Consider the following 56,197-nt stretch of genomic DNA (forward strand, 5'->3'; position numbering starts at 1 on the left):
GCGGTCTCGAGGGCCTGACGGGATTCTTCGAGCAGGCGCGTGGCCTCGGAGCCTGCGAGGCGTTGGATGTCGTCCTGGTATTTCAGGATCGCGCCGAGCGTGTCGGCGATGACGGCGGGCGAGAGGTCGATGACATCGAGGGCGAGCAGGCATTTGGCCCAGTCGATCGTCTCGGCCACCCCCGGTTTCTTGAACAGGTCTTCCGTGCGCAGGCGCTGGACGAAGGCGATGATCTCGCGCGACAGGCGCTCGGAGGCTTCGGGGGCGCGGGCGGTGAGGATTTCCATTTCCCGGTCGAAGGACGGGTAGTCGACCCAGTGATAGAGGCAGCGGCGCTTGAGCGCGTCATGCACCTCGCGCGTGCGGTTGGAGGTCAGGATCACGATGGGCGGTTCGGGCGCCTTGATCGTGCCGAGTTCGGGGATCGTCACCTGAAAATCGCTGAGGGCTTCCAACAGGAACGCCTCGAACGGCTCGTCGGTGCGGTCGAGCTCGTCGATCAGCAGCACCGGTGCGCCGCCGGGTTGGGGCGACATGGCTTCGAGCAGCGGGCGGCGGATCAGGTAGCGGTCGGAAAACAGCTCGTCCGTCAGCGCCTCGCGGTCGGTGCCTTCGGTCACTTCGGCGGTGCGGATCGCGACCATCTGGGCCGGGAAGTTCCATTCGTAGACCGCAGAGGCGGCGTCGAGGCCTTCGTAGCACTGAAGCCGGATCAGGCGGCGGCCCAGAGCGGCGGCCAGCGCCTTGGCAAGTTCCGTCTTGCCCACCCCCGCCTCGCCTTCGAGAAAGAGCGGGCGCCCCAGCTTGAGGGCGAGAAAGGTCACGGTGGCGAGCGCCCGGCCCACCACGTAGTTCTCGCCCGACAGCATCTCTTCGACCCCGTCGATATCCTCGGGTACCTGCGTCATCCGCTCCTCCTCAAACTCGGCTCATGGAATATGTCTCGCACGAAAGGGTCAAGGGCGGCACGCCCCCTGCCCTCGTCAATTGGTCGTAGGCGCTGTCACGGATTCGCGACGCCCGAATGGACCGTCTTGTGAAAAAGTTGACGATTTTGGCGCAGTTTGCGCATACTACGGGCAACGACAACGCGGGGCAGACCGGATCAATCCGGCACGAGCGAGCAGGCGGACAGATGGCACAGCTTCCCGAAATCCGGTCGGAGGCGCGGTGATGCGGATCACCGCCGTCACCTGCGTGAAGAACGAAGGTCCGTTCCTGATCGAATGGATCGCCTTCAACCGCGTGATCGGGGTGACGGATCACCTGTTCTACTCGAACGATTGCGACGACGGGACCGATGCGATGCTGGATGCGCTGGCCGCGCGCGGGATCGTGGAGCATCTGCCCAACCCCGCCCAAGGGCGCAATTACCAGATGGAAGCCCTGAAACACGCCGCACGCCAGCCCGTCGTGACCGGGGCCGACTGGACCTGGATCGCGGATGTGGACGAGTTTCTGAACATCCACGTGGGCGACGGGACCATCCCGGAATTGATCGAGGCCTGCGGCGACCCCCATGCGATTTCGGTGACGTTTCAGTTCATGGCGAACGGCGGGATCGAGACCTATGAGGATCGCCCGGTGATCGAACAGTTCACCTATACCCACAACCCCGACATCTGGTGCGACGAGCTGGCGCAAGAGGTCAAGACCCTGACGCGCCACGATTTTCCGGTGCAGTACTTCGGCGCGCACCGTCCCTTTATGAAGGGCGGGATCACGAAGGCGACGCGACCGGGCTGGACCGATGGATCGGGCCGCGACGTGCCGTGGAAGTTCCGCACCGCGGCCAACAAGAACCGCAAACGCAAGTTTCCGGCAAAAGGCGCGCGGGCGTTCGCGACGCTCAATCACTATGCGCTTCGCTCGCTGGACAGTTACCTCGTCAAGAACGACCGGGGCGACGTGAACCGGGAAAACCGGGAGTTCGACGACAGCTACTGGCGCGAACGCAACGATGCGGCGTGGGAGGAACGCTCGATCCTGCGCTATCTGCCGCGCCTCAGGGCCGAGATGGCCGCGCTGATGTCAGACCCCGAGATCGCCGATCTGCACGCCGCCGCCTGCGCCGCGCACCGGGCCAAGCGCGACAAGCTGATCGCGCAACCCGGCTATCAGGATCTGCGCGCGCGTCTGCTGGCGGCCCCGCAGGAAAGCCCCGCCGAAATCGCGTTGATGGAGCTGATCGCGTGAGTGTGCCCAAGATCATCAACCTCGGGCTGCCCAAGTCGGGCACGACGACGCTCGCCACCGCCTTTGCCGAGGCTGGGTTGCGCGTTGCCGATTGGATGGCGCGGGACGAAAAGGGCGACAAGATGGGGTTCGTCGGTCGGCTCATGTATCTGGGCTATTTCGAGACCGGCGATCCGTTGTCCGCCATGCCCGATTTCGACGCCTATACCGAGATTTCCGTGGTCCGCCGGGGCCGGAACTTCTGGCCCCAGACCGACTGGGCGATCATCTCCGGCATCCGCGCGCATCATCCCGGCGCGAGGTTCCTGCTCTCGGCCCGCGACCCCGAGAAACATGCCGACAGCATCCGGCGCTGGTCGAACCTCGGCAAGACCCGGCTGCCCGCGAACCATGTGCCGGGCCTGCCGCAGTTCCACGGTCAGAATCCCGGCGAGATCGAACGCTGGATCGAGAGCCACATCAAGTTCTGCCGCCATGTCTTCGACGGGGCCGACGATTTTCTGGAGTTCGACATCGAAGACCCCGAGGCCGCCGACAAGATCGCCCGGTTCACCGGCGTCGATCTGCCGTGGTGGGGCAAGGCGAACGAGAACGAAAACCACAAGCCGCGCGACGAGGACGACGAAGACAGCGACCTCGAATCCGAGGATGGCGTGTCATGAGGATCGTCCTTCATATCGGCCTGCCGGTCTGCGGCGCGGACCGGCTTCAGTCGGTGCTCGACGACAAGCGCGGCGCGCTCGCCAAGGCGGGGGTGCTCTATTCCGGTCTCGGGCGGCTCAACCACACCAAGCTTTACATGGCCGTCAGCGACCCCGGCCATATCGACCCGCTGCGCTTTGCCCGTGGCTTTGCCTCGTCCAGAACGCAGGAGGCGCTGCGCGATCGCGTGGCCGAAGACCTCGCCGCCGAGGTGAAGCGGGCTGCGCCGGATGTGCTGGTCCTGTCCGCACTGCAACTGTCGACCCTGCCCAATGCAGGCGAATTGCGCCGTCTGCGCGCCCTGCTCGCCCCGCTATCGGACGAGATCGAGGTGGTCGCCCATGTGGACGAACAGGCCCGAATGCTCGTGCGCCACTACGAGGCTGCGGTGCTGGACGGGCGGCGCGCGGATCTGGGTCAGGAACTGGGCCTGATCGGCACTTCCGACTGGCGCAAGGCCGCGCTGGCCGATTGGGGCAGGATCGACCCGATGCAGAACGGCTTTCCCGAGGTGCAGGCGGCGCCCCACTGGCTCGACCTGCCCGCGCTCACGGCGCATTGGCAGGGTGTTTTCGGCCCCGGCCGGATGCGGCTGCGTCCCTATGACGAAGAGCTCTTCGCCTCGGACCGCGTGACCGAAGAACTCGCGGCCATGATCGGCGTCGACCTGCCGCTGGGCAAGGCGGACCCGGCCCCGGTGCCGCCACGGCCCTCGGCCGAAACCATCGCCAGAGGGCGCGCTTTGAACCTCGTCTTTGAGAAGCTGATGGCACAGGGGCGGATCATCCCGCGCCAACTTCAATCCCGGTTCATGGAAGAGGTGTCGATCGACGGGTCACCGATCGGCGCCGGCGCGCTCACCGCGCTGTCCGAACATTTCGCGCCGGCCAATGCCGCGCTGGCAGAAGCCCGGCCGGAAATCGAAGCGGCCCTTCGCCCGGAGATGCCCGACGAACCCTGGAGCGAGGCCGAGGTCACGCATGGCTTTCGCGCGACCCAATATGCCGCCGCTGCGCTGCCCCGGATCGACATGGTGACGGCCGAGTTGCGCCGCCGCCAGCAGGAAGCGCAGAAGGCCCACATCAACGGCACCGAGATGTCGCAGCCCGACAAGCTGTCGGCCACCGCCGAGAAACTCATGTCGCCCCGCGCCAAGGAGAATTTCCACCACCTGCGCACGGGCCGCTTTGCCCCGCACAACCGACTCGGCCGCGTGAACGAAGAAGAAATCGCGGCGGCCTTCACCGAGGTCGCCCCCCGCACCCTGCCCGAAGGCCGCTCCGGCAACGTCATCGTCGGCTGCATGAAGAACGAAGCGCCCTATATCCTCGAATGGGTCGCCTATCACCGTATGATCGGCGTCGACAACTTCCTGATCTACACGAACGACTGCACCGACGGGACCGACGCGCTTCTCGACCGGTTGCAGGAAATGGGCGTGCTCCAGCACCGCGACAATACCGAGTGGAAGGGCAACTCCCCCCAGCAATACGCGCTGAACAAATCGCTCAAGGAACCGGTCATCAAGAACGCCGACTGGGTGATCCACATCGACGTGGACGAGTTCATCAACATCCGCTGCGGCAACGGGCGGCTGGAGGATTTCTTCGAACGCGTCCCCGACGCCACCAACGTCGCGATGACCTGGCGGCTGTTTGGCCACAACGGCGTGACCGAATTGAACCGCGATCTGGTGATCGAACAGTTCGACGACGCCGCCCCGAAATACTGCCCCAAGCCCCACACGGCCTGGGGATTCAAGACGATGACCAAGAACATCGGGGCTTATGAGAAGTTTTCCTGCCACCGCCCCAACAAGCTGGACGAAACCCTGCGCGACCGGGTGCAGTGGGTGAACGGCTCCGGTCAGGTGATGACAGACAAGTACAAGGACAACGGCTGGCGCTCGGACCTCAAGACCATCGGCTACGATCTTTTGCAGCTCAATCACTACGCGCTCAGATCCGCCGAAAGCTTCCTCATCAAACGCCAGCGCGGGCGCGCGCTGCACGTCGACCGCTCCATCGGCATCAACTACTGGGTGCGGATGGACTGGGGCGGCAACCGGGATGTCACGATCAAGCGCAACGTGCCGCGTGTCCGGGCCGAGATGGAGCGGCTTCTGGCCGACCCCACGCTCAGGCGCATACATGACGAAGGATATGCCTGGCACCGCGCCAAGGCCGACGAATTGCACGAGACGCCGGAGTTTCAGGAGCTTTACGCGCAGGCCCTCGAAACCAAACTCACCGAGATGGAGCGTGTGGCCTTCGCCCTCGCTCTGGATATGGAAAGCTGAGGTGCCGCAAGAGCACCAGCCGACGAAAGCGGGAGAGTCCGCAGTCAGATCAGGAGCAGTCACATGGCGCTTGCACAGGACCGGGCCTTTCAGATGAAGGTCAAACCCAAGACACCGATGCCAGAGGCGGAGGACGGCGGCGAGGACATGATCCGTTGCCGGGGCCTGAGGTTTCCCGACCGCCCCGAAATCCTCGCCCCCCGCCTGCGCCGTGCGCTGAGGCGCAACAATTACGAGCGCACCGAAGCGGATGCCGCCCGCAGTCAGGTCACTGCCGACGACGTTGTGCTGGAACTGGGCGGCGGCATCGGCTTCATGTCCTCGGTCATGGCCCGCAACTGCAAGGCAAGCCACGTCCACGTGTTCGAGCCGAACCCGGATGCCGTCGCCTATATGCGCGACGTCCACGCGCTGAACGGGATCACGAACGCGACCGTCGTTAACGCCATCGTCGGCCCGAAAAAGGGCAAGGCCACATTCTACCAGCGCGAGAACCTTCTGACCTCATCGCTTGAGGCGAACCCGGCGAAACTCGACGTGCCGGTGGTGGCCGAGCACGACATCGAGGTGCTGAACATCAACACGGTGTGGAAGGATCTGAAGCCCACCGTTCTGGTCTGCGACATCGAAGGCGCCGAAGCGGACCTGTTCGACAAGGCGACGCTCTCCGGCATCCGTCTCGCCATCATCGAGGTGCATCCGCAGTGGATCGGGGAAACGGGCGTGCGCGCCGTGTTCGACGCGATGCACCGCAACGGGCTGACCTATTTCCCGAAAGCCTCGGTCGCCAAGGTTCTGGTCTTCAAGAAAGATTTCTGATGCGCTTCACCGCCGTCCTGACGGTCCGAAACGAAGCCGCGTTCCTGATCGAATGGGTCGCGCATCATCTGGGCATCGGGTTCACCGACCTCGTGGTGCTGTCCAACGACTGCGAAGACGGCACCGACACAATGCTCGACCGGCTGGCCGAGGTCGCCCCCGTCCACCATGTGCGCAACGACGGCCCGCACGAAGGCGGCATCCAGTTCGCCGCGCTGAAACTCGCCGACAAACACCCCGCCGTCACCGGCGCCGACTGGCTCTGCGCGCTGGACGTGGATGAATTCGTCAACATCCACACCGGCGACCACAGGCTCGCCGCCCTCCTCGCCGCCCTCCCGGATGCCGACGCGATCACCCTCACCTGGCGGCTTTTCGGCAATGGCGGCGTCGTGCGGTTCGAGGATTTGCCAGTGACGGCACAATTCACCCGCGCCGCCCCCGAAATCATGTACTGGCCATGGCGCGCGAGCATGTTCAAGACGCTCTATCGCAACGACGGCGCCTACGCCAAACTCGGCGTCCACCGCCCCCGCGCCCCCGGCCCCAAGGCCGATGACGCGCGCTGGTTCGACGGCGAGGGCCGCGACCTGGGCCCGCGCTTTCGCAAGGGTCCGATCTTCTCGCCCTATGGCCGCCCGAACTACGGCCTCGTCCAACTGAACCACTACCCATTGGGCGCGATGGAAAGCTACATCCTCAAACGCGACCGGGGCCGCGCGGTCCATGAGGGCGACGCGCTCGGCCTCGACTACTGGACTGAGCGCAACTGGGTCTCCGAAGACGACACCTCGATCCGCCAGTCCGACGCCCTGCGCGACCCGTGGCTCGACCGCCTCATGGGCGACGCGCGACTGGCCGAGTTTCACGCCGAGGCTGTGCTCTGGCGGCGCCAACGGTTCGACGCCCTCATGCTCGAAGAACCGAACCGCGCCCTCATGGGCCGCCTGATGATGAGCCCCCCGGCCCGCCCGCTTTCGATGGAGGCCGCGCGTTTCCTCATCACCTACGGCCAGCGCGACGCCCAGCGGACCACCAACACCGCCTGATCTTCTCTGTTTCCAAAAACCTTCGGGGGTCGGACGTGTTTGCCCCGCAAACGCGTCCAAGGGGGCAGACAGCCCCCTTTCCGTCCCCGCCACCCCGCACCACCGCCCGAGGTCCGCACCCCACAGCGCGGCGAAGCCGCGCCCGCCGCGACCTGCGCAGCAGGGCGTAAAACCTCTGGCGAAGCCAGCGCCGACAGGCTAATCCCCCCCGCATGACCCAGAGCCTCACGATCCGCCGCCCCGACGACTGGCACCTGCACCTGCGCGACGGCGCGATGCTCGCAGCCGTCCTGCCCGAAACCGCCCGCCATTTCGGCCGCGCCATCGTGATGCCCAACCTCGTGCCCCCCGTCGTGACCGGCGACGATGCCGCCGCTTACCGCACCCGGATCATGGCCGCCTTGCCCGCAGGCATGACCTTCGAGCCGCTCATGACGCTTTACATGACCGAAGACACCGATGCCGAAGACGTGCGCCGCGCCGCCGCCTCGGGCCTCGTCACGGCGGTCAAGCTTTATCCCGCTGGCGCGACCACCAACTCCGCCTCGGGCGTGCGTGATTTCGACAAGGTGCGCGGCGTGCTGGACGTGATGGCCGAGATCGGCCTGCCGCTTTGCGTCCACGGCGAAGTCACCGACGCCGAGATCGACATTTTCGACCGCGAAGCGGTGTTCATCGACCGCGTGCTCGACCCGATCCGCCGCGCCACCCCCGGCCTCAAGGTGGTGATGGAGCACATAACGACCGCGCAGGCCGCGCAATATGTGCAGGCGGGTGACGACAGCTTGGCGGCCACGATCACCGTCCAGCACCTCATGCTCGACCGCAACGACATGCTGGTGGGCGGGATGCGCCCGCATTACTACTGCCTGCCGATCCTCAAACGCCGCGACCACCGCGAGGCGCTGGTGAAACTCGCCACCTCCGGCTTTTCCCGCACCTTCCTCGGCACCGACAGCGCCCCGCATCCGACACACAAGAAAGAGGCCGAGTGCTGCGCGGCGGGCGCCTTCACCGCGCCGATCGCGCTGTCCTGCATCGCCGAAGTATTCGAAGCTCATGGCGCGCTCAATCGTTTCGAAGCCTTCGTCTCGCTCAACGGCCCGGCCTTCTACGGCCTGCCTGTGTCGGACGATACGCTGACCCTCACCAAGGGCGATCCCCTTGATCTTCCGACCAAAATCACCGCTGGCCCCGACACCGTGACGGTGTTCGATCCGGGCCGGCCGCTGCATTGGTCCGTGGCATAACAGGAGCATCCGATGATCCCCACCTCGTTTCCCGACAAGGCCGAAATCGCCCGCCTGACCGCCCGGATGCTGCTGGAAATCGGCGCGGTGAACTTCCGCCCCGAGGATCCGTTCATCCTCGCCTCCGGGCTGCCCAGCCCGACCTATATCGACTGCCGCAAGCTGATCTCCTACCCCCGCATCCGCTCGACGCTGATGGATTTTCTCGCCGTCACGGTGATGCGCGATGCAGGCTTCGAGGCCTTCGACAACATCGCGGGCGGTGAGACCGCGGGCATCCCCTTCGCCGCGCTGGTGGCCGAACGCCTCGCCCTGCCGATGACCTATGTGCGCAAAAAGCCAAAAGGCTACGGCAAGAACGCCCGGATCGAAGGCGCGATGAGCGAGGGCGAGCGGGTGCTGCTGGTCGAAGACCTCACCACCGACGGCGGCTCGAAGCTGTCCTTCGTCGACGCGATCCGCGAAACCGGGGCGACCTGCGGCCATACGGCGGTGATCTTCTACTACGGCATCTTCCCCGAGACCGAAAAGACGCTGGGCGATCACGGCGTTCAGCTCCACCACCTCTGCACGTGGTGGGACGTTCTGGCCGAGGCGAAATCCTCCGGCAGCTTCGCGCCCGAGACGCTGACCGAGGTCGAAGCCTTCCTGAACGCGCCGCGCGACTGGCAGGAGAAAAATAAGCGGGGATAGAACTGTGGATCGTTTCGTCGGGCTTGTGGACGACTCCGTGTTCGTCCGCTTACCGTGAAACAAGATATAGATATCGCGGCGCGGCGTGCTACACTGGGCGGTATGCGGTTGGGCGATTTGGCAGGTGGTCGCGGATATGCACAGGGTTATCCGCAGACTTCTTAAGGCCTAGCCTCAAGAACCGCTCTTAAGCTATTCCCACTGAACGCTTTTGGGGGAAATCATGAATCAGGTGTCACCGTTCCGGCCGGGCGAGCCGGCGGACGGAAAAGACGACGCGACGGACAGCGTCCCGCATAATATCGAGGCCGAACAGCAGCTTCTCGGCGCGATTCTGACGAACAACGAGGTCTATGACCGCGTGGCGCAGATCGTGCGGCCCGAGCACTTCTACGAACCCGTGCATCGGCGCATCTACGACATCGCCGAACAGCGCATCTCGAAGAACGCGCTTGCCTCGCCGGTGACGATCAAGGCGTTCATGGAGGATGACGAGGGGCTCAAGGAACTGGGCGGCCCCGCCTATCTCGCGCGCCTCGCCGGTGCCGCGATCTCGTCCTTCGCCGCGCGCGACTATGCGCAGCTGATCTACGAAATGCACCAGCGCCGCGAGTTGATCCGCCTCGGCGCCGACATCGCCGCGCGGGCGGTGCGGTTCGAGAAGGACAACGAGCCGGGCGAGCAGATCGTCGCCGCCGAACAGTCGCTTTATAAGCTGGCCGAGACCGGCAAGACCTCATCCGGTTTCGTAAGCTTCCTGTCCGCCGTCACCGATGCGGTGCAGGTCGCCAACGCCGCCTATCAGCGCGACGGGGGCCTTGCGGGTATCTCGACGGGCCTCACCGACATGGACAAGAAGCTGGGCGGGCTGCACCCCTCGGACCTTCTGATCCTCGCCGGTCGTCCGTCGATGGGGAAAACCTCGCTCGCCACCAACATCGCGTTCAACATCGCCAAGGCCTATAAGAAGGGCAAGAAGCCCGACGGCTCCGAAGGCGCGATTTCCGGCGGAGTCGTCGGCTTCTACTCCCTCGAAATGAGCGCCGAGCAGCTCGCTGCCCGTATCCTGTCCGAGGCCTCCGAAGTCCCGTCCGAGCAGATCCGGCGCGGCGACATGACCGAGGCCGAGTTCCGGCGCTTCGTCGATGCCGCCAAGGCGCTGGAAAGCTGCCCGCTTTACATCGACGACACGCCCGCGCTCCCCATCGCTCAGTTGGCCGCCCGTGCGCGGCGCTTGAAGCGCGAGCATGGGCTCGACGTGCTGATGGTCGACTACCTCCAGCTCGTGCGCGGCACCGCCGAGAACCGGGTGAACGAAATCGCCGAGATTTCGATGGGGCTGAAGGCGATCGCCAAGGAACTCAACATCCCGGTCATCGCGCTGTCGCAGTTGTCGCGTCAGGTGGAAAGCCGCGACGACAAGCGCCCGCAGCTTTCGGACCTGCGCGAATCCGGCTCGATCGAGCAGGACGCCGACGTCGTCATGTTCGTGTTCCGCGAAGAATACTATGCCGAGCGCGAAAAGCCCTCCGACGACCGGCTCGACGAAATGGCGGCCTGGCAGGAACGGATGGAGCGTCTGCACGGCAAGGCCGAGGTCATCATCGGCAAGCAGCGTCACGGCCCCATCGGCACGGTCGAACTGAGCTTCGAGGGCCGCTTCACCCGCTTCGGCAACCTCGTGCAGCCGTGGCAACAGGGCGGCGGCGGGCCGGACGGCTACTAAGCCCATGTCGCCCCTCGCCATTGGGGTCTTCGTCCTCGGACTTCTCATCGGCGCACTCGTCCTGCGGGTGCGCCGTTCGCGTCGCCCGGCCGTATTGGTCGACGGATCGAACGTCATGTATTGGCGCGGCGAGACGCCGGACATCCGCACCGTTCGGCAGGTCATCAAGCGGCTCGAAGCGGACGGGTTTCGCCCCGGCGTGATGTTCGATGCCAACGCAGGCTATCTGCTGTTCGGGCGCTACACGCATGATCGCGCCTTCGCCAAGCATCTGAATTTGCCTGAGAAACGTGTGATGGTGGTTCCGAAAGGCACGCAGGCCGACGGTCATTTGCTGCGGGCGGCCGCCGACATGAACGCCCGGATCGTGACGAACGACCGGTTCCGCGATTGGGCCGACCGCTATCCCTTCGTCACCGAAAAGGGTCGGCTCATCCGGGGCGGTTACCGGGGCAACCGGCTCCATCTCAAGACCTGAAGGCTCCGCCTCAGGGCGCGATCCGGAAGAAGTCGCTGACCATGGAATAATCCTTCTGCGGGCCGGTGACCTCCCACGTCGCGCGCCAGTCGGGCCAGAGGGTGAAGTCATAGGCCACGCGGTAATCGTCCGGGTCGCACCAATGCTGCGCGACCGGGGCCTGATCGGGTCCGATCCGGTGAAAGAAGCGCCCGTCCTCGAAGTGGACCTTGACCCCCCCGTCGCCCTGCCGCCACAGGTAGGTGCGGGTCGCGGCGAACGGCGTGCCGCCCTCGAAGGTCAGTTCGCCCACTTCGCGGCAGGTCAGCCCTACGCCGTCCGGCGCGAAGGTCACGACGCCCTCGAACCGGCCCGCCCTGCCCGCCATCCGGTCGTCGATCCGGCGCGCCACGCGCCAGCGGCCCTCGAAGTCGAAAAGCGTTGCCATGCTCACCTTGCCCCTTCCGGAACGTCAGTCTATGACGCGCGCGACCCGCCCACAAACCGAAAGGCCGCCCCATGATCCCGCGTTATGCCCGCAAAGAAATGACCGACATCTGGGAGCCGGCCACCAAGTTCAAGATCTGGTACGAGATCGAGGCCCACGCCTGCGACGCGCAAGCCGACCTTGGCGTGATCCCGCGCGAAAACGCCGATGCGGTCTGGAAGGCCAAGGACGTGGACTTCGACGTGGCCCGGATCGACGAGATCGAAGCGGTCACCAAACATGACGTGATCGCGTTCCTCACCCATCTGGCCGAGCATGTCGGGTCGGACGAGGCGCGCTTCGTCCATCAGGGGATGACGTCCTCGGACGTGCTCGACACCTGCCTCAACGTCCAGCTCGTGCGTGCCGCCGACATCCTGATCGCAGATGTGGAAAAGGTGCTCGCCGCCCTGAAAAAGCGCGCGATGGAGCACAAGATGACCGTCCGCGTCGGCCGCAGCCACGGCATCCATGCCGAGCCGACCACGATGGGCCTGACCTTCGCGCGTTTCTACGCCGAGTTCGACCGCAACCTCGCCCGTCTGAAAGCGGCGCGCGCCGAGGTCGCCACCGGCGCGATTTCCGGCGCGGTCGGCACCTTCGCCAACATCGACCCGGCGGTGGAAGAACACGTCTGCGAAAAGCTGGGCCTCAGCCCCGAACCGATCTCGACGCAGGTGATCCCGCGTGACCGTCACGCCATGTTCTTCGCCACGCTAGGCGTCATCGCCAGTTCCATCGAGAACGTCGCGATCGAGATTCGCCACATGCAGCGCACCGAAGTGCTGGAAGGGGCCGAGTTCTTCTCGATGGGGCAAAAGGGCTCGTCGGCCATGCCGCACAAGAAAAACCCGGTCCTGACCGAGAACCTCACGGGCCTTGCCCGCCTCGTGCGGATGACCGTGATCCCGGCGATGGAGAACGTGGCGCTCTGGCATGAGCGCGACATCTCGCACTCCTCCGTCGAACGCGGGATCGGCCCGGACGCCACCGTTACGCTCGACTTCGCGCTGAACCGTCTTGCGGGCGTGGTCGACAAGATGATCATCTATCCCGAGAACATGCTTGAAAACATGAACAAATTCCCGGGTCTGGTGATGTCGCAGCGCGTGCTTCTGGCGCTGACCCAAGCAGGTGTCAGCCGCGAAGACGCCTATTCCATGGTTCAGCGCAACGCGCTCAAGGTCTGGGAAGAACGCCTCGATTTCCAAGAGCTTCTGCTGGCCGATGACGAGGTCGTGGCGGCACTTGGCGAGGACGGTATCCGCGCCAAGTTCGACATGGATTACCACACCAAGCACGTCGACACGATCTTCAAGCGCGTCTTCGGCGCATGATCGCGGGCGCGTGAAGTCGGGCGGCGAAAAACCGTGATACCCTCCTGTCACTCGAACAGGAGATCATTCATGAACGCCAAGACCTTTTTCGCCGCCGCCTGCCTTGCCCTGTTGCCCGTCACCGGCTTCGCCATGTGCGCGGGCCATGAGGAAACCGCCTCGTCCTGCATGGAAGGCTATTCCTGGGACGCCGAAAAGGGCGCCTGCGTCGAAGTCGTTTCCGGCTGATCGAACACCTGTTGCGCACCGCGTCGCCCGCATGGCTGCGCGGTGTTTCCTCGCGTCCACCCCACCCCGGAGTCCAGCCATGAAAGCCAAGACCCTGCTCGCGTCCGTCATCCTCGCCTTTCTTCCCCTTGCCGCCATCGCGCAGGAAAGCCAGTCCTGCGAAGAGGCCCATGCCAATTGCAAGGAAGGCACGATCTACGACGCGGAAACCAAGGCCTGCGTCGTCGTTTCCAGCTAGTCGGACCTGTGACACCATCGTGACCGGGCTTGCGCGCGGCGCATGTTAGGCTCGTGTCACGGGATTATTTTTTCGGAGTTAGACATGCGTACCACATTCCTCGCGGCCGCCCTTGCCCTGCCCGCCGCGGCCTTCGCCGCCGGGTCGGACAACGACAGCACGCCGACCACGACCGAAACCACCACCCAATGTTCCGAAGGCATGGTGTGGGATGCGAACCTCGGCCAGTGCGTCGCCCCCAAGGAAAGCTCGCTCACCGATGATGCGCTTTACGAGGCCGTGCGCGAACTGGCCTATGCCGGGCGCTATGCCGACACGCTGAACGTGCTGGCCGCCATGTCCGACCAGTCCGACGACCGGGTTCTGACCTATCGCGGTTTCGTCGCGCGGAACACGGGCGATCTCGAGGGGGGCGAAGCGTTCTACCGCGCCGCCATCGAAGCCAACCCCGACAACCTGCTCGCCCGGTCCTACATGGGTCAGGGCTATGTCGTGGAAGGTCGCGTGGACGAGGCCTATGCACAGCTCGTCGAAATCCGCGCGCGGGGCGGCGAAGGCTCCTGGCCCGCACGGGCGCTTGAGACGGCGATCCGCACAGGTGTGACCACCAACTACTGATCCGGCGGAACCAACCGTTAACACCTTGACCCTATGGTTTCCGGGGAACCGGGGAAGAGGTGAGACGTGTCGACGGAGATGGCCCTTTCGGATTTCGGCATGGACCCCATGCCGCTGCGCCGCCTGACCAAGCGTCAGAAGGCGGCCGTCATCGTGCGGCTCCTGCTCGCCGAAGGGATCGAACTGAAACTCGCCGACCTGCCGGAAGAATTGCAGACCGAACTGGCGCAGCAGATGTCGTCGATGCGCTTCATCGACCGGGTGACGCTGAAGTCGGTGGTCGACGAATTCGTCGAGGAAATCGAAAGCGTCGGCCTGTCTTTTCCCGGCGGGCTCGAAGGGGCGCTGAACGTGCTCGACGGCACGATTAGCCCCGCGACCGTCGCGCGCATCCGCAAGGCCAAGGGGTTCAATTTCACGGGCGACCCTTGGGAAACCATCGCCGGGCTGGACCCCTCCCGCCTTCTCCCCGTTCTCGAAGAGGAAAGCGTCGAGGTGGGCGCGGTCCTTTTGTCCAAACTCAAGGTCTCGACCGCCGCCGACCTTTTGGGCCGCCTGCCCGGCCCGCGCGCGCGCAAGCTAGCCTATGCCATATCGCTGACCGGATCGGTCGAACCCGCCGTGGTCGACCGGATCGGGCGCGCCATCGCCGAACAACTCGACGCCCAGCCGCTCAAGGCGTTCAGCGACGGGCCGGTCGAACGGGTCGGCGCGATCCTGAACTTCTCGCCCGCCGCCACCCGCGACGATGTGCTTGAAGGGCTGGATGCCGAGGATCAGGCATTTGCGGAAGAAGTGCGCAAGGCGATCTTCACCTTCGCCAACATTCCCGACCGGATCGACGCGCGCGACGTGCCCAAGATCACGCGCGACGTGGACCCCGCCGTTCTCATCACCGCGCTCGCCGGTGCGATGGGCGGCCCGTTGGCACCCGCGGCGGAATTCATCCTCGGCGCCATGTCGAAACGCATGGCGGATCAGTTGCGCGAAGAGATCGCCAATGTGGGCAAGGTGAAACCGAAGGAGGCGGAGGAGGCGATGGGCACCATCGTCTCGACCATCCGGGAACTGGAGGCGGCGGGCGAGGTTCTGCTGCTGGCGGGCGACGACGACTGACCCGGAACGCCGCGTGCCATGCCGCCGGTAAGCAATGCCCGAGATTGATGGACGCGACCCCACAACGGCCTTATGCCCGGTGGGACCAAACTGCGACCGGACCCTTCCCTTGACCGTCACACCCGCGATGCAGCCCGCCAGCCAACCCGGCAAGGGCATCCTGCTTTATATGGCCGCCTTCTTCTTCATGTCGACGATGGAGCTGATGGCAAAGCTGCTCACGCAGGATCTGCACGTCGCACAGGCGGTCTGGGCGCGCTATGCGGGCCAGACCGTGATCGTCGTCGTCTGGCTGTTCCCGCAACTGGGTCAGGTGGTGCGCACCCGCTATCCCGGCCTGCAATTCGCCCGGTCCGTGCTGCTTCTGATCGGGACCGCCGTGTTTTTCACCGCGCTCACCTATCTCGGGCTGGCCGAGGCATCGGCGGTCATGAACATCAACCCCGTGCTCATCACCGTGGGCGGCGCGATCTTTCTGGGCGAGACCTTCGGGGTGAAACGCGCCTTCGGGGTCGGCGCGGCGCTGATCGGCGCGCTCATCGTGATCCGGCCGGGCACGGACGTCTTTTCGCCCGCGACCCTTCTGCCGCTGATCTCGGCCTCCTGCTACGCCGGGTTCATCCTGCTCACCCGCAAGGTGGGCCATGACGAAGACCCGCGCACATCGCTCCTGTACGCGGCCCTTCTCGGGGCGATCATCACGTCCATCGTCGTGCCGTTCTACTGGCAGACCCCGGATCTGCGGCAGGTCGGCCTCATGTGCGCCATCGGTATCCTCGGCGCATTGGGCCAATTCCTGATGATCCAGTCGGTACGATACGCTGAGGCCAGCGCCATCGCGCCGTTTTCCTACATCGCCCTGCTCGTCGCCGCCTTCTGGGGCTATGTCGCGTTCGGCGACGTTCCCGACCTCGCCACATGGATCGGGGGTGGCATCATCGTGGCCTCGGGCATCTACATCTGGCACCGCGAGCGGTCCGGCTTCGTCCCGATCCGCTGAGACGCCCCGTTGCCAATCCCCGCCCCCGGGCATAGAGCGACGCCATGACCGCGATCGCCTCCCCCCTCAACCAGCCGGGCAAGGGCATCCTGCTTTATATGAGCGGGATCTTCTGCATGGCGACGATGGATCTTCTGGCCAAGATCCTGTCGCAGGAGGTGCATGTCACCCAGACGATCTGGGCGCGCTACGCCGGGCAGACCATCATCGTCACGATCTGGCTCCTGCCCACGCTGAAGACGGTCGCGCGCACCAAATACCCCGGCCTGCAATTCGTGCGCTCCATGTCGCTTCTGATGGGCACCAGCCTGTTCTTCCTGTCGCTCACCTACCTCGGTCTGGCGGAAGCGACGGCGATCATGGACATCAATCCGATCTTCATCACGCTGGGCGCGGCGCTGTTTCTGGGGGAACGCTTCGGGCCGCGCCGGGCCTTCGGCGTAGTCGCGGCACTTGTCGGCGCGCTGGTCATCATCCGACCGGGGACCGAGGTGTTTTCACCGGCAGCCTTTCTGCCCCTGATCGCCGCCACCGGCTATGCCACCTTCATCCTGCTGACACGCAAGGTCGGCCATGACGAAGACCCGCGCACCTCGCTGCTCTATGCCGCCCTGCTCGGCGCCATCGTGACCAGCGTCATCGTGCCGTTTTTCTGGACCGTCCCCGGCCCCAAAGAGATCGCGCTGATGCTGGCCATCGGCGCGCTTGGCGCACTGGGGCAACTGTTCCTGATACAAGCCGTGCGCTTCGCCGAAGCCTCGGCCATCGCGCCGTTTTCCTACGTCGGCCTTCTGATCGCGGCGATCTGGGGCGCGCTGGTGTTCGGCGAATATCCGGACCTCGCCACATGGATCGGCGGGGCGATCATCGTCGCCTCGGGCCTCTACATCTGGCATCGGGAACGGGCGGCGCCCTGAACGCCCGGTCAGACACTGACGATCAACGAGAAATCCGCCTCGGGACCGTCCGGTTTGCGGTTGAACAACCGATCGAGCGATTCCGGCGAGGATGACCGCCGGGTGAGGTTGTTGCGTGGGTCGTATTCGGTTTCGACCCGATGGGTCATCCGCTTGGCCGCGGGACGTTCGGCGATCTGCGCACGCCAGCGCGCCAAGTTCGGAAAATCCTCCGGCGCAAACTCATGCCGCTCAAGGTAAAGCGTCCACGGCCAGATCGCGATATCGGCGATGGAATAGCCGTCGCCCGCGATCCAGTCGCGGCTCGCGAGCCGGTCGTCGAGGTGCCGATAGACGGTTTCCGACTGGTTGCGATAGCGCGCCGCGGAATAGGGTTCCGAGCCATGCTTCACGACGAGGTGGTAGTGGTTGTATTGCCCCAGCATCGGCCCCACCAGCGCGGTTTGCACCATGAGCCAGCGCATCACGTCGCGCCGGGCCGCGCCCGCCGCCGGCAGAAAGTCGGGGCCGTAGGTTTCGGCCAGATAGATCAGGATCGCATTGGATTCGAACAGCGGCTCATCGGCGCCCGGATCAGTCAGGACCGGCACCTTGCCGATCGGGTTCATGGCGAGGAAGTCGGGCTCGAACTGCTCACCACTGAAGACCGCCACGTGTTTCATGGCGTAGTCGAGCCCGAGTTCTTCGAGCAAGAGCCCCACCTTGCGCACATTCGGGCTGCCGGTGCCAAAGAGAATACGCTCGGTCGGGTCCGTCATGTCGTCGTCCTTTTCTGAAAGCCACATAGCGCGCCGCCGACGCGGCGGTGGGCTGTGGCAAAATCCGACGATATTTTCCCGGACGCCAGCAATACGGCCCATTGCTTCAGGCAATGAACGGCTACGGTGATCGCGTCAGTTGATCCGATAGGCGGCCAGCACGCGGCCCGGCCCCGGTTCTTGCAGGATCAGCGCCATCGGCCCATCCCCAGCCATCGCGGTATCGAGTTCGAGCGTTTCGCGGCCGTCCCAGGTCGCGACGCGCTCCCAGTCCGTCACGATGTTCGTGTAGGCAATGGTTTCACCGGCGTTTTCACCATGCTTGATGTCGACGGTTTCCGACGGGTTGAAGCGCACGATATCGACGTTGATCTTGGTGGGCAGCGTCGTGCCGTCTTTGACGAGGCATTTGATCCGCATCTTGCCGTCGACGATCTCGGCCCGGACCTCGACATCCGCAAGCGTCGCTTCATGGGCCTTCATGTAATCGGCGACCCGCATCGGTTTGTAGCCGACCACGTGATCAGTGCCGCCCACGACCATCTGCGGCGTATAGATCGTCGAGGCGCCCGCGACATGGGCATAGGCCTTTTGCCGTGCCGTATGTTCGGGCCGGGCGAACTTGTCCTTCCACCCGATGTAGTCCCAGTAATCCACGTGAAGCGCGAGCGGCAGAACATCGTCGCGCACCGCAAGCTCGGCCAGAAGGGCGTCGGCGGGCGGACAGGAATTGCACCCTTGCGAGGTGAAAAGTTCGATCAGAACAAGCGGTTTCTCGTCTGCATATCCAGCGCCACCCGTAAGCGCCGCGGCTGCAACGAGCCCTGCCCCGATCCAAGATTTCATCACGCGCTCTCCGTCTGTCCGTGCAAAGCGTGATAGACCACCCCCCTCTCACCCGCCAATCAAGGTTTTGAGAGTGTCCTGCAACGTGGCAGATGTGCCATGTCCGCAGGCAGACACCCCGCACCTCGCGACGTGTGTGCAATGGTATACAAAAACTGCCTCTCAAACCCTTGCAGGAATCCCTCTACAGTCTCACATGGAGAGTAAACGTTAACCGGATGCCCCCGTTCGAGGGGCACCGCGTGGTCCAGCGAGAGGAGCCAGACATGCCCATCGAAGTCGGCAAAGACACATCCAAAACGCGCAAGACACTGTCGGCGGGCGGATCGACCGTCGCCTATTATTCCATTCCCGCTGCCGAAGAGGCCGGGCTTGGCACGTTTTCCAAACTCCCCGCCTCGCTCAAGGTGGTTCTGGAAAACATGCTCCGCTTCGAAGACGGCGGGCGCACGGTGTCGACCGACGACATCAAGGCCTTCTCGGAATGGGCCGACAAGGGCGGGCAGAACCCCCGCGAGATCGCATACCGACCGGCCCGTGTGCTGATGCAGGATTTCACCGGCGTCCCGGCGGTCGTGGACCTCGCCGCCATGCGCGACGGGATCAAGGCGCTTGGGGGGGATGCGGAAAAGATCAACCCGCTGGTGCCCGTCGACCTCGTCATCGACCACTCGGTGATGATCGACGAATTCGGCAACCCGCGCGCCTTCCAGATGAACGTGGACCGTGAATACGAGCGGAACATGGAGCGGTATCAGTTCCTCAAATGGGGTCAGACCGCGTTCGAGAATTTCCGCGTGGTCCCGCCGGGCACCGGCATCTGCCATCAGGTGAACCTCGAATACCTCGCCCAGACGGTCTGGACCGACAAGGACCAGAACGGCGAAGAGGTCGCCTACCCGGATACGCTTGTCGGCACCGACAGCCACACCACCATGATCAACGGCGTCGCCGTGCTCGGCTGGGGCGTCGGCGGGATCGAGGCCGAGGCGGCCATGCTGGGCCAACCGATCTCGATGCTCATCCCCGAAGTCGTGGGTTTCAAACTCACCGGCGCGATGGTCGAGGGCACGACCGGCACCGACCTGGTGCTCAAAGTCGTGGAAATGCTGCGCAAGCACGGCGTCGTGGGCAAGTTCGTCGAATTCTACGGCGACGGGCTCGACAACCTGCCGCTGGCACAGCGCGCGACCATCGCCAACATGGCCCCCGAATACGGCGCGACCTGCGGCTTCTTCCCCATCGACGGCGAAACCCTGCGCTATCTGGAACAGACCGGGCGCGACAAGGACCGGATCGAACTGGTCGAGGCCTATGCCAAGGAGAACGGGTTGTGGCGCGATGCGGATTACGATCCGGTCTATACCTCGACCCTGCATCTGGACATGGGCGACATCGTTCCGGCGATCTCCGGCCCGAAACGCCCGCAGGATTACGTGGCGCTGGATCAGGCCGCCGGTGCCTTCGACAACGTCGTTGCGGATTACCGGGGCGTGGATATGTCGGACGACGCGCAGGACATGGCCGCCGAAGGCCCCATCGCGACCAAGCCCGCCGTCTATGCCAAGTCGGGCAAGGTCGAGGGCGAGGACTATGAACTCAAGGACGGCAGCGTGGTGATCGCCTCGATCACCTCCTGCACCAACACGTCCAACCCCTATGTGATGATCGGCGCGGGCCTGGTCGCACGCAAGGCCAACGAACTGGGCCTGAACCGCAAACCGTGGGTCAAGACCTCGCTCGCCCCCGGGTCGCAGGTCGTGACCGAGTATCTCGAGGCTGCCGGACTTCAGGACGACCTCGACGCCATCGGCTTCGACCTCGTCGGTTACGGCTGCACCACCTGCATTGGCAACTCCGGCCCGCTCCAGCCCGAGATCTCCAAGTCGATCGCGGACAACGACCTGATCGCCGTCTCGGTGCTGTCGGGCAACCGCAACTTCGAGGGTCGGATCAGCCCGGACGTGCGCGCCAATTACCTCGCCTCACCGCCGCTCGTGGTGGCCTATGCGCTGGCCGGCGACATGAACATCGACATGGCCAACGACCCAATCGCGCAGACGCCGGACGGCAAGGACGTTTACCTCAAGGATCTGTGGCCCAGCGACGCCGAGATCGCCGAACTGGTCGAAAAGGTCGTCACCCGCGAGGCGTTTCAGGAGAAATACGCCGACGTCTTCAAGGGCGACGAGAAATGGCAGGCGGTCGAGGTGTCGGGCGGCGAAACCTATGACTGGCCGCCGCAGTCCACCTATATCCAGAACCCGCCCTATTTCCAAGGCATGTCCAAAGACCCCGGCACCATCGCCGACATCAAGGACGCCCGTGTTCTGGCGCTTCTGGGCGACATGATCACGACCGACCACATCTCGCCCGCCGGGTCGTTCAAGGCGGAGTCGCCCGCCGGCAAGTATTTGACCGAACGGCAGGTCGCGCCGCGTGACTTCAACAGCTACGGCTCGCGCCGGGGCAACCACGAGGTCATGATGCGCGGCACCTTCGCCAACATCCGCATCAAGAACGAGATGCTGGATGGCGTCGAAGGCGGCTACACCAAGGGCCCGGACGGCGAACAGACGTCAATCTACGACGCGTCGATGGCCTATCAGGAGGACGGCACGCCCCTTGTCGTCGTCGGTGGCATCGAATACGGCGCAGGCTCGTCGCGCGACTGGGCGGCGAAGGGCACGAACCTGTTGGGCGTGAAGGCGGTGATCGCGGAAAGCTTCGAGCGCATCCACCGCTCGAACCTCGTCGGTATGGGCGTCGTACCGTTCGAGTTCACCGGGGGCGACACGCGCAAGACGCTGAACCTGACCGGGGAAGAGACCTTCACCATCACCGGGTTGTCGGAGGATCTGAAGCCTCTTGCGGTGCTGCCCTGCACGATCACCTACCCGGACGGCACCACCAAGGACATCGAGCTGAAATGCCGGATCGATACCGAGGTCGAGATCGATTACGTGGCCAACGGCGGCGTGCTGCACTACGTGCTGCGCAACCTCGCCAAGAGCTGACAACCGCCTGAATTGACTGGAAAGCCCCGGGTTCGCGCCCGGGGCTTTTTCGCGTCTGGGGCTATTCGCCCAGCATCCAGTCCCCGTCCGGGTAAAAGGCGTGGAAGGCGAAGGCGAACATCAGATCGTGGGGCAGATCGTCGCCCGCCGCATTGCGCACCCGGATCGCTCCGACCGGCGCGGCCTCGCCCATCACCGCGGCACCGAGCGCCGAGGCCTGCTCATGCTCCCACGTCAGGATCACCCCGGCTTCGGTGATCGTGCCCGCCTCGGCCAGCCGCGACATCGGCCAGGCCCGCTCGCCGACCCGCACCACGCGGGCGAGCGCCGGGATGTCATGCGGCGGCATCTCGCCCGTGAAGAACGGATAGGGTCGCGCCCGGTCGTCGTAGCCCGCATAGGGGTTCTGGCCATAGGGGCGGCGATGTTCCGGTTCGGCCATGACCAGCCCGTCCGGGTTGCGCGCGGCGAACACCGACCAAGCCTCCATCCACGACGGCAGGGGCGTCAGGTCGTCGCCCGCATAGTCGCCGACGATCCCCTGACCCAGCGCCTGCTGCCACCAGCTTTCGGTTTCGCGGTCATACATAATCATATCGCTGTTTCTGAGCTTGCCCGACACGCCGAAGGTCAGCACGCGGCCATCATGCCGCCGGTCGAAGGTCAGCGCCGAATTGCACAGCGGGCAAAAGGTCACCGCGACCGGCACGTCGCCCACGGTATCGTTCACGATCTCATGCCAGATGAGGTAACGGATCGGATAGGCACGCGGGGTTTCCCCGTCGAGTTCCAGCGCGATGATCGGCTCCCGCTCCGGCAAGGATGCGTCCGCCACGCCGATCATGTCGGGGTCGCTCAGGGCCGGGATACCGTCGCGCGGCGGCCCGCCCGACAGCACTTCGGTCCAGCTTTCGATGGTGCGGTTCGAGAAGTCGGTGAGCGGAAATTCGTTTTTCCAGAACTTCGGGTCGGCAAGCGCCAGACCGGGAAGGACGATCAGGAACAGGATCAGGCGTGTCATGGGGTCAGCATGGCATCGCGGGGGGCACCTGTCACGCGGCGGCGTAGGTCTCGTCGCTCATCGGGACGAGGTCGATGTCCTCGGCGCCGATCCCCGCATCGCCGTCGAGTTCCGCCACCGCCGCGTCGTCCAACGCGATGGTCGTCTGGTCGAAGTCCGGGTCGTAAGTCACTGAAACCAAGGGCTCCACCGGCTCCCCCGTCTCGGGGTCGAAGGTCGGCAGGTATTCGATACGGACCATTTCGGCCTGCGGATCGAAGTCGTCCCAATGCGGCATGTCGGCCTCGGGATCGGTCAGGTCGTAGACCGCGATCGGTGCGGTCATCCTTGCCTCCTCGGCCGCTTCGTAAAGCGAATCCTCCGCCGTCGCGATCACGTCGCCGAAGATGTTGTCGTCATCGAACCCCGTGTCGTCGGCGTGCGCGAGATCGGACTCGGCAACCTGCTCCGAGGCTTCGGTCTGGGCCAACTCGGTGTCCCCGGAGTCATCGTCTCGCCCGGAGACGAGGTTTTCGTGTTCTTCGTCGAGGAAGAAGGCGAGTGTCGATTGGTATTCGTTCTGGATCGGGTTGACCTGTTCGGCCTCGGCCTTGTGTGTGTCGGCCTCGCCCGGCGTCGCCCCGTCCTCGGATTTGCCTCCGAAAAGGCCGCTGAAATCCACAAGCCCCGAGACGCCCACCACGACGGCGGCGCCCAACCCGTAGAAAATCACATCACTCAACTGCATCGATCCGTCCTTTGTGGCGGTTTCCGACACAATTCACGCGGATCGGGGGGTTTTTATGATCTTTTGAGGGTATTTCGAGGCAATTTCACCAAAACGCACGAAAACGCTTTGTTTACCGGGTATGGATTACCATAGTGCCTGTCGACCTGGGGAGGCACACATGATTTCGACGCTCAAACGATACCGGACTCCGGCCTTGGAATGGCTATTGTTCCTCGGCTTCATTCTGATGCTGGCCGGGGCGTGACGGCCCGCGCAGGGGCGGGCCACCACGATCATTTCACGACATCCACGTTGGTCATGACGTCCGGCTGACCGATGACGGCGCCGTTCGGCCCTTCGCCGCGCTTGATGTCCATGACCACGTCCATGCCTTCGATCACCCGTCCGACGACGGTGTATTCGCCGTCGAGGAACGGGGCTTCGTCGAACATGATGAAGAACTGGCTGTTGCCGCTGTCAGGGTTCGACGACCGCGCCATGCCGACGACACCGCGCACGAACGGCTCGTTCGAGAATTCGGCGGGCAGATCGGGGTAATCCGATCCGCCGATGCCCGCGCGGCTCATGTCACCGCCTTCGAGGCCAAAGGCCACGTCGCCGGTCTGCGCCATGAAGCCGTCGATGACGCGGTGAAAGACCACGCCGTCATAGGCCCCCTCGTCGGCCAGACGGGTGATCCGCTCGGCGTGCTGCGGGGCGAGGTTGTCGAACAGTTCGATCAGCACCTTCCCGTTCGCTTCGCCTGCGACTGTGATCTCGATCTGCGGACCGCCGGCCTGACCGGGCGCATCGTTCACGACCGCCGGGTCCGACCCCGGCACAGTCGCGAAGTAATACCAGACGACCAGCCCGACCCCTGCCAGAAACAGGAGCCAGGCGACCAACGTGGCCTTACGCATCGGCGGCGACCTTGACGGAAATCATCTTGTCCGGGTTCGCAGGCGGCTCGCCCCGCGTTATCGCATCGACATGCTCCATGCCTTCGATGACCTGACCGTAGACCGTGTATTGCCCGTTCAGGAAATCGTTGTCCTTGAAGTTGATGAAGAACTGGCTGTTCGCGCTGTTCGGGTTCTGGGTGCGGGCCGCACCGATGGAGCCACGCGCGTGCGGGATTTTCGAGAACTCGGCCGGCAGGTCCGGCAGGTCCGAACCGCCCGTGCCCGCGCGGCGGACGTTGCCGCCATCGGCCTGACCGTGCTCGACATCGCCGGTCTGCGCCATGAAGCCTTCGATCACGCGGTGGAACACGACGCCGTCGTATTTCCCGGCCCGCGCCAGCTCCTTCATCCGCTCGACATGCTTGGGGGCCACGTCGGGCAGCAGTTCGATCACGACGGTCCCATCCTTCAGTTCCATGAGGATGGTGTTCTCGGGGTCCTTGATATCGGCCATCTGGCGCTCCTTTGACTGTTTGGCGGGGAAACTAGGCGCCGCCCCCCGCCCCCGCAAGAGCGGAAATCCCGGGCGGGCCAGCGGCAAATCGCCATTGAATTCCCGAACACGAGCGTGTTTGTGGAGTTGAGGCACGAAGGAGAGACCGATGAGCTGGAAGACACTCGACGACATGGACCTTGACGGCAAGACCGTGCTGGTCCGCGTGGACATCAACGTGCCGCTCGACGATCAGGGCAACGTCACCGACGCGACCCGGATCGAACGTATCGTGCCGACCGTGAAGGACATTCTCGACAAGGGCGGCAAGCCGGTGCTCATGGCCCATTTCGGGCGGCCCAAGGGCAAGGTGGTGCCCGAGATGTCGCTGAAGCCGCTGGTTCCCGCGCTCGCCGCCGCCTTCGACGCCCCGGTGAAATTCGCGGACAACTGCATCGGCGGACCCGCCAAGATCGCCGTGTCGAAGCTGGAGCCGGGCGAAGTCCTGCTGCTTGAAAACACGCGCTTCCACCCGGAAGAAACCGACAACGAAGCCTCGTTCGCCGCCGCACTGGCCGCGCTTGGCGAGGTCTATGTCAACGACGCCTTCTCGGCCTCGCACCGCGCCCATGCCTCGACCGAGGGCGTGGCCCGGATCATGACGAACTGCGCCGGACGGCTGATGGAAGCCGAACTGAAGGCGCTCGAAGCCGCACTGTCGAACCCGGTCCGCCCGGTGGTCGCGGTGGTCGGCGGCGCCAAGGTGTCGACCAAGCTGGAACTGCTCGGCAACCTCGTGGAAAAGGTCGACAACCTCGTGATCGGCGGCGGCATGGCGAACACCTTCCTTGCCGCTCAGGGCATCGACGTGGGCAAATCGCTGTGCGAGCACGACATGGCCGACACGGCGCGCGAGATCATGGAAAAGGCCGACGACGCGGGGTGCAAGATCATCCTGCCGACGGATGTGGTCGTGGCCCGCGAATTCAAGGCGGGGGCCGAGAACGAAACCGTCGCGGCCGACGCCTGCCCGTCCGACGCCATGATCCTCGACGCCGGTCCCGACACGGTCGACACCATCGCAAAGGCGTTCGAGAACGCCTCGACCCTGATCTGGAACGGCCCGCTCGGCGCGTTCGAGATCGAGCCGTTCGACGCCGCTACCAACGCCGCCGCGCAGAAAGCGGGCGCGTTGTCGAAAGAGGGTCGCCTGACCTCGGTCGCGGGCGGTGGCGACACGGTGGCCGCGCTGAACAAGGCGGGCGTGGCCGATGATTTCACCTATATCTCCACCGCTGGCGGGGCCTTCCTCGAATGGATGGAGGGCAAGACCCTGCCCGGCGTCGCCGCGCTCGAGGGCTGAACGGTGGGCTGGGCGCTCATCACCGGCGCGTCCTCGGGCCTTGGCCTCGAGTTCGCCAAGCTCGCCGCCGCCGATGGCTGGAACCTCGTGATTTCGGCCCGTCGCGAAGACGAGTTGCGCGCGCTCGCCGACACCCTTCCGACCGAAGTGGTGGTGGTGACAGCCGATCTGGCCGAACCCGGCGCCGCCGACCGGCTCTGGCAGGCCGCGAACGACGGGCGTTCCATCGACCTCCTGGTGAACAACGCGGGCTTCGGCGTGCATGGGCGTTTCGCCACCTGCGGCGACGATCGCGAACGCGGATCGGTGACCGTGAACATGGTCGCCGTCACCGAGCTGATGCAGAACGCCCTCAAACAGTTCCGCGCGTCGGGTACGAAAGGCAAGGTTCTGAACGTCGCCTCGCTCGCCGGCTACATGCCCTCGCCCAACATGGCGATCTATCACGCGACGAAATCCTACGTCCTGACCCTGTCCGAAGCGGTGCACTACGAATGCAAACGCGACGGCATCACCGTCACCGCGCTCTGCCCCGGCCCGTCCAAGACCAACTTCTTCGGCGCGGCGGGCATCGACAGCGCGTGGCTCACCAGTTTCCTGCCGATGCTCGCACCCGACGTGATCGCCCGCGCCGGCTGGCGCGCCCTCAAGGCCGGGAAACGGGTCGAGGTGCCCGGCTTCGTCACCAAGCTCGTCGTGTTGTCGGCCAAGATCACGCCCCGCGGTCTTCTGGCCCGCATGAACGGTTTTTTCTGGTCCGGTCGCGGCTGACCCGCCCAATCGCGATGCGTTAGCGCGACCAGAATTGCGCAGCGCCGCGCGACACCTTACCAAGTGGCGGACACGCGACCACGGAGGGAATTGAGATGTCGGATTCGAAACAACGCGAGCAGATGACAAGCGGCAAGGGCTTCATCGCCGCGCTCGACCAATCCGGCGGTTCGACCCCCAAGGCGCTGCGCCTCTACGGCGTCGATGAAAGCGCCTATTCGTCCGAGGACGAGATGTTCGACCTGATCCACGGGATGCGCGCCCGGATCGCACAGGCCCCGGCTTTCACGGGTGAAAAGGTGATCGGCGCGATCCTGTTCGAGATGACGATGGACCGCGAGATCGGCGGCAAGCCCTCGGCCCGGTTCCTGTGGGAAGAGCGCGGCGTGGTCCCGTTCCTGAAGGTGGACAAAGGGCTCGGGGCCGAGGCGAACGGCGTGCAGCTCATGAAACCAATGCCGGACCTCGACGCGCTGCTCGACCGTGCGGTCGCCGCCGGGATTTTCGGCACCAAGATGCGCTCGGTCGTCTCGGCAGCCAACCGCGAAGGGATCGCGGACATCGTCGATCAGCAGTTCGAGGTGGGCAAACAGATCCTCGCCAAGGGTCTGGTCCCGATCCTCGAACCCGAGGTGACCATATCCATCGACGACAAGGCCGAGGCCGAAGACATCCTGCTCGAAGAGATCACCAAACACTTGGACGCACTGGACGAGGGGCAGGAGATCATGCTGAAACTCTCGCTTCCGACCAAGGCGAACCAGTATGCCAGCCTCATCGCCCACCCCCGCGTGATCCGCGTCGTGGCGCTGTCGGGCGGCTACGCGCGCGACGAGGCGAACGCGCTCCTCGCCAAGAACGAGGGCATGATCGCCAGCTTCTCGCGCGCCTTGACCGAGGGGCTTTCGGCCCAGCAATCCGACGACGAATTCAACGCGACCATCGCCGAGGCCATCGACGGCATCTATCGGGCCTCGATCACCTGATCGCCGCCCCCACGTCTGAAACCGGCCGTCCGACCGGGCGGCCCGTTCTCGTTTGGCGGCGGCCCGCTTCATGTTACCCTTCCATCACAACACCTGGACATTTTGGGAGGAAACCATGTTCACAAGATCCATTGCCGCAGCCATCGCCCTCGGATTTGCCATCGCCAGCCCCGCCGCCGCCCAGATGATGGCGCCCGAGGGGGCCGGGGTCTATTTCGTCAACCTGTCGGACGGCGACACCGTGTCGTCCCCGGTCAAGGTCGTCTTCGGCCTGTCCGGCATGGGCGTGGCCCCGGCGGGCACCGAAAAGGAAAACACCGGCCACCACCACATCCTGATCGACCGCCCACCGCTGGGGGAAGGCGAAGAGGGCGAATTGACCTATGGCCTGCCCGCCGACGACAACCACAAGCACTTCGGCGGCGGCCAGACCGAAACCATGCTGGAACTCGCCCCGGGCGAACACACGCTGCAACTCGTGCTGGGCGACATGAACCACGTGCCGTTCGATCCGCCGGTCGCCTCGGACGTCATCACGATCACCGTGGAATAAAGCCGGGCGCGCGGGTCTGCCCGGTCAGATCCGCGCGATCAAGGCGGCCGTGTCCAGACCGCTGACCGCGCCCGGCACCATGCCGCGCGCGCCGTCCACCTTGGTCGCGATCCAGCCGTCGGAAACCGCCGCGTTTCCGGCCCGCAGAAGAACCGAGGCGGCCAGCAGCACCGCAAGCCGTTCGGCAAACCACCGCGCCTCGCCCTCCTCCGGCAACGCAGGCCAGCGGTCGAAATGCGCCGCGAGCGCCGCGTCATAGCGACGGTCCGCGCCGGTCGCGGCCTCCAATTCGGCCCGCAACGCCGCACCCGCCATCGGCTCGCGCGCCAGCGTGCGGAGAATGTCGAGGCAGATCACGTTCCCCGACCCTTCCCAGATCGAGTTGAGCGGCGCTTCGCGATACAGCATCGGCATCGGCGTCTCTTCGACGTATCCCATTCCGCCAAGGCACTCCATCGCCTCGAGGATCACCGGACCGCACCGCTTGTTCGACAGGAACTTGGCCAGCGCCACGGAAATCCGCGCGAAGGCCCGATCCTCGGGCGCGTCACCGTCAAAAGCCCGTGCCGCCCGCATCCCGAGCGCCAGCGCCCCTTCCCACTCCAGCGCCAGATCGGCCAGAACCGACCGCATCAGCGGCTGGTCGATCAGCCGCTTCTGAAACGCGGACCGGCCCTCGACCCAGTGTTTCGCCTCGACCAGCGCCGCCCGCATCAGCCCGGCGGGCGCCATGGCGGTGTCGAGCCGGGTGTGATGCACCATCTCGATGATCGTCGCGACCCCGCGCCCGTCCTCGCCCAGCTTGTGCGCCAGCGCGCCGTGATACTCGATCTCGGACGAAGCATTGGCCCGGTTGCCCAGCTTGTCTTTCAACCGCTGGATCTGGATCGGGTTGCGCCCCTCGTCGGTCCAGCGTGGAACGAGGAAACAGGTGAGCCCCGCTTCGGTATAGGCCAGCGTCAGGAACCCGTCCGACATCGGCGCCGAACAGAACCACTTGTGCCCGGTAAGCCGCCACATCCCCCCCGCCGGTTCCGCCCGCGTGGTATTCGCCCGCACGTCCGAGCCGCCCTGCTTCTCGGTCATGGCCATGCCCATCGTGGCCGCGCGTTTCCGACCCACGGGCGCGATTGACGGGTCGTATTCGGTCCCGGTCAGCTTCGGCGCCCAGACCGCCTCCAGCGCCGGATCGGCGGCAAGCGCGGGCACGGCGGCATAGGTCATGGTCAAAGGGCAGCAAATCCCCGGCTCGACCTGACTGAGCATATAGACCATCGCGGCATGGGTCGCGTGCCCACCGGGCGCCCCGTCCCAAGCAAGGGCGGCATATCCGGCGGCCATGCCCGCCTGCATGACCTCGTGATACCCCGGATGAAAATGCACCTCGTCCAGCCGTCGCCCCGCCCGGTCGAAGAGCTTCAACTCCGGCGGGTTCGCCCGCGCCGCCTCGCCCGCCGCACGCAGGGCCTCGGTCCCGAAAGATGCCCCGGCCGTGGCGGCCGCATCTACGCGCCCGCCTGCCGCCAAGACGTGATCGCGCAGCGTGGCATCCGACGCCCAAAGGTCGCGCGCCGCCGGTGCGCCCGGCTGGTTCTCGACCTCATGGGTGGCGAGCGTGCTTCGTGGCTCCACCGTCATCGCAAGTCCTCCTCGCCCCCAGCCTAGCGCCCAGCCCCCGCACAGGAAAAGCCATCCCGTCGCGGCATCCGCCGAAAATCGCCCAACCGAATCATTGGGGATTCACAGAGCGAATCACCTGTGTCATAAAGAGTTACAGCGCCCGGCAGAGGCGCATGAGGCAGACGTTCATACCGAGGGGTTTCCCTTGCGCGGTCCACGCAGACAATCCGGCTTCGGCGGCGTGCTCTACCTTCTGGGGCTGATTTCCGCTGGCACCTATTTCACCTTCGCGTCCGTGCAGGGGGATTACGGGCTGTTCCGTCGCGTGCGTATCGACGCCGAGGCGCAGACGCTCGCGCAAGAGCGCGACCGCCTCGCCGCCGAAATCGCGACGCTCGAAAACAAGACCCGCCGCATCTCGGACGATTTCCTCGATCTCGACCTGCTCGACCAGCAGGCCCGCGACGTTCTGGGCCTCGTGCGCGCGGACGAGGTCGTGCTGCGCTAACACCTTCTTCGTTTCAGGAAACCTCGGGGTGGACGTGTTTGCCTGCAAACGCGTCCGAAGGGGCAGCGCCCCTTTCCGCTTGGCCGCGCCCTGCGCGGACAAGTTTGACATGCGCGGCGCAAGCCGCACGATTTGACAACCTCCACGACGCCTCCATACTCGTGCGCATCGACGATGTGACGCACCGTCAAATCGATACTCGCAATCGTCGCCAGAATGGTTTATTAGATAGTTTAACGCTAAACTATCTTTAGGACCGCGGAGGATAACGCCCATGGCGACCGCCAAAAGCGCCAAGAAATCAAACACATCCAAGGAAGAATTGCTCGAGCACTACCGCGAGATGCTGCTCATCCGCCGATTCGAAGAAAAGGCAGGCCAGCTTTACGGCATGGGTCTGATCGGGGGCTTCTGCCACCTCTACATCGGGCAGGAAGCCGTGGTCGTCGGGCTCGAAGCCGCCGCGGAAGAGGGCGACAAGCGCGTCACCTCCTACCGCGATCACGGTCACATGCTGGCCTGCGGGATGGACCCCAAGGGCGTCATGGCCGAGCTGACGGGCCGCGAAGGCGGCTATTCCAAGGGCAAGGGCGGGTCGATGCATATGTTCTCGACCGAAAAGCATTTCTACGGCGGCCACGGCATCGTCGGCGCGCAGGTGCCGATCGGCGCGGGCCTCGCCTTCGCCGACAAATACCTCGGCAACGACCGCGTGACCTTCACCTATTTCGGCGATGGCGCCGCCAACCAGGGCCAGGTCGCAGAGACCTATAACATGGCCGAACTCTGGGACCTTCCGGTGATCTTCGTCATCGAGAACAACCAGTATGCCATGGGCACTTCGATGAAGCGCGCGACCAAGTCGCCGTCGCTGTGGGAACGCGGCGCGGCCTACGGGATCGAAGGCGAAGAGGTCGACGGGATGGACGTGCTCGCGGTCAAGGCCGCCGGGGAAAAGGCCATCGCGCACTGCCGCGCGGGCAAGGGCCCCTACATCCTCGAGATGAAGACCTACCGCTACCGTGGCCACTCCATGTCGGACCCGGCGAAATACCGGACCCGCGAAGAGGTTCAGAAAATGCGCGACGAGAAGGACCCGATCGAACACGTCCGCGACCTGCTGATCCAGGGCAAGCACGCCTCGGAAGACGACCTCAAAGCGGTCGACAAAGAGATCAAACAGATCGTCAACGACGCGGCCGACTTCGCCCGCGAAAGCCCGGAACCGGCGCTCGACGAGCTCTGGACCGACATTTACGCATAAGACCGAGGGACGGAGACAAAAGACATGGCAACCGAAATTCTCATGCCGGCCCTCAGCCCCACGATGGAAGAGGGCACGCTGGCGAAATGGCTCGTCAAGGAAGGCGACGAAGTCAAATCCGGCGACATTCTGGCCGAGATCGAAACCGACAAGGCGACGATGGAATTCGAAGCGGTGGACGAAGGCACCGTGGGCAAGATCCTGATCGAAGCCGGGACTGAAGGCGTGAAGGTGAACACCCCCATCGCCGTGCTGGTGGAAGACGGCGAAAGCGCCGACGACATCGACACCGGATCGAACAAGACCGCCGCCGAGGCGGATGCGCCGTCCCCCTCCGGCGACGCGCTCGACGACACCGACACCGCCAAACCGATGTCGACCCAGCCCGGCGCATCCGTGCCCGAGCCTGAGCCGGTCGAAGACCCCGAAGTGCCCGAAGGCACCACCTTCAAGACCCAGACGGTCCGCGAAGCCCTGCGCGACGCGATGGCCGAGGAAATGCGCGCCGACGAGGCCGTATTCGTCATGGGCGAGGAAGTGGCCGAGTATCAGGGCGCCTACAAGGTGACCCAAGGCCTTCTGGACGAATTCGGCGAGCGCCGCGTGATCGACACCCCGATCACCGAGCATGGCTTCGCCGGTCTCGCCACCGGGGCCGCGATGGGCACCTTGCGCCCGATCGTCGAATTCATGACCTTCAACTTCGCGATGCAGGCCATCGACCACATCCTCAACACCGCCGCCAAGACGCGCTACATGTCCGGTGGCCAGATGAGCGTGCCGGTCGTGTTCCGTGGCCCCAACGGCGCCGCCGCCCGCGTGGCCGCCCAGCACAGCCAGGACTATGCGGCATGGTATGCCCAGATCCCCGGCCTGCACGTGGCGATGCCCTACTCCGCCGCCGACGCCAAGGGCCTGCTCAAGACCGCGATCCGGGGCGACACGCCGGTCGTCTTCCTTGAGAATGAGTTGCTCTACGGGCAGTCGTTCGAGGTGCCGGACCTGGATGACTACGCCATCCCCTTCGGCAAGGCCCGGATCTGGCAGAAGGGCGACGACGTGACCATCGTGTCCTTCGGGATCGGCATGAAATACGCGCTCGAAGCCGCCGAGGTTCTGGCGGGCGAAGGCATTTCCGCCGAAGTCATCGACCTGCGCACCCTGCGCCCGATGGACACCAAGACCGTCATCGAAAGCGTCAAGAAAACGAACCGCTGCGTGACCGTCGAAGAGGGCTGGCCCACACCGTCGATCGGCAGCTACCTGTCGGCGACGATCATGAAGGAAGCCTTCGACTACCTCGACGCCCCGGTTCTGAACATGACCGGCAAGGACGTGCCCATGCCCTATGCCGCCAACCTCGAAAAACTGGCGCTGGTCACCACCGACGAGGTGGTCGAGGCGGTCAAGTCGGTCTGCTACAAGTAAGGAGAGAGCGCGATGCCTACGGAAATCCTGATGCCCGCCCTCTCGCCCACGATGGAAGAGGGCACGCTGGCCAAATGGCTGGTGAAAGAGGGCGACGCCGTTTCGTCCGGTGACCTGCTGGCCGAGATCGAAACCGACAAGGCGACGATGGAATTCGAAGCCGTCGACGAAGGCGTGATCGGCAAGATCCTCGTCGAAGCGGGCAGCGAGGGCGTGAAGGTCAACACGCCCATCGCCGTTTTGTTGGAAGAGGGCGAAAGCGCCGACGACATCGGTGAGGCCTCATCCGGGGCCCCGGCCCCGTCTTCGGACAAGGCCGACGCGGCGCCGAAAGCGACCGAGGAGGCCAAGGCGGACTCCCCGGCCCCGAAATCCACCGGACCGATCCCCGCACCCAAAGACGACAAGGGCGGGCGCATCTTCGCCTCGCCGCTTGCCCGCCGGATCGCCAAGGACAAGGGGCTCGACCTCGCTCAGATCAAGGGCTCTGGCCCCAAGGGTCGGATCGTCAAGGCCGACGTGCTGGACGCCAAGCCCTCGGCCGCCCCGGCCAAGGACGACGCCAAGCCCGCGGCAGCCCCGGCTGGTGGCGGCGGCGGAGCGATGCCTGCGGGACCGTCCACCGATGCCGTGCTCAAGATGTACGAAGGGCGCGAGTTCGAAGAGGTCAAGCTGGACGGGATGCGCAAGACCATCGCCGCGCGGCTGACCGAAGCCAAGCAGACGATCCCGCACTTCTACCTGCGCCGCGACATCAAGCTGGACGCGCTGATGAAATTCCGTTCGCAGCTCAACAAGCAGCTCGAAGCGCGCGGCGTGAAGCTGTCGGTCAACGACTTCATCATCAAGGCCTCGGCGCTGGCGCTTCAGGCCGTGCCGGATGCCAATGCCGTCTGGGCCGGTGACCGGGTGCTGAAGCTGAAGCCCTCCGACGTGGCCGTCGCCGTCGCCATCGAGGGCGGGCTGTTCACGCCGGTTCTGAAGGACGCGGACATGAAGTCGCTCTCGGCCCTCTCCGCCGAGATGAAAGACCTCGCCGCCCGCGCCCGCGACCGCAAGCTTGCGCCGCATGAATATCAGGGCGGCAGCTTCGCGATCTCGAACCTCGGGATGTTCGGCATCGACAACTTCGACGCGGTCATCAACCCGCCCCACGGCGGGATCCTCGCGGTCGGGTCCGGGGTGAAGAAGCCCATCGTGAACGCCGAAGGCGAGATCGAGGTGGCCACGATCATGTCGGTGACCCTCAGCGTCGATCACCGGGTGATCGACGGGGCGCTGGGTGCCCAGCTTCTGGAGCAGATCGTCCAGAACCTCGAGAACCCGATGATGATGCTGGCCTGATCGGGCCATCTAGCCGGAATTGGGGCCGCGCGGGCGACTGCGCGGCCTTTTTCATTGAGCGGGGCCGCCCGCACCGGCAGGATCGCAGGCAGGAGGAACCTGTCATGTGGTCACTTGTCGGAGTATTCTTCGCAGCCGCCTTCGCCGTGAACGCGATCCCGCATTTCGTGGCGGGCGTTCAGGGGCGCGCGTTCCCCTCGCCTTTTGCGTCGCCGCCCGGCGTGGGCATGTCCGCCCCGCCCGTGAATGTCCTGTGGGGGGCGGCGAATGCGCTGGCCGCATGGGCGCTCTTCTGTCCCGTGGCGGGCTTCGACCCGGCGCGCACCGGACATCTGATCGCGGGCGCCGCCGGTGGCCTTGTCATGGCGCTCTTCCTCTCGCGCCATTTCGGTCGGGTGATGAAACAGGCCGGGCGGGACTGACCCAAAAAGAAAGGAGCGCGGGACTGCCATCCCAGCGCTCCATTTTCCTTGATCGGTGCTGCCCGGTTCAGGCCGCGATGGCAACAGCATAAAGAGCCGCGAAACCGAGTACTGTGGCGATCCACAAACGAAGCATGGTGTTGTCCCCTGTCCTTTTCGTTGTGGCCACACTTTTAGACAAAATGATCCGCGTGTCATTGACACAGATCACGGGTGCGCGAGGTTTCGCCTATGAGACTCGACGACTCGTCTGTCGCCGCGTCTCGCGCGGCGCGGCGTTCCGGCTGGTTATCGGAAAATCACGAAGACTCAATCGCTTGCCGGACCCTACGCAGGCGGAGGGGCAAGGCCGGTCTGCCGGTCGAACGCGAACAGTCGCGCCTTCACCTGCTCCGTCCACTCACGACCCATGGTCCGCTGTCCGGGCACAGCGATCGCCGTTCTCGGTGACGTTCCTCTGTCTGCCCCGAACAGCCCCCCGGATACAGAAAGACCCGCGCATCGGCCTGCGCGGGTCTTTCCATTTAAGTCAGGTTTCGTCCGATCAGATGATGATCGCCAGCGCACCGCTGGCTGCGATCCAACCGATGGTGATGAGGGCAAAGGGCTTCATGACTTGGTCTCCCAGGGTTTCGAATGCCCGATCCTGCCGGGCTGTCCCTGAAGAAACGGTAAACGCAGCGCGAAAGTTCCCGCCCGATCCGACTATATGTTGTAAAAATGAAAGCGGCCTCCACAAAGGAGGCCGCATCCGGTCAACTTTTCGGTCGCAGTCACTCTGCGCCGCGGGTGCCCAGAAGCTGGTTCATCGACACCGACGGGTGGTCGCAACCCGCCGTGCCCACCACCTTGGCCGGCACGCCCGCCACGGTGGTCGCGGGCGGCACGTCGGCCAGCACCACGGACCCGGCCGCGATGCGCGAGCAGCAGCCGACCTTGATGTTGCCCAGAACCTTGGCCCCGGCCCCGATCAGAACCTCGTCCGCGATCTTGGGGTGCCGGTCCTCTTCCTCTTTCCCGGTGCCGCCCAGCGTGACCGAGTGCAGCATCGACACGTTGTCGCCCACCACCGCCGTCTCGCCGATGACGATGGAATGGGCGTGGTCGATCATGATGCCCTTGCCCATCCGGGCGGCCGGGTGAATGTCGATCCCGTAGACCTCGGAACAGCGCATTTGCAGGAAATAGGCCAGATCGGTGCGCCCCTTGGCCCAAAGCCAATGGGCCAGACGATGCGCCTGCATCCCCTGAAAGCCCTTGTAGTAAAGGATGGGTTGCAACATCCGCAGCGTCGCCGGGTCGCGTTCCAGCACCGCGTTCAGGTCGGCGCGCGCCGCCTCGACCAGCGTCGGGTCGTCGTCATAGGCCTCGTTCGCGACTTCGCGCAGGACCATCATCGACATTTCGTTGGAACACAGCTTGGCCGCGATGCGGTAACTCAACGCCCGTTCCAGCGTCTTGTGGTGCAGGATACAGGCATGAACCAGCCCGCCCATGAGCGGCTCTTTCGCCACGGCCTCATGCGCTTCCGAGGTGATCCGGTCCCAGACTGGGTCGATCGCCCGGGGTTTCGTTCGCGTTTCGGCCATGCGGGCCTCCATCATGTTGCTGGCTCGTCTTACCCCAGATAGGCTCGCAATTCCAAACGCAAAGAGGTGATGCGAAGGTTCACCGAGATGGATGAGACCACCCTCGCCCGTTACCGCGACGCGCTGATCGCGGCGCTCGACGCGCTGGACGCCGAGGATCGGCTTGGCACGGACGGGCAAAAGACCGTGACGCTGGACCAGCAGTCCGTGGGCCGCCTCAGCCGGATGGACGCGCTTCAGGGTCAGGCGATGGCGCGGGCGACCGCCGCCCGCCGCGACGCACAGCGCAGCCGGATCGCCGCCGCATTCGCCCGGATGGAGGACGGCGAATATGGATACTGCACCGAATGTGGAGAGGAGATCGCGAAGGGCCGGCTCGATTTAGACCCTGCCGTGCCGACCTGTATTTCCTGCGCAACAGGCGGCTGAACACGACACGCCCCTTGGCCGGAACGCCGCGTGACGCTTGACCTTCCGGTCAGAAAAAAGGCACCTAGCGCCAAATTTGCCCGGGGGTTCCGAAACGCGGTCGCCACGTCCGCCCCTCAGCCCCGCCCACTCGGAAGGCTCGTCACATAAACGCGATTGTCGAACATATCGGCGCGGACCATCTGATCCCCGTCTACCCACGGCCCGCGCCCGCGCAGCCCCGCCCGTCCGAATTCATTCGTCTGGCCCGGCGTGACCTTCTGAGCCTGTGGTGGAACGAGGCCTACGACTACAAGATCATGCCGACCCGCATTTTCGGGCGTCAGGTCACGATCCTGAACAACCCCCATGCCATTCAGCATGTGATGGTGAAGAACCACGACAACTACGAGCGCAAGGCCCCGCAGCAACGCCGGGCGCTGGAGCAGCTTCTGGGCGACGGTCTGTTCATCTCCGATGGCGAGACGTGGCAGTTCCGGCGGCGCGAGGTCGCGGCGACCGTTCACCGCCGGAAGCTCGACATCTTCGCGCCCGTCATGGTCGACGCGACCGAGGAACTGGCGCAGCACTGGCACCAGATGGGCGACGGCGCACAGGTCGACGCGCTGGTGGAAATGGCCGATCTGACGGCTGAAATCATCGCGCGCGCCGTGTTCGGCAGCAAGCTGGGGCGCGACAAGACGCTCGAAGTGATCCAGGGCTTCACCGACTACCAGAAGGTCGTGAACCAGATCAACGTCGCCTATTTCCTTGGCGCGGACGACGGCTGGCCGCTGTTTCCCGGCCCCCGCCGCCGCGCCTCGATCGCGCGTGTGCACCGGGTGATCGACGAGTTGATCGCGCATCACCTGTCGGGTCGCGGCGACCCGAATTCCATGATCGCCATGCTGATGAAGTCGGTCGATCCGCGCACGGACAAGCCGATGACCCCGGTCGAACTGCGAAACGAGGCCGCGACGATCTTCATGGCCGGGCACGAAACCACGGCGGCCACCCTGACATGGGCCTGGTATCTGCTGTCGCGCGCCGAATGGGCCGAAGACCAGCTTCACCGCGAGTTGGACGAGGTTCTGGGCGGGCGCGCCCCGACGCTGGCCGACGTGCCCCGGCTGAAATACACCCGCGCCATCATCGACGAAACGCTACGGCTTTATCCCCCCGTCCCGATCCTCGGGCGGCAGGCGAAGGAAGCCGACATGATCGGCGAGTTCCCGATCGACGCCAAAAGCCTCGTCCTCGTGATCCCGTGGCTTCTGCATCGGCATGAGGAGTTCTGGGAGCGCCCGCATAATTTCGAGCCGGACCGGTTCCTCGACAAGCGGCCCAAGTTCCCCTTCGCCTATACGCCCTTCGCCGTCGGCCCGCGCGTCTGCGCCGGGACCGCCTTCGGTCAGGTCGAGGCGGTTCTGTGCCTCGCCACCCTCGCCCAGCAATTCCGGGTGCGTGTGCCCGAGGGTGCCGATGTCGTGCCCCAGTGCCGTCTGACCCTGCGTCCGCGCGGGGGACTGCCCGTGACCATCCATCCGCGCCGGGACCGTGGCTAAGCCGGTCAAGAAAGCCGCCCGCCGGTGGCGCCCGGAAACGCCGCCGACCTGGGAAGACTTCAAGGCAGGCGGCGGCAGACGCGCGCGTTGGCGGCGCTATTGGCTGCGCGACACACGGGACGGGATCGTCGACTACATCATGCACTACGGCCTGCGCCTCGCCCCGCTCGAACTGTGCTCGAGCGTCGGTGACGCGCTTGGGCGCACCGTCGGGATGCGCAACTACGAACTTCCCGTGAATCGGTTCCGGGCGGTTCTGTCCGCGATCCGCCCCGACTGGTCACCCGACGAGGTCGAAGCCAAGGTCAAGGACGGGTTCGGGAACTTCGGACGCCTGATGACCGAATTTTCCGTGCTCGACCGCATCTACCCGATGGGCCGCGTGACGGTTCACGGGCTGGACCATCTCGAAGCGGTCAAGGGAGGGCCCCTGATCCTGCTAGGCCTGCATCTGGGCAATTTCGAGGTTCTGGGCCCCACCCATATCGCTCACGGCGTGAACATCATGGGGGTCTATGAGCCGCCCGACAGCCGGTTTCGCCACGCGCTCGCCATCACCGCGCGCGAACGCTTCGGCGGCAAGGTGTTTCCGGCCGGTGTCGACGGAACCCGCCCGATGATGAAATGGCTGCGCGAAGGCAACGCGGTCCAGATTTTCGCGGACGAATTCATCCACGGCGGCGTGCGCGGCCCGTCGCTTGGACGTGGCGTCCGTTTCGACGGCAACATCGCCTTCGCGGTGCGCATGGCGCGCAAGACCGGGGCGCAGATCCTTCTGACCCATGCGAAACGGCTCAAGGGCTGCCGGTTCGAAGTGCATTACATCCCCGTCGAAAGCGTCCTGAGCGACGAAAGCCTCGAAGAGGCCGTGACCCGGATCGACCTTATCGCAAGCCGCCGGATCTTCGCGCTGCCCGAGCAATGGTACATGGGGCACGAGGTTCGCAATGCCGAGCCGATTGCCAAGGGGCGCCACCGCATCATCGGCGACGCCTGACCCCGATCATCCGCCCACCACGATCCGTGCCCCCGGCCCCGGCCCGAAGCTTTGCGACACCTGTGCGACCTCGATCTCGAAGGGGGCGGTCACGCTGTCCGCCGCCTGCATCGCGGCGGAATAGGTCCACGCGGCGCTCGTCACCACGACCTCGCGCTTCACCGATCCGCCGTCGATGACCCGTAAGACGTAGGATTCGCTTTCCTCGCCCAGCGGCACCTCGACCCCCTGCCAGCTATCGCCGTCGATCCGCGATCGCCGCACCCATGTGACCGCGTAGTCGCCGCCTGATGCCCGCGCGGAAACATGCGCGGGCGTATAGGGTCTGAGCCCCACGCCATAGGTGGTGACCACGCTGTGCTCATAGGTCTCGTCGTCGATGGTTTCCGACGCGGGTCCGATCCGGTAGTGCCGTTCCAGCCCGCGCGCCGACAGCGGCAAGTTGAGGGGCGTCACCGCGCTGTCGAGGAATACCACCGTCGATCCCACCGGCCATTCGGCGGGCATCGCCCAGTCGCTCCCGACCTGTCCGCGCAGGCGGCCCGACAGCTCGTACACGTCCTCTTCGACCAGCACCGCGTCCGAGAACTGGAACACCTCCCACCCGTCCGTGTCGCCGAAGCCGATCGCCGCGACGTTGGAACCGCTCAGGATACCGTCCAGACCCGCCGACGACACCGCGCCCTGCGGCAGCCGCACGCGCAGGGCCGGCCCCCGGTCGATCAGGCCGGGGCGTGCCCAGCGCAGCGTGCTTTCGGTGACACCGATCCGGGCCGGTGCGCGGATCACCTGATTGAGCGAATAGCCGTTCTCCGAAGCCGAGGAATACACCGCCACCGGCCCCGGCCACGGGTCCGACGCCACGGCAAGGCGCGGCAGATGCGGCGTCTCCTCCCCGGTCAGAAGCGGCAGGTCGAGGAACACGGGATAGACCGGCACGGCAGGTGTGAACTCCGCCAGCTCGATCTCGCTCTCGACTCCGTCCGAGGGGGTCAGCACGCCCGGTTCGACCCGCACCGCCTGAATCATCTGGACGCCCGCCTGCTCGACATGGTCGATGCGGAAATACCCGGTGCCGTCTGCGGTTTCCAATTCGACCACGTCGCCCGCCCGCCAGCTCAGGTCGGACGGGGCCAGCGCGAACCGCGCCCGGTCCCGCGCCACCCGCGCCTCGGCCAGCCACCGCTCGGTGATCCCCCGCGCCTCGGCTTGCGTCAGGATCATCGGCAGGTCCGAGGACGAGACGGAATGCGTCTCTTCGTCCGGAAAGATCGCTTCGACCGACCGCACCTCATAGGCGGACTCGGATTCCGTGTGATTGAGCCGCACCCGCCCCACCATCTCGGCCTCGGGCGCGCGCGAGAACTCCAGATCGCCCTCGATCTCGTCGGTCGCCACGAACCGCGCCGGGTCGAGCGTGCCGTCAGGCGTGCCCTTGCGCGTGAAGAACTCAAGCACCCCCTCGCGCTCCGCCGCCTCGAACCCGTAGGCCAGCATCAGCGGCTGAAGCGCCGTGCGCGCGTCTGTCACCTGATCGACCATGTAGCCGCGCACCAGACCATAGAGCCGCGAGACGTCGAAATGCGTGACGCCGGAGCGCGTGCAGATCTCGGACACGACCGAGGCGAGCGAGCGGTTGGAGTCCCGACCGTTCAGCCAATGGCCCCGCTCGTAATTCTCCCAATCCCCCCAGGCGGCCCGCTTTTTCGGGAACCACGGGAAAGGGCGCGCATCCCACGCCCAGACATGGGCGCGGTCCATGTCGATCATCTTGACGCCCGTCAGCTGGTGCACGGGGTTGTTCGCGGGGTTTTCCCAGAACTCGCGCACCGCCCGCAGATACTGCATCTGCATGAAATCGTCGCGGTGGCCGTTGGAATAACGCGGCAGCGAGCTTTCCGAGCTTTTCGGGTCCAGAAACTTGTTCGGCTGGTTCGTGCCCTTGTCGATGGCCGCGCAGCCGTATTCGGTGAACCAGATCGGTTTCGACCCCGCCACCCAGTCGGTCGACGCGGTTTGGCGCACGCCGCCGATGCGGTTGTGATGCTCGTTCTCCCACCAGCCCCGGATGTCCTTGTAGCGCCAGACCCACGGCTCATTGTGCGCCCCGTCGGTGATCGGGGTGCGAAGCTGGACCTCGCGCGCTTCCGGCGCGTGGTAATACCAGTCGTATCCCTCGCCGCCCATGACGTTCGATTTCAGGTAGTTAAGGTTGTAGATCGACCCCCAATGCGCGTCCGCGTGATCTTCGCCCTCGCGCCAGTCGGAGACGGGCATGTAGTTGTCGATGCCGATGAAGTCGATGTTCGGATCGGACCAGAGCGCGTCGAGGTGAAAGAACACGTCGCCCGACCCGTCCTGCGGGTGATAACCGAAGTATTCCGACCAGTCGGCGGCATAGCTGATCTTGACGCTCGGCCCAAGGATCAGGCGCACGTCGTTCGCCAGCGCCTGCAACTGCTCGACCACGGGGAAGCTGTTCCCCGCGCCCCGGATCTGGGTCAGCCCGCGCAGTTCCGACCCGATCAGGAACGCCTCGACCCCGCCCGCCTGCGCGCAGATCGTGGCGTAGTGCAGGATCATCCGGCGATAGGACCATTCATAGGGGCCGATGTAGGTCACCGTGCCCTCGACCGGGATGAAATGATGCGGCTGGGCGTTGCCGAAGAACGCCGCGACCTCAGCCTCGGCCGCCGCCGTCCCATCGGGCGACCCCGCCTGCCCCGGCGCCTTTGACGTGGTGATCCGCCCGCGCCACGGCAGGCGCGGCTGATCGCCCGCACCCGTCCAAGGGTCGGTCCGCCCGTTTCCGTCCATCTGCTCCATCAGGATGAAGGGATAAAACGTGACGGCCTTCCCTGCCTCTTTCAACCGCGTGATCGCCTGATAGACCGAGAAATCCGTGGGCGTGCCGCCATAGACCGCGCGGTCCGCCTCATAGGGCACCAGCGACGCCCCGTCCCGGTCCAGTCCCGACACCTGCCATGGCATCTTGACCCCGTCCCGGTCCTTCTGATCCACGCGCGGCGCGATCTCGCACTGGTCCGCACGCAGGTCCGTGCCGAACCATGAGTCGACCAGCGACACGGACTCGCAGTTGGGCAATTCCCCCTCGAGCATCCCAAGCGACGCCTCGAAATCCGGTTTGCCCAGCGGTGTGTGCTTGTTCGCGGGCGTCCGTTTTCCCGGCTCGCCGCCGAAATGCACCACATCCGTCGCCAGCGCATATTCCCCGCAACCGGGGATCATCGCGACCGCCTTGGTGCCGCGGGCAAGGTCCGGGGTCTCGCCGGGCTGTTCGGGGCGGAACACCTCGAAATTGAAGACCGGGATACGGTTGCCATATTGCGTGATGTCGAGGTTTTCGATCACCACATAGGCCGTGCCGCGAAACGCCGGTGTCTTGCCCGCGCCCAGCGCGGCTTCGAGCGTGGGATCGGGCATCTGCGCCTCGTCCCCCGGATAAACGCGCATCGTCAGGTGCTTGGGCTTCACCTCTTTTCCGTCCGCCCAGATCCGGCCGACATGGGTGATCTCGCCCTCGCAAAGCGCGATGGCGAGCGACACGGAGTAGGAATACTCGGTCACCGTCGGCCCCTTGGGGGCGAGGAAGCCTTTGCCCGACCCTTGCGCCTCGCCGTCCGTGATGGTCCGGTTCTCGCGCACCTTGCCCGACCAGATCACCTGACCGCCCGTACGGTAGCGGCCATAGACCTGACCCACGGGTGCGCCCTCGGAGACGCCGGTGATGCGCAGGCGGTCGACCTTGCCGGTTTCGACCGGCTCGGACCCGGTGCTCATCAAGCGGTTGTCGATCATGCGCCCGGCGATGGCGCCGACCGCGCGGCCGATCACGACCGAGGACAGGCCCAGAACCGAGCCGCCGATGGATGCGCCAAGACCCGCGCCGATGGCGGACAGAACGATGGTGGCCATATGCTACCCCCTTTCGGGAAAACGGAACGTGCCGACGATGCGGCGGCGCCATGGGGCGGAAAGCGAGCTTTCGACGACCCCGTGACCGGAATAGGCGTGGATGAAGGTCTCGGACGTCGCGAGCACGCCGAGGTGCTTCGCCACCCCCTTGTCCCGCATCCGAAACAACAAAACATCGCCGGGATCGGGGCGCTCGACGCGGGTCAGAAGCGCGGTGGCGGTTCGCATGAGCACCTCGTCACGCGACGGCTCGGACCAGTCGGGCGTGTAAGGCGGGATCGCCACCGGCTCCCCCCCATAAAGCGCGCGCCAAATGCCACGGATCAGGCCAAGACAATCGGTGCCAGCCCCCTTGCAGGAGGCTTGGTGACGATAGGGCGTGCCGATCCATGTCCGCGCCTCGGCCAGCGCATCGGACCGGATCACTTGCCGCCCCCGGTTTCGTCCACCGTGGTGCCCTGCACGGGCACCGACAGCAGCCGATCCTCGCCGGGGATATGGGGAAACCCGCGAAAGTTGACGATGTTGTCGAACCGCTCGCGGCAGGTCTGATGGCGCTTGTCACAGCCCGCCTCGATCCGAACGCGGTCGCCCACGCGCATCGGCGCACGCAGGGCCTGCCACAGTTCGACCACCCGGCCCCCGGCCCCGATCCCATCGTTCTTGATGACACCGACAAGACCCTTTGCGCCACCGTCCAGCACGGCAAAGCGCCCCTTCTCGAACCACCGCTCAGGCTGTTCGACCGCCCCGTCGAGGGTGAAACGCACATCGTCTTCGATGGCGACCACCGCCAGCTCCGCGGAAAACCCCGGCTGTTCCGTGTCGAAGCCACAGCGCCCGTCGCCCAGAACCGCCGAGCAGGCCGATTGATAGACCCGACCCTGCGGACGGTTCAGCGTTTCGGTCAGCCCCAGCAATTCGGCCCGGAACGCACCGCCGGAGCGCGTGATTTCGCCCAGCGTGCCGCGAAACTGCAAAAGCCGCTCCTCCGGGTTGGCCCAGTTCACCAGCCACGCCTCGACGCTGGCCCCGTCGAACCGGCCCGCGCGAATGTCGGCCTCGGTGACCGAGGCATCCGACAGCGCGCCCAGCGCCTCGGTGTTGTCGATGGCAAGCCCGGTGGTCTGCATGATCGCGTGCGCCGTCAGCCCGGTATCGGCCCGGTAAACAACGCCGCCGAACGCGACATCGGTGTCGTGATCGGTGAATCCACGCACCCAGCCATCCTTGCGCCTGAGCAGCCAGCAGCGCGCAAGCGTCGTCAGCCCGGATTGCAGGTGGTCCAGAAAGTCCTCGGTCAATGCCATCAGACCCGCACCTCCACCACTGGCACGTTCGGCACGTCGCCCGCCTGAAATGAGGCGACCGAGGTCTGGATGCGGTCGGTGTCGAACCGCACCGGCACGTCGAACTCGAACCCCGCCGTGATCTCGGCTCCGATGGGGGGCGGGTTCATGAACGTCACCACTCCCGTGGCCAGATCGACGGTGTAGTCGATGGTCTCGATCTTGGGGTCGCCGCCCAGACCCACCTTGACGCTGCCCGCCACCGGCTTGCGGATCGGTCGGGCATAGGTGTTGGTGCCGCTCTCATAGATCTTCACGACCTGAAACACCGTCGTCTCGCCGTCCCCCGTCCCGAGTCGCTGGTCGCGATACTCCGGGTCTTTCGACGGCAGGCTGGACTTGTAGTCGGACCAGTCTTTCCAGCGGAACCCGAACAGCTGCCCGCGCCGCGCCTCGAAGAACGCGATCAGCACCTCGATATCGTCGAGCGAGCGCATCCCCATCCCCGCGTCATAGCGGCGGCGGCTATGCGCCCATGGCGTGTTCCGCTCTTCGAACCCGTTGGCGAGCGTGACGACCTCGGTGCGCCGCTCCGGCCCGCCTACCGAGCCGAAGCTCAGGTTCGGGGGAAATCTGACCTCATGGAAACTCATGGCGCCCTCCTCAGCTATACCGGCGACCGCGCCCGAGCATCCGGTTCACCTGCGCGGCGACCTGCCCCTGTGAGCGGCGGAAACTTTCCGCATCCGGCGTCGTGATGTTCATGGTGACGTTGACCGAACGCCCGCCCTCGGCGCGCACGCCCAGCTTGCCGTCGCGGCCACGGGTCAGCGGCATGATCGCCTCCGGCCCCGCCTCACCCATCAGGCCCGTGGCCCCGCGCATGGGAAAAGACACCGGGCCGTTCACGATTCCGCCGTTCGCGAAGGGCATGACACGGCCTTGGGCAAATGCGCCGCCGTTGGCATAGGGCAGAAAGGCGTTCATCACCGTGCCCAGCCCCTGTCCCAGAATGCCGCCGAAATGGCTGACGAGCGGGGACACGGCGGCGTCATAGACCGTGTCCAGCATCGACCGGCCCAGCGATTGCAGCGCCTGCTCGGCGTTCATCGACCCATAGACCAGCCCGTCCAGCGACTTGCGCAACCCCCGTGTCATGCCGGACGACAGCCCCGACACATCGGTATTGAGCTTGTCGAACGTCGCGCCCACCCGTTCGATCTCGGCCGAGAAATGCGCGGTCAGCGCGGTCGCCCCCTGAAGCGAGCCTTCCAGCGCCGCCACCTGATCGTCGAATGCATCAAGGCTTTCAATGTCCGCCATCGGTCATCTCTCCTGTATCTGCGGGCGTGTCGGGAAAGGCCCGCGCCAGATCTTCCAGCCGCGCCCGGTCAAGCGGCCCCGCCGCCCCGTCCCGGCCCAGCATCAGCGTGAGTTCGGCGGGCGTGAGCGCCCAGAATTCATGGGGGCGCAGGCCCAGCCCGCGCATCCCCAGCCGCATCAGCCCGGACCAGTCGAAGCCGCTCATTCCACCTCCGGCAGGCTGAAGGCGCGCACGATAAGTTGCCCAGCCACGCGGGCGGCCTCCATCGGGCCACCCGCGATCTCGGCGGCGGCAAGGTCCATCGCCCCGTGTCCGCCACCGCGCAGGCCAGCGACCAGCACCGCGATCACGTCACGCGCCGAAAACCGCCCGCCCTCGAACCGCTCGACAAGGGCCAGAAGGCTGTCGGCCCCCAGCCGGTCTTCGAGTTCCGCAAGCGCCCCGAGCGTCAGTTTGAGCGCCCGCCGCTCTCCGTCGATGGTCAGCGCCACCTCACCCGTCCACGGATTCGCCATGTCAGAGCGCCGTGAAGCTGAGTTCGCCCGCCGAGGCCATCGACATCTCGAACGTCGCCTCGCCGTTGTGGCTCCCGGCATATTCGATGCCTGTGATCATGAAAGCGCCCTGAAGGATGCCGAAGTCCGGGACGATCACCTGAAAGTCCGGCACTTCGCCGTCGAAGAAGATCTGGCGCGCGCGGGCATCAGTCGCATCGTCTTTGAAGATGCCCGATCCGGCGATCGACGCGGATTTCACCCCCGCGCCGCAAAGCAGCTCACGCCAGCCGCCCTGGCTTTCGAGCGAGGTGACATCGACGCTTTCGGCGTTCAGGCTGATCCGCGTGGCCCGCAGGCCCGCGAGGGTCGAGAAGTTGCCGGTGTCGTCCATGTCGATCTTGATGAGTAGGTCTTTGCCGTTCTGTGCGGTCATGACAGGTCTCCGTTGGTGTGAGGTCAGCTATCTTCGACCCGCGCCCGAAAGCGCAGATCGATGCGCCGCATGTCGGCGTCCTGCACCCGGCGCGCCCGGGCACGGTGAAAATTGAGCGAGACGAGTTTGCCCCGCGACAGGATCAGCGAGGCATCGACAAGCGCGTCGGACACCGCCGCCGCAACCTGTTTCGCCGTGGTGAACCCGGCGGCATCCGAGACGACCGAGATCGTCACCTCGTGCAGCGCGCCGTGGTCAGACCCATCCGCCGCATCGCGCACATCTTCGGGTCCGAGTGCTACGTAGGTCACCCCGGTCAGTCCCGGCGGCACCGCATCATAGATCGCGGTTCCCACGAGGGACGCGAGTGAACTGTCCGCCGTAAGTCTTTGATAAATAGCCTGTTGCAGCGCCAGCGCCGTGCCATAGCTCATACCGACACCTCCTCTTGCGCGAAACAGGTCAGGTACCGTGCGGAATGATCCGCCTCGGCCACCGCGACGATACGGAAAAGCCGCGCTCCGGCCCGAAACCGCTGCTCCGGCTTGGGGCGCGAGGGCGACCCATGCGGGGCGGCGCGCACCGTGATTTTCCACGAGATCGTGGAGGCGGTCATGCTCTCGACCGCGCGTTCGCGCCCGGTGCCTGCCTTGATATTCGCCCAGAGCGCGCCGAGCTCGACCCAGGTGCGGGTGAAGCCCCCGGCCCCGTCGGCCACGTCGACCGGCTCTTCCAGCGTGAGCCTGCGATTGAGTACCGGTGCCTTCATGCCCGCCCCCCGCCGAAGATACGCAGGTCGCGGTAGCGTTCGGTCAGCGCGGTCACGTCGCTCGGCAGACGATCGGCGGCGGGATCTGCGCGATCCTCGTAATACTGGGCCGCCAACAGGATGATCGCGTGGCACAGATCGCCCGGCAGGTCGCCCCAGGTCGGGCCGAACCCGGCGTCGAACGAAATCAACGCCTTGCCGTTCACCGGGATCGGCGGCAGCAGGAACCCTGTGGACACCAGCCGGGGCCGATGCGTGTCGGGCACGAGCGTATAGCGCGCCGGATCGACCACCTCTTCGTCGCCGTAACGGTCGACGATGGTCAGCGCATTGATCGCCGAGACCGGCGCGATGGGCAGCGTCTGGGAGGCAAGGTCGCGCCACGCGGTCGTCGTGAACGCGAAGGCCCGCGTCAGCGTCGCCTTGGTCGTGCGCGCCTCGATCGCCGCAATGGCCGCCCGCAGGTAGGACCCGAGCACGCTTTCCTGCACGTCGTCGTCGGCGAACCCTGTGCCGAGCCGAAGGTGCTCCTTGAACGCCCAGACCGGCAGGGCGCTGCTCTCGATCGTGGTCTGCTCGACTAGCATCATGGATTTACTCCGAAATTCGGGCCCCTCGCATCGATGGTAGGGCGCGCGCCTTCCAAGCCGCCCGGACGGAGGGGGAGCAGCAGGACGGCAAGGAGGTTCGGGCGCGCGCCCGTCGCCGCACCCGCCCGGTCCGGACGGATGCGACGGTCCGCTGACTTACGAGGTCGCGAATTTGAGCAGCTTGATCGCGGCGAAATCGCTCACGTCGCCGCCGACACGCTTGGTCGCGTAAAACAGCACGTGCGGCTTGGCCGAGAACGGGTCGCGCAGGATGCGGGTGTCGGGGCGTTCGGCCACGGTATAGCCCGCGTGGAAATCCCCGAAGGCGATGGACATGGAGCCCGAGGCGATATCCGGCATGTCCTCGACGATCAGCACCGGATAACCCGCGAGACGCGCAGGCGCCTCGGCGGCCAGACCGTCGGACCACAGGAACCGGCCATCGGCATCCTTGAGTTTGCGCACCGCGCCCGCGGTCTTGGAGTTCATCACGAAGGACGCGCCCGCGCGGTATTCGGCATCCAGCGCGTAGATCAGATCGAACAGGCAATCCGCCGGGTCGATCCCGTTGAACGTGCCGTCCGCGCCGGACACGACATAGCCGATGTTGCCCCAGGTCCAGACATCCTCGTCCACCGTCGGGTGGGTGAGAAAGCCGGTGGGCTTGTCCACCCCGTCGCCCGAAACGAATGCCGCCGCTTCGGCACGCGCGAACTTGTCCGCGATCCGGCTGGCCAGCCAGGTTTCGATGTCGAAGGCGCTGTCGTCCAGCAGCCGCTGCGACGCCTTGGGCAGCGCCGAAAGCTCGTGCAACGGGATGGTGATGCGTTCGATGCTCGGCGTCGCGGTCTCGGACGACGGATCGGTCTCGGTCGCCCAGCCGGAGCCGAGGTCGCCGTGGTCGATCAGCACGTCATAGGACGTGGACTCGACGTTCACCACGTTGGCCACGGCGCGCAGCGAGGCGTTCGAGCGCAGCACGCTCTGGATCACGTCCGCCGTCTTGGGGTCGACCAGATAGCCACCGTCACCCGCAACGGCGGTCGACAGGCTTTTCTCTTCGATCACGATACCGCGCAGGGCATCGTCGTCACCCGAACGCACGTAGGCTTCGAAGGCTTTCTGGTGCGGGGCCTCGGTGTCGGCGGTCCGGGACAGAACCGGGCGCGCGGGGGAAAGGGATTTACGATCCAGCATGGTCAGTCGCTCTTCCTGTTGTTGAAGTCTGGTCTCAATGTCGTCGTTGAACGACCTGATTTCGCTCACGAAACGCGTCAGGGCGGTCTTCACCTCCCCAGCCGGGCCCGCCGTCTGCGGCATGTCCGACGGCGCGTGCGCCTTGGTCTCTTTCGTCATCATTCGGTCCTGTTGCGAGAGAGGGTGTGATCGCCGCCCGAGCCGTGCCGGGTCAGCATCAGGCGCGCATCGTCGATGATGTGCGCCAGTTGGCGAAAGCCGGCGTCCTCGGGCGCATCGCCCTTGGCCCCGACCCGCGCACTGGGCAGCATGGGAAAGGTCACGAGAGACACCTCCCACAGCTCCAGTTCGGTGAGGAGCCGTTGGCCCCGGTCGTTCTTCGCCGCCTTCACGGTGCGATAGCCGATGGACAGACCGTCGATGGCCCCGGCCTCGATCAGTCTCGCCGCTTCGCGCCCTTTGGCGATGTCGGTCAGGATGCGGCCCTTGACATAAAGACCCCGCGCATCCTCGCGCACCTCGTCCCAGACCCCGATGGGCTGGGCCGGGTCGTGCTGCCAGAGCATCTTCACGTGCCCGCCGTCACGGGCGAGCGCCGTCAGACAGGCGGCATAGGCGCCTTTCTGCACGATATCGCCGCCCCGGTCGGCCTCGCCGAAGAAACTCGCGTAGCCTTCGATTGCGATGCCGTCGGTGACCTCCTGCGTCTCGCCAAGGGCGACGAACTTGTGCTCCAGCCAGAACGGCATGTGATAATCACTCATCGTCGGTCTCCTCGGTGGGGGGTGTGAGCGGCGGCAGACCCAGAAGGCTGCGTTTCTCGTCGTTCGTCAGGAAATCGGCCTGCGTCACCCGCGCCCATTGCTGGTCGCGCTCGGCGGCAAGCGCGGGCACCTGGTCGAGGTCGGGTTTCAGCGTCACGGTTTCGCCCGCGAAGCCCGACAGCCAATGCGACAGGGTCGCAGCGACCTTGGAGGCGAGCGGCAGCACCGTCAGGCGGTAGAACGCCCGGTTCGCTTCCTGATAATTCGCATAGGTCGCATCGCCGGGGATGCCGAGCAGCATGGGCGGCACGCCGAAAGCGGTCGCGATCTCACGCGCGGCGGCCTCCTTGGTCTTCTGGAATTCCATGTCCGACGGGCTGAACCCCATCGGCTTCCAGTCGAGCCCGCCTTCCAGCAGCATCGGACGCCCGGCATTGCGCGCGCCGATGTGATGCGCCTCCATTTCGTTCAGCAGCCGGTCGTATTGATCCGGCGTCAGCGTCCCCTGACCGTCGCTGCCCGAATACACGATTGCGCCCGAAGGCCGCGCGGCGTTGTCGAGCAGCGCCTTGGACCAAGCGGTGGCCGAGTTGTGGACGTCCAGCGCACTCGCCGCCGCCTGCATCGGGGACAGGCCGTAGTGGTCGTCCTGCGGGTGGAACGTGCGCACATGGCAGATGGGCGACAGGCCCTCGCCGATGTTGAACCGGTGTTTGCGCGCGCCCACGGTGTAGTCATAGGCCACCGGCCAGCCATCCGCGCCGGGGACGAGGCTCATGCGGTCCGAGCGCAGCACATGCAATTCCATCGGCACGCCGACATCGCCGCCCACCGCCTCGACATAGCCGTTGCCGGACAACAGCACCTGGCCGAACAGCGCCTCCAGCAGCTCGGCGCGGCCCTGCGCCGGGTTCGGCCGGGTCACCAGATCGAGCACCGGGTGCGTCTCGTAGCGTTGGAACGTGTCCTGAAGCACGAGCGGCAGGGCAGCGGCGGCTTCCGCGATCAGCTTGACCGCGCGAAAGCCGACCGGGTTCCCGGTGAAGCCGTTCTTCGTCAGGTTCACGGTGTCGCGCGGGCCCCAGACGACGCGGCCCGAGCCGCGATAGGCGATCACCGGACCGGTGGCCGAAGCCTTGGTCTCGGCGGGCGCAACCGGGCCCTTCTTCAGGAAATCGAATACCGCCATCGGCGCGTGCTCCTCGTTCCGTTCGCGGGTCTTGCCCGCACATCTGTCCCGTCCGCGTGGGGCGCTTGCCCCGTCACGGCGGATCGTTCCCTTTTAAGATCAGCACCTTACCCGGCGCGGCGTCGGCGAATTCCGACTTTGGACACCCTCGCAGAAAGGGTTAAAGAAGGGTTTAAAGCAGCGTACGCACCTGCGGCCGCCGCCATTTCGCGCCCGGTTCGACGACAAGATCGGTCAGCGCCCAGACCAGCGCATCTACCCGGTCCGGGCTGCCTTTGCCCTCGAAGCCCTGCACGGTCATCAGGCACATCTGGTCCTCGAGATCGCCCAGTCCCCGCAGATGCGACACGCGCCCCTGCTCATATAGCGCGGCCACGGGTTCGGCCCGCGCCGACTTACCCTTTGCCGCCCGCACACCGCGATAGGGCACCAGCGGGTCGATCTGGCGGATCACCGTCTCGACCAGATCGCCGCCCTGATTGACCTCGGCCACCAGCCGGTCCGCGCCATATCGCTCCATCGCGTCCAGCGCGGCGCGCGCCCAGTCGATGGGCTTCGCGGCCTTCACGCTCGCGTCTTCCAGCACCACCGCGCGCCACGCGCCCGGTGCGCCCTCGGTCACAGCACCGGCCACCACGATTCCGCATTCGTCCGATCCCGCGTGACCCGTGACAGGCGGGTCCACCGCCACCACGATCCGCGACAGCGGCGGCGGCCCGTCGATCCGGCAATCCTCCAGCATCGCGGTCGACCAGAACGCCCCCTCGCGGTCGTCGAGCAGAACGCCCTCCAGTTCCTGCCGCCCCAGCCGGGTGCCGCCATAGCGGGCCTCGATCTCTTCCAGAAAGCTTTTCGCCAGATTGGCCCTGTTCGCCGTCGTCGGCGCATGGGTCGTCACCGTCGAGGACAGGGTGAGCAGGCGCCGCAGAATCGGCACGTCGCGCGGCGTGGTCGTAACGACCTGCCGGGGATGGTCCCCCAGCCTGAGCGCGAATTGCAGCATGTCCCAGGCGTCATCGACCTTTTTCCACTTCGCCAATTCGTCGGCCCAAGCGGCATCGAACTGCGGCCCTCGCAGCCCCTCGGGTTCCGAGGCGGAAAAGGACGTCGCGGTCGCGCCGTTCGGCCACACGAGCCGCCGTTTCGTCGCTTCCCACGCCGGGCGGCGGTCGGGCGGCGCGCAGGCCACGATCCCGCTGTCGCCGAACACCATCACGTCGCGCACCTGATCGAAGGTCTCGCCGATCAGGGCCACGCGTCCGGCCCGTCCCGGCGACAGGGGCGCAGGCCCCTCGACCTGCGCGCGCACCCATTCGGCCCCGGCGCGCGTCTTGCCCGCACCGCGCCCGCCCAGGATGACCCAAGTGCGCCAATCCCCTTCGGGCGGCAGCTGATGATCCAGCGCCCAGAACTCGAACACGTAAGGCAACGCGATCAGCGCCGCGTCGTTCAACGTCTCCAGAAACTCAATCTGTTTCGAGGGAGTCAGCGATGCGAGCCAGTTGGCGTTGAAGGTCGGTTCGGACCTTGTCGAGGTCGATTTCGGAAAGGTCATCGGCGGTATCCTTGAACAGGGCATCGAGACGGGCGCTTTCATCGCGCAACGCAACCGCCGCCTTGGTCAGCAACTTCGACCAGTCCACCGTGTCGTTGGCCGCCGTCACCTCGCCCGTCTTCAACGCTTCGGTCAGGTCGTTCATCGTTTTCAGCGCCCGCGCGAACTGGTCCGACGCGATCTTGTGGATCGCAACCGGGTCGGACGGATCGTCCGGGTCTGGCACATATCGCGTATTGTCGTCGGTCATGGACGGCTCCGGCATCGGCGCAGGTTCGGTCGGTTGCGCTCTGGACCGGCAGTCTGGCGAATTCGGGTGACGCTTGGGGAAACCCGCCGCACGGCGAATTAGGACGTATACAAGTGATTCTCTCCCCGACGCCGGTTTCGCGCCCGGAAAATCGCCGACAATCAGGCACATATCGGCGAAAACCCGCGTTCGGACACCAAATCCGCCGACCGCCTGACCCATCCCCGTGCTTTCCCTTCCCAAGCCCGCGCTCCTGCGATAGTTTCCCAAAAACTCCGGGGACTTGGCCCCGAGATCGACTGACATTGCACCGGGCACACCACAGGCCATGAAGCCGAATTTCGCGCTTGATTTCACCCATGACGGCATCCGCCTCCTGTTTCGCGCAGCGGGCGGCTGGGGCTATGTCGGGGAAGTGGCGCTGGACGATCCGAAGATGTCCGAGCATCTCAAGGCCCTGCGCGCGGTGGCCGAAGAGCTGGGTGAAGGCACCGTCACCTCCAAGCTCATCATCCCCGACAGCCAGATCCTCTATACGACGCTCGAAGCGCCCGGCCCCGACGATGTGGCGCGCGAAGTGCAGATCCGCGTCGCGCTCGAAGGGCGCACGCCCTACCCGGTGTCCGAGCTTGTGTTCGACTGGCGGGCCGAGGGCGATGTCGCCCGCGTCGCCGTTCTGGCCCATGAGACGATGGAAGAGGCCGAAGGCTTCGCGTCGCAATTCGGGTTCAACCCGGTCAGCTTCGTCGCGCGCCCGGCCAATGGGGCGTTCTCGGGTGAGCCGTTCTTTGGCAAGACCAAATCCGCGCCGCGCATTCTGGGTGGCAACGAGCGCGTGACGCCCGATGCGACCCCGGTGCCGCGCAATCCGCGCCAGATCGACTTGCCGGGCGGCATGTCCGTGCCCGCGCCGACGACGCGCCCCGAACCCGTCACGGCGCAGCCCGCACCCGAACCCACGCCCGCCGAAGCCGAGCAATCCGCACCCGCGCGCCCGATGCCGGACCCGACGCCCGCGTCGCGCCCCTCGGACCGTCCGGCGCTGGATGCCTTCCCGCGCGATCCCGGTGCGGACGAAACCGGCGAGGCCACCGCCCCCCGTGCGCCAGCGGCGGCGCGCAAGCCCCGTGCTACATCGGCCCCGCCCGTGCTCGCGCCGTTCCCGCCGACGCCGGACGACCCCACGGAAAACAGCGCCAAGCCGGCCTACAAACCGATCCAGCGGTCGCAGCCCGCCCCCGCACCGGACCGGCCGAAAGTGCCCGCCCCGGCGCGCGATCCCGAACCCTCCAAGGCCGCGCCGACCCCCGCGCCCAGTGTCGTCGCGCCGGCCACCGAACCCGAAACGCCGTCGTTCACGTCCCGCCGTGGCGCTCCGGCACCGGCGGCTCCTGCCCCGCGCCCCGCGCCGACCGCATCGGTCGGGGTGACCGAGCCGCGCATCTCGGACATCGACGACAGCGCATCGACCCCCGCCAAGGGTGACGATGCCCCCCCGAAGCCCAAGCCCCTCGTCATCGACGACACCCGCCCCGCACCGCGCGGCCTGTCGGGCGAGGCCGAGACGCGCCGACAGGCGATGGCCCGTGCCATCAGCGCACCGACACCGACGCCGGGCGAGGAAAAGCCGGGCCTGTTGTCGCGGGTGTCCTCCGGCATCAGCGGCCTGTCCTCATCCGCCGGGTCGCGCCTGCGCCGCCCGACGAAGGACGAGGCGGCGACACCGCTCGCCCCGCTCCCGGCACCGCCTGCGGACCTCGGCGACCCCGCCCCGGCCCCCGCCGCGAAAACACCCGATCCGGCCCCTGCAAAGCCCGCCAAGGCGGACAAGCCGAAGCGTGCGCGCAAGGAAAAACCGAAGGACAAGGAACTCGACGCACGCTCGAAGGAGGCGGAATCGCTGACCGTCTTCGGCGCGCGCCGCACCCAGTCCACGCAACGCGGACGCCCGCGCTACATGGGCCTGATCCTGACCCTCGTCCTGCTGCTTCTCATGGCGGCCGCGGCGCTCTGGTCCACCGTCTTCCTCGACGACCAAGAGGTGACGCTGTTCAACCCGGACCCGGCCACGACACCGGCGGAGACCCCGGTGGCGACGGAAGACCCCGCTGCCACGACCGAAGCCGCCGTCGACCCTGAGCCAGAGCCCGAGCCGACCGTCGACACCGCCAGCGTTCTCACCGCCGAAGAGGCCGAAGCACAATACGCGGTCACAGGCGTCTATCAGCGTGCGCCCGATCCGTTGGGCGAACCCGAAACGGCACGCGGCGACGATGTCTATGTCGCCTCCATCGACCCCGAGATTTCGGCAAGCGACGCTTTGGCCCTGCCCGATCCGGGCACCGTGGCCGAAGCTCCGACCGATGCGCCGATACCGCCACCGCCACCCGGGACATCCTTCGACCTCAACGAAGATGGGCTCGTCATTGCCACGCCGGAAGGGGCCGTTTCCCCCACCGGCGTGATCGTCATTCGGGGCCGCCCCTCCGTGGTGCCCGCGCCGCGCCCCGAAGGCATCGTGCCCGAGACGCAGGACGATGCGGCCCTCGACTTGCCGGCCGAGACCCCGACGATCTCCCCGCAGGCCCGGCCCGACAACCTCGCGGAACTCACCGAACGCGCGCAGTTGGGCGGGTTAAGCCGGGACGAACTGGCCGAACTGCGCCCTCGCGCCCGGCCTGACGGGCTCGACACGCAAGCCGCGCCCG

56 protein-coding genes (1 of these 56 cut by a window edge) are annotated in these 56,197 nt (G+C 65.7%); 30 read left to right on the forward strand and 26 right to left on the reverse strand.

Going from position 1 to position 56,197, the window contains the following annotated elements:
* Positions 1-908, reverse strand: a 908-nt coding sequence (locus RB2654_RS05285) for an AAA family ATPase (RefSeq protein ID WP_008329292.1), incomplete at its 3' end; no start/stop codon positions are given.
* Positions 909-1,173: 265 nt separating this feature from the next.
* Between RB2654_RS05285 and RB2654_RS05290 the strand changes: the two genes are divergently transcribed.
* From RB2654_RS05290 to RB2654_RS05330, 9 genes are all read left to right on the forward strand, one after another.
* Positions 1,174-2,196, forward strand: coding sequence for a glycosyltransferase family 2 protein (locus tag RB2654_RS05290; protein WP_008329294.1), 1,023 nt, complete (start codon positions 1,174-1,176; stop codon positions 2,194-2,196).
* Positions 2,193-2,858 carry a sulfotransferase gene (locus RB2654_RS05295; protein WP_008329295.1) on the forward strand — a complete coding sequence of 222 codons (666 nt, stop codon included), beginning with the start codon at positions 2,193-2,195 and terminating at the stop codon, positions 2,856-2,858. The genes RB2654_RS05290 and RB2654_RS05295 overlap by 4 nt, the downstream gene beginning before the upstream one ends.
* Complete coding sequence (locus RB2654_RS05300; protein WP_008329298.1) at positions 2,855-5,197, forward strand: glycosyltransferase family 2 protein; 2,343 nt, start codon at positions 2,855-2,857, stop codon at positions 5,195-5,197. Before RB2654_RS05295 ends, RB2654_RS05300 begins: the two co-directional genes overlap by 4 nt.
* 63 nt (positions 5,198-5,260) lie before the next feature.
* Positions 5,261-6,016 (forward strand): FkbM family methyltransferase, encoded by a 756-nt coding sequence (locus RB2654_RS05305; RefSeq protein ID WP_008329300.1) that lies wholly within the window; start codon positions 5,261-5,263, stop codon positions 6,014-6,016.
* Positions 6,016-7,065, forward strand: a complete 1,050-nt coding sequence (locus tag RB2654_RS05310; protein ID WP_008329301.1) for a glycosyltransferase family 2 protein — start codon at positions 6,016-6,018, stop codon at positions 7,063-7,065. The genes RB2654_RS05305 and RB2654_RS05310 overlap by 1 nt, the downstream gene beginning before the upstream one ends.
* Before the next feature lie 212 nt (positions 7,066-7,277).
* Positions 7,278-8,315, forward strand: a complete 1,038-nt coding sequence (gene pyrC, locus RB2654_RS05315; RefSeq protein ID WP_008329302.1) for a dihydroorotase — start codon at positions 7,278-7,280, stop codon at positions 8,313-8,315.
* Positions 8,316-8,327: 12 nt separating this feature from the next.
* The gene (locus RB2654_RS05320; protein WP_008329303.1) at positions 8,328-9,008 is read left to right on the forward strand and encodes an orotate phosphoribosyltransferase; all 681 of its coding nucleotides are present in this window, start codon (positions 8,328-8,330) and stop codon (positions 9,006-9,008) included.
* Positions 9,009-9,231: 223 nt separating this feature from the next.
* Positions 9,232-10,734, forward strand: coding sequence for a replicative DNA helicase (locus tag RB2654_RS05325; RefSeq protein WP_008329304.1), 1,503 nt, complete (start codon positions 9,232-9,234; stop codon positions 10,732-10,734).
* 4 nt (positions 10,735-10,738) lie between these two features.
* The gene (locus RB2654_RS05330) at positions 10,739-11,212 is read left to right on the forward strand and encodes an NYN domain-containing protein (RefSeq protein ID WP_008329311.1); all 474 of its coding nucleotides are present in this window, start codon (positions 10,739-10,741) and stop codon (positions 11,210-11,212) included.
* Between the two features lie 10 nt (positions 11,213-11,222).
* On the opposite strand, the gene RB2654_RS05335 is transcribed toward RB2654_RS05330, so the two are convergent.
* Entirely contained in the window at positions 11,223-11,639 is a 417-nt protein-coding gene (locus tag RB2654_RS05335) for a DUF6314 family protein (protein ID WP_008329312.1), read from the reverse strand.
* A gap of 71 nt (positions 11,640-11,710) precedes the next feature.
* On the opposite strand from RB2654_RS05335, the gene purB reads away from it, so the two are divergent.
* The 7 genes from purB (at position 11,711) to RB2654_RS05360 (ending at position 17,132) form a co-directional block, all read left to right on the forward strand.
* Complete coding sequence (gene purB / locus RB2654_RS05340; RefSeq protein WP_008329313.1) at positions 11,711-13,015, forward strand: adenylosuccinate lyase; 1,305 nt, start codon at positions 11,711-11,713, stop codon at positions 13,013-13,015.
* A gap of 69 nt (positions 13,016-13,084) precedes the next feature.
* Positions 13,085-13,243, forward strand: coding sequence for a hypothetical protein (locus RB2654_RS23185; RefSeq protein ID WP_008329314.1), 159 nt, complete (start codon positions 13,085-13,087; stop codon positions 13,241-13,243).
* Positions 13,244-13,322: 79 nt separating this feature from the next.
* Complete coding sequence (locus RB2654_RS23340; protein WP_008329315.1) at positions 13,323-13,481, forward strand: hypothetical protein; 159 nt, start codon at positions 13,323-13,325, stop codon at positions 13,479-13,481.
* Between the two features lie 84 nt (positions 13,482-13,565).
* A complete protein-coding gene (locus tag RB2654_RS05345; RefSeq protein WP_008329317.1) occupies positions 13,566-14,099 on the forward strand; it encodes a tetratricopeptide repeat protein in 534 nt (177 codons plus the stop codon).
* A 66-nt stretch (positions 14,100-14,165) separates the two neighbouring features.
* A complete protein-coding gene (locus RB2654_RS05350) occupies positions 14,166-15,215 on the forward strand; it encodes a flagellar motor switch protein FliG (protein ID WP_235889158.1) in 1,050 nt (349 codons plus the stop codon).
* Between the two features lie 109 nt (positions 15,216-15,324).
* Positions 15,325-16,215, forward strand: coding sequence for a DMT family transporter (locus RB2654_RS05355; RefSeq protein WP_246146592.1), 891 nt, complete (start codon positions 15,325-15,327; stop codon positions 16,213-16,215).
* A 44-nt stretch (positions 16,216-16,259) separates the two neighbouring features.
* On the forward strand, positions 16,260-17,132 hold the full coding sequence (locus RB2654_RS05360) for a DMT family transporter (protein ID WP_008329320.1): 873 nt from the start codon (positions 16,260-16,262) through the stop codon (positions 17,130-17,132).
* 8 nt (positions 17,133-17,140) lie between these two features.
* Here RB2654_RS05360 and RB2654_RS05365 read toward each other — a convergent pair whose 3' ends face one another.
* Together RB2654_RS05365 and RB2654_RS05370 are read right to left on the reverse strand one after the other, a co-directional pair.
* Positions 17,141-17,917 carry a glutathione S-transferase family protein gene (locus RB2654_RS05365; protein WP_008329321.1) on the reverse strand — a complete coding sequence of 259 codons (777 nt, stop codon included), beginning with the start codon at positions 17,915-17,917 and terminating at the stop codon, positions 17,141-17,143.
* Between the two features lie 108 nt (positions 17,918-18,025).
* Positions 18,026-18,736, reverse strand: a complete 711-nt coding sequence (locus tag RB2654_RS05370) for a DUF1223 domain-containing protein (RefSeq protein WP_008329322.1) — start codon at positions 18,734-18,736, stop codon at positions 18,026-18,028.
* Between the two features lie 266 nt (positions 18,737-19,002).
* On the opposite strand from RB2654_RS05370, the gene acnA reads away from it, so the two are divergent.
* The gene (gene acnA / locus RB2654_RS05375) at positions 19,003-21,753 is read left to right on the forward strand and encodes an aconitate hydratase AcnA (protein ID WP_040884437.1); all 2,751 of its coding nucleotides are present in this window, start codon (positions 19,003-19,005) and stop codon (positions 21,751-21,753) included.
* Positions 21,754-21,814: 61 nt separating this feature from the next.
* Here the strand turns inward: acnA and RB2654_RS05380 are convergent, their stop codons facing one another.
* From RB2654_RS05380 to RB2654_RS05395, 4 genes are all read right to left on the reverse strand, one after another.
* Positions 21,815-22,774: a DUF3179 domain-containing protein gene (locus tag RB2654_RS05380; protein WP_008329324.1), complete on the reverse strand. Its 960-nt coding sequence runs from the start codon at positions 22,772-22,774 to the stop codon at positions 21,815-21,817.
* A gap of 31 nt (positions 22,775-22,805) precedes the next feature.
* The gene (locus RB2654_RS05385; RefSeq protein ID WP_008329325.1) at positions 22,806-23,501 is read right to left on the reverse strand and encodes a hypothetical protein; all 696 of its coding nucleotides are present in this window, start codon (positions 23,499-23,501) and stop codon (positions 22,806-22,808) included.
* Positions 23,502-23,776: 275 nt separating this feature from the next.
* Positions 23,777-24,403 carry a peptidylprolyl isomerase gene (locus RB2654_RS05390; RefSeq protein ID WP_008329327.1) on the reverse strand — a complete coding sequence of 209 codons (627 nt, stop codon included), beginning with the start codon at positions 24,401-24,403 and terminating at the stop codon, positions 23,777-23,779.
* Positions 24,396-24,899: a peptidylprolyl isomerase gene (locus tag RB2654_RS05395; RefSeq protein WP_008329333.1), complete on the reverse strand. Its 504-nt coding sequence runs from the start codon at positions 24,897-24,899 to the stop codon at positions 24,396-24,398. Before RB2654_RS05395 ends, RB2654_RS05390 begins: the two co-directional genes overlap by 8 nt.
* A 148-nt stretch (positions 24,900-25,047) precedes the next feature.
* On the opposite strand from RB2654_RS05395, the gene RB2654_RS05400 reads away from it, so the two are divergent.
* From RB2654_RS05400 to RB2654_RS05415, 4 genes are all read left to right on the forward strand, one after another.
* Positions 25,048-26,241 carry a phosphoglycerate kinase gene (locus RB2654_RS05400; RefSeq protein ID WP_008329334.1) on the forward strand — a complete coding sequence of 398 codons (1,194 nt, stop codon included), beginning with the start codon at positions 25,048-25,050 and terminating at the stop codon, positions 26,239-26,241.
* A gap of 3 nt (positions 26,242-26,244) precedes the next feature.
* Positions 26,245-27,012: an SDR family NAD(P)-dependent oxidoreductase gene (locus RB2654_RS05405; RefSeq protein WP_008329335.1), complete on the forward strand. Its 768-nt coding sequence runs from the start codon at positions 26,245-26,247 to the stop codon at positions 27,010-27,012.
* Positions 27,013-27,107: 95 nt separating this feature from the next.
* Positions 27,108-27,998, forward strand: a complete 891-nt coding sequence (locus RB2654_RS05410) for a fructose bisphosphate aldolase (protein WP_008329336.1) — start codon at positions 27,108-27,110, stop codon at positions 27,996-27,998.
* Positions 27,999-28,113: 115 nt separating this feature from the next.
* The gene (locus RB2654_RS05415; RefSeq protein ID WP_008329338.1) at positions 28,114-28,551 is read left to right on the forward strand and encodes a DUF4399 domain-containing protein; all 438 of its coding nucleotides are present in this window, start codon (positions 28,114-28,116) and stop codon (positions 28,549-28,551) included.
* Between the two features lie 24 nt (positions 28,552-28,575).
* Here RB2654_RS05415 and RB2654_RS05420 read toward each other — a convergent pair whose 3' ends face one another.
* Positions 28,576-30,189, reverse strand: coding sequence for an acyl-CoA dehydrogenase family protein (locus RB2654_RS05420; protein ID WP_008329339.1), 1,614 nt, complete (start codon positions 30,187-30,189; stop codon positions 28,576-28,578).
* A 223-nt stretch (positions 30,190-30,412) separates the two neighbouring features.
* Between RB2654_RS05420 and RB2654_RS05425 the strand changes: the two genes are divergently transcribed.
* From RB2654_RS05425 to RB2654_RS05445, 5 genes are all read left to right on the forward strand, one after another.
* Positions 30,413-30,679: an FtsB family cell division protein gene (locus tag RB2654_RS05425; RefSeq protein ID WP_008329341.1), complete on the forward strand. Its 267-nt coding sequence runs from the start codon at positions 30,413-30,415 to the stop codon at positions 30,677-30,679.
* Between the two features lie 274 nt (positions 30,680-30,953).
* Positions 30,954-31,943, forward strand: a complete 990-nt coding sequence (gene pdhA, locus RB2654_RS05430; RefSeq protein WP_008329342.1) for a pyruvate dehydrogenase (acetyl-transferring) E1 component subunit alpha — start codon at positions 30,954-30,956, stop codon at positions 31,941-31,943.
* Positions 31,944-31,967: 24 nt separating this feature from the next.
* Positions 31,968-33,371 (forward strand): pyruvate dehydrogenase complex E1 component subunit beta, encoded by a 1,404-nt coding sequence (locus RB2654_RS05435; RefSeq protein WP_008329343.1) that lies wholly within the window; start codon positions 31,968-31,970, stop codon positions 33,369-33,371.
* A 12-nt stretch (positions 33,372-33,383) separates the two neighbouring features.
* On the forward strand, positions 33,384-34,715 hold the full coding sequence (locus RB2654_RS05440; RefSeq protein ID WP_040884441.1) for a pyruvate dehydrogenase complex dihydrolipoamide acetyltransferase: 1,332 nt from the start codon (positions 33,384-33,386) through the stop codon (positions 34,713-34,715).
* A 104-nt stretch (positions 34,716-34,819) separates the two neighbouring features.
* Positions 34,820-35,137 carry a hypothetical protein gene (locus RB2654_RS05445; RefSeq protein ID WP_008329351.1) on the forward strand — a complete coding sequence of 106 codons (318 nt, stop codon included), beginning with the start codon at positions 34,820-34,822 and terminating at the stop codon, positions 35,135-35,137.
* 773 nt (positions 35,138-35,910) lie between these two features.
* Here the strand turns inward: RB2654_RS05445 and cysE are convergent.
* Entirely contained in the window at positions 35,911-36,726 is an 816-nt protein-coding gene (gene cysE / locus RB2654_RS05450; RefSeq protein WP_040885469.1) for a serine O-acetyltransferase, read from the reverse strand.
* An 87-nt stretch (positions 36,727-36,813) separates the two neighbouring features.
* Here cysE and RB2654_RS05455 point away from each other — a divergent pair, with 87 nt between their 5' ends.
* The 3 genes from RB2654_RS05455 (at position 36,814) to RB2654_RS05465 (ending at position 39,696) form a co-directional block, all read left to right on the forward strand.
* Positions 36,814-37,155 carry a TraR/DksA family transcriptional regulator gene (locus RB2654_RS05455; RefSeq protein WP_040885470.1) on the forward strand — a complete coding sequence of 114 codons (342 nt, stop codon included), beginning with the start codon at positions 36,814-36,816 and terminating at the stop codon, positions 37,153-37,155.
* 299 nt (positions 37,156-37,454) lie between these two features.
* The gene (locus RB2654_RS05460) at positions 37,455-38,699 is read left to right on the forward strand and encodes a cytochrome P450 (protein WP_008329362.1); all 1,245 of its coding nucleotides are present in this window, start codon (positions 37,455-37,457) and stop codon (positions 38,697-38,699) included.
* A complete protein-coding gene (locus RB2654_RS05465; protein WP_008329364.1) occupies positions 38,692-39,696 on the forward strand; it encodes a lysophospholipid acyltransferase family protein in 1,005 nt (334 codons plus the stop codon). The genes RB2654_RS05460 and RB2654_RS05465 overlap by 8 nt, the downstream gene beginning before the upstream one ends.
* Positions 39,697-39,702: 6 nt before the next feature.
* On the opposite strand, the gene RB2654_RS05470 is transcribed toward RB2654_RS05465, so the two are convergent.
* The 16 genes from RB2654_RS05470 to RB2654_RS05545 all read right to left on the reverse strand — a co-directional run bounded on the left by RB2654_RS05470 (position 39,703) and on the right by RB2654_RS05545 (position 53,489).
* A complete protein-coding gene (locus RB2654_RS05470) occupies positions 39,703-43,632 on the reverse strand; it encodes a baseplate multidomain protein megatron (protein ID WP_008329366.1) in 3,930 nt (1,309 codons plus the stop codon).
* A gap of 3 nt (positions 43,633-43,635) precedes the next feature.
* Positions 43,636-44,058: an NlpC/P60 family protein gene (locus tag RB2654_RS05475; RefSeq protein WP_008329368.1), complete on the reverse strand. Its 423-nt coding sequence runs from the start codon at positions 44,056-44,058 to the stop codon at positions 43,636-43,638.
* The gene (locus RB2654_RS05480) at positions 44,055-44,942 is read right to left on the reverse strand and encodes a phage/gene transfer agent baseplate hub protein (RefSeq protein WP_008329370.1); all 888 of its coding nucleotides are present in this window, start codon (positions 44,940-44,942) and stop codon (positions 44,055-44,057) included. Before RB2654_RS05480 ends, RB2654_RS05475 begins: the two co-directional genes overlap by 4 nt.
* Positions 44,942-45,574, reverse strand: a complete 633-nt coding sequence (locus tag RB2654_RS05485) for a DUF2460 domain-containing protein (protein ID WP_008329371.1) — start codon at positions 45,572-45,574, stop codon at positions 44,942-44,944. The genes RB2654_RS05480 and RB2654_RS05485 overlap by 1 nt, the downstream gene beginning before the upstream one ends.
* Positions 45,575-45,584: 10 nt before the next feature.
* A complete protein-coding gene (locus RB2654_RS05490; RefSeq protein ID WP_008329373.1) occupies positions 45,585-46,244 on the reverse strand; it encodes an RcGTA-type gene transfer agent tail tape measure protein in 660 nt (219 codons plus the stop codon).
* Positions 46,231-46,449 carry a rcc01693 family protein gene (locus RB2654_RS05495; RefSeq protein ID WP_008329376.1) on the reverse strand — a complete coding sequence of 73 codons (219 nt, stop codon included), beginning with the start codon at positions 46,447-46,449 and terminating at the stop codon, positions 46,231-46,233. The genes RB2654_RS05490 and RB2654_RS05495 overlap by 14 nt, the downstream gene beginning before the upstream one ends.
* On the reverse strand, positions 46,446-46,760 hold the full coding sequence (locus RB2654_RS05500; protein ID WP_008329378.1) for a gene transfer agent family protein: 315 nt from the start codon (positions 46,758-46,760) through the stop codon (positions 46,446-46,448). Before RB2654_RS05500 ends, RB2654_RS05495 begins: the two co-directional genes overlap by 4 nt.
* Before the next feature lies 1 nt (position 46,761).
* Positions 46,762-47,175, reverse strand: a complete 414-nt coding sequence (locus RB2654_RS05505) for a phage major tail protein, TP901-1 family (RefSeq protein WP_008329380.1) — start codon at positions 47,173-47,175, stop codon at positions 46,762-46,764.
* 23 nt (positions 47,176-47,198) lie between these two features.
* Complete coding sequence (locus RB2654_RS05510) at positions 47,199-47,609, reverse strand: DUF3168 domain-containing protein (protein ID WP_008329382.1); 411 nt, start codon at positions 47,607-47,609, stop codon at positions 47,199-47,201.
* Positions 47,606-47,944, reverse strand: coding sequence for a phage head closure protein (locus RB2654_RS05515; protein WP_008329384.1), 339 nt, complete (start codon positions 47,942-47,944; stop codon positions 47,606-47,608). Before RB2654_RS05515 ends, RB2654_RS05510 begins: the two co-directional genes overlap by 4 nt.
* Positions 47,941-48,534, reverse strand: a complete 594-nt coding sequence (locus RB2654_RS05520; RefSeq protein WP_008329386.1) for a head-tail connector protein — start codon at positions 48,532-48,534, stop codon at positions 47,941-47,943. Before RB2654_RS05520 ends, RB2654_RS05515 begins: the two co-directional genes overlap by 4 nt.
* 156 nt (positions 48,535-48,690) lie before the next feature.
* Positions 48,691-49,893: a phage major capsid protein gene (locus tag RB2654_RS05525; protein WP_008329388.1), complete on the reverse strand. Its 1,203-nt coding sequence runs from the start codon at positions 49,891-49,893 to the stop codon at positions 48,691-48,693.
* Positions 49,890-50,495 (reverse strand): HK97 family phage prohead protease, encoded by a 606-nt coding sequence (locus tag RB2654_RS05530; protein ID WP_008329395.1) that lies wholly within the window; start codon positions 50,493-50,495, stop codon positions 49,890-49,892. The genes RB2654_RS05525 and RB2654_RS05530 overlap by 4 nt, the downstream gene beginning before the upstream one ends.
* Positions 50,488-51,684: a phage portal protein gene (locus RB2654_RS05535; protein ID WP_008329396.1), complete on the reverse strand. Its 1,197-nt coding sequence runs from the start codon at positions 51,682-51,684 to the stop codon at positions 50,488-50,490. The genes RB2654_RS05530 and RB2654_RS05535 overlap by 8 nt, the downstream gene beginning before the upstream one ends.
* A gap of 172 nt (positions 51,685-51,856) precedes the next feature.
* A complete protein-coding gene (locus tag RB2654_RS05540; RefSeq protein ID WP_083783340.1) occupies positions 51,857-53,239 on the reverse strand; it encodes a DNA-packaging protein in 1,383 nt (460 codons plus the stop codon).
* Positions 53,151-53,489, reverse strand: coding sequence for a hypothetical protein (locus RB2654_RS05545; protein ID WP_040884445.1), 339 nt, complete (start codon positions 53,487-53,489; stop codon positions 53,151-53,153). Before RB2654_RS05545 ends, RB2654_RS05540 begins: the two co-directional genes overlap by 89 nt.
* 328 nt (positions 53,490-53,817) lie before the next feature.
* Here RB2654_RS05545 and RB2654_RS05550 point away from each other — a divergent pair, with 328 nt between their 5' ends.
* Positions 53,818-56,197: the 5' portion of a hypothetical protein gene (locus tag RB2654_RS05550; RefSeq protein ID WP_008329399.1), read on the forward strand. Its footprint extends 530 nt past the window's final position; 2,380 of the gene's 2,910 nt are visible here — the first part of the coding sequence; its start codon is at positions 53,818-53,820; its stop codon lies beyond the right edge, outside the window.

The organism is Maritimibacter alkaliphilus HTCC2654 (assembly GCF_000152805.1).
Lineage (GTDB): Bacteria > Pseudomonadota > Alphaproteobacteria > Rhodobacterales > Rhodobacteraceae > Maritimibacter > Maritimibacter alkaliphilus.

What these genes read in the sequence shown, in the direction of transcription:
- RB2654_RS05290 (WP_008329294.1), top strand. Translation starts at nt 1,174, where the DNA reads ATGCGGATCACCGCCGTCACCTGCGTGAAGAACGAAGGTCCGTTCCTG.
- RB2654_RS05300 (WP_008329298.1), top strand. Translation starts at nt 2,855, where the DNA reads ATGAGGATCGTCCTTCATATCGGCCTGCCGGTCTGCGGCGCGGACCGG.
- RB2654_RS05305 (WP_008329300.1), top strand. Translation starts at nt 5,261, where the DNA reads ATGGCGCTTGCACAGGACCGGGCCTTTCAGATGAAGGTCAAACCCAAG.
- RB2654_RS05310 (WP_008329301.1), top strand. Translation starts at nt 6,016, where the DNA reads ATGCGCTTCACCGCCGTCCTGACGGTCCGAAACGAAGCCGCGTTCCTG.
- pyrC (WP_008329302.1), top strand. Translation starts at nt 7,278, where the DNA reads ATGACCCAGAGCCTCACGATCCGCCGCCCCGACGACTGGCACCTGCAC.
- RB2654_RS05320 (WP_008329303.1), top strand. Translation starts at nt 8,328, where the DNA reads ATGATCCCCACCTCGTTTCCCGACAAGGCCGAAATCGCCCGCCTGACC.
- RB2654_RS05325 (WP_008329304.1), top strand. Translation starts at nt 9,232, where the DNA reads ATGAATCAGGTGTCACCGTTCCGGCCGGGCGAGCCGGCGGACGGAAAA.
- RB2654_RS05330 (WP_008329311.1), top strand. Translation starts at nt 10,739, where the DNA reads ATGTCGCCCCTCGCCATTGGGGTCTTCGTCCTCGGACTTCTCATCGGC.
- RB2654_RS05335 (WP_008329312.1), bottom strand. Translation starts at nt 11,639, where the DNA reads ATGGCAACGCTTTTCGACTTCGAGGGCCGCTGGCGCGTGGCGCGCCGG.
- purB (WP_008329313.1), top strand. Translation starts at nt 11,711, where the DNA reads ATGATCCCGCGTTATGCCCGCAAAGAAATGACCGACATCTGGGAGCCG.
- RB2654_RS23185 (WP_008329314.1), top strand. Translation starts at nt 13,085, where the DNA reads ATGAACGCCAAGACCTTTTTCGCCGCCGCCTGCCTTGCCCTGTTGCCC.
- RB2654_RS23340 (WP_008329315.1), top strand. Translation starts at nt 13,323, where the DNA reads ATGAAAGCCAAGACCCTGCTCGCGTCCGTCATCCTCGCCTTTCTTCCC.
- RB2654_RS05345 (WP_008329317.1), top strand. Translation starts at nt 13,566, where the DNA reads ATGCGTACCACATTCCTCGCGGCCGCCCTTGCCCTGCCCGCCGCGGCC.
- RB2654_RS05360 (WP_008329320.1), top strand. Translation starts at nt 16,260, where the DNA reads ATGACCGCGATCGCCTCCCCCCTCAACCAGCCGGGCAAGGGCATCCTG.
- RB2654_RS05365 (WP_008329321.1), bottom strand. Translation starts at nt 17,917, where the DNA reads ATGTGGCTTTCAGAAAAGGACGACGACATGACGGACCCGACCGAGCGT.
- RB2654_RS05370 (WP_008329322.1), bottom strand. Translation starts at nt 18,736, where the DNA reads ATGAAATCTTGGATCGGGGCAGGGCTCGTTGCAGCCGCGGCGCTTACG.
- acnA (WP_040884437.1), top strand. Translation starts at nt 19,003, where the DNA reads ATGCCCATCGAAGTCGGCAAAGACACATCCAAAACGCGCAAGACACTG.
- RB2654_RS05380 (WP_008329324.1), bottom strand. Translation starts at nt 22,774, where the DNA reads ATGACACGCCTGATCCTGTTCCTGATCGTCCTTCCCGGTCTGGCGCTT.
- RB2654_RS05385 (WP_008329325.1), bottom strand. Translation starts at nt 23,501, where the DNA reads ATGCAGTTGAGTGATGTGATTTTCTACGGGTTGGGCGCCGCCGTCGTG.
- RB2654_RS05390 (WP_008329327.1), bottom strand. Translation starts at nt 24,403, where the DNA reads ATGCGTAAGGCCACGTTGGTCGCCTGGCTCCTGTTTCTGGCAGGGGTC.
- RB2654_RS05395 (WP_008329333.1), bottom strand. Translation starts at nt 24,899, where the DNA reads ATGGCCGATATCAAGGACCCCGAGAACACCATCCTCATGGAACTGAAG.
- RB2654_RS05400 (WP_008329334.1), top strand. Translation starts at nt 25,048, where the DNA reads ATGAGCTGGAAGACACTCGACGACATGGACCTTGACGGCAAGACCGTG.
- RB2654_RS05410 (WP_008329336.1), top strand. Translation starts at nt 27,108, where the DNA reads ATGTCGGATTCGAAACAACGCGAGCAGATGACAAGCGGCAAGGGCTTC.
- RB2654_RS05415 (WP_008329338.1), top strand. Translation starts at nt 28,114, where the DNA reads ATGTTCACAAGATCCATTGCCGCAGCCATCGCCCTCGGATTTGCCATC.
- RB2654_RS05420 (WP_008329339.1), bottom strand. Translation starts at nt 30,189, where the DNA reads ATGACGGTGGAGCCACGAAGCACGCTCGCCACCCATGAGGTCGAGAAC.
- pdhA (WP_008329342.1), top strand. Translation starts at nt 30,954, where the DNA reads ATGGCGACCGCCAAAAGCGCCAAGAAATCAAACACATCCAAGGAAGAA.
- RB2654_RS05435 (WP_008329343.1), top strand. Translation starts at nt 31,968, where the DNA reads ATGGCAACCGAAATTCTCATGCCGGCCCTCAGCCCCACGATGGAAGAG.
- RB2654_RS05440 (WP_040884441.1), top strand. Translation starts at nt 33,384, where the DNA reads ATGCCTACGGAAATCCTGATGCCCGCCCTCTCGCCCACGATGGAAGAG.
- RB2654_RS05445 (WP_008329351.1), top strand. Translation starts at nt 34,820, where the DNA reads ATGTGGTCACTTGTCGGAGTATTCTTCGCAGCCGCCTTCGCCGTGAAC.
- cysE (WP_040885469.1), bottom strand. Translation starts at nt 36,726, where the DNA reads ATGGCCGAAACGCGAACGAAACCCCGGGCGATCGACCCAGTCTGGGAC.
- RB2654_RS05455 (WP_040885470.1), top strand. Translation starts at nt 36,814, where the DNA reads ATGGATGAGACCACCCTCGCCCGTTACCGCGACGCGCTGATCGCGGCG.
- RB2654_RS05460 (WP_008329362.1), top strand. Translation starts at nt 37,455, where the DNA reads ATGCCGACCCGCATTTTCGGGCGTCAGGTCACGATCCTGAACAACCCC.
- RB2654_RS05470 (WP_008329366.1), bottom strand. Translation starts at nt 43,632, where the DNA reads ATGGCCACCATCGTTCTGTCCGCCATCGGCGCGGGTCTTGGCGCATCC.
- RB2654_RS05480 (WP_008329370.1), bottom strand. Translation starts at nt 44,942, where the DNA reads ATGGCATTGACCGAGGACTTTCTGGACCACCTGCAATCCGGGCTGACG.
- RB2654_RS05485 (WP_008329371.1), bottom strand. Translation starts at nt 45,574, where the DNA reads ATGAGTTTCCATGAGGTCAGATTTCCCCCGAACCTGAGCTTCGGCTCG.
- RB2654_RS05490 (WP_008329373.1), bottom strand. Translation starts at nt 46,244, where the DNA reads ATGGCGGACATTGAAAGCCTTGATGCATTCGACGATCAGGTGGCGGCG.
- RB2654_RS05495 (WP_008329376.1), bottom strand. Translation starts at nt 46,449, where the DNA reads ATGAGCGGCTTCGACTGGTCCGGGCTGATGCGGCTGGGGATGCGCGGG.
- RB2654_RS05500 (WP_008329378.1), bottom strand. Translation starts at nt 46,760, where the DNA reads ATGGCGAATCCGTGGACGGGTGAGGTGGCGCTGACCATCGACGGAGAG.
- RB2654_RS05505 (WP_008329380.1), bottom strand. Translation starts at nt 47,175, where the DNA reads ATGACCGCACAGAACGGCAAAGACCTACTCATCAAGATCGACATGGAC.
- RB2654_RS05510 (WP_008329382.1), bottom strand. Translation starts at nt 47,609, where the DNA reads ATGAGCTATGGCACGGCGCTGGCGCTGCAACAGGCTATTTATCAAAGA.
- RB2654_RS05515 (WP_008329384.1), bottom strand. Translation starts at nt 47,944, where the DNA reads ATGAAGGCACCGGTACTCAATCGCAGGCTCACGCTGGAAGAGCCGGTC.
- RB2654_RS05520 (WP_008329386.1), bottom strand. Translation starts at nt 48,534, where the DNA reads ATGATGCTAGTCGAGCAGACCACGATCGAGAGCAGCGCCCTGCCGGTC.
- RB2654_RS05525 (WP_008329388.1), bottom strand. Translation starts at nt 49,893, where the DNA reads ATGATGACGAAAGAGACCAAGGCGCACGCGCCGTCGGACATGCCGCAG.
- RB2654_RS05530 (WP_008329395.1), bottom strand. Translation starts at nt 50,495, where the DNA reads ATGAGTGATTATCACATGCCGTTCTGGCTGGAGCACAAGTTCGTCGCC.
- RB2654_RS05535 (WP_008329396.1), bottom strand. Translation starts at nt 51,684, where the DNA reads ATGGCGGTATTCGATTTCCTGAAGAAGGGCCCGGTTGCGCCCGCCGAG.
- RB2654_RS05540 (WP_083783340.1), bottom strand. Translation starts at nt 53,239, where the DNA reads ATGACCTTTCCGAAATCGACCTCGACAAGGTCCGAACCGACCTTCAAC.
- RB2654_RS05545 (WP_040884445.1), bottom strand. Translation starts at nt 53,489, where the DNA reads ATGACCGACGACAATACGCGATATGTGCCAGACCCGGACGATCCGTCC.